The organism is Gordonia sp. QH-12, from assembly GCF_001578675.1.
Taxonomy (GTDB): Bacteria; Actinomycetota; Actinomycetes; order Mycobacteriales; family Mycobacteriaceae; genus Gordonia; species Gordonia sihwensis.
Window position 1 is genome coordinate 1 of record NZ_KQ969304.1, and the last position, 49,514, is coordinate 49,514.

The window sequence follows — 49,514 nt, forward strand, 5'->3', positions numbered from 1 at the left end:
AGTGTCCGAGAACACTCCTGCTGTGTTTCTATGTTCGAATCTTACCGATCCCCTCTGACAACGAGCGCACTCATTGGCTGACGAGAGGGGACCAGGAGGGAATGAGAGACTCGCCTGCCCAGCGGGCAATCAGTGCGGGTCAGGTCGAGGACGACGCGCGGGATAGCGCTTCCGCGACAGCCGGGGCTTGCATCATCGCGCGGATCGCGGCGGCAAAGGTCGGGGCTTGAGCGGCCTCGAGGCGATCGGCGAGGTTGAACGGTCTGCCGAGACGGCAATGGTAGGTGATCTGGTCGAGTAGAGCCTCGCGGACGGTGGCGATTGCGTCCCGATGGACGAGCATCAGGAAGTCGTCGGGGGTATATACCTCGTATCCGAGACGTTCGTCGTTCGCCTCGGCGAACCGGTGGAATCCTCGATCGTTGGTGACGACGTATTGTATGCGGCCGTGCTCAGCCGCGGCGTGCAGATGCGCGTCGTACTCATCGGTGTACTCAAACGCCGAGTCGACCTCGTATCCCTCGATCCGACCGTGCACCGCGACTTTGATGATCCGTTGTCGGACGCCGCCGACCTGGTGATCGGAGTAATGCGGGTGATTCTTGCGCAGGTGGTAAACCAGTTCGGCGAGCACATCCTCGGTCCAGCGCAGGTGGAACAGCGGCGGACCTGATCTCGCGGCGAGGAGACAAATCCAGTCCCGAAGTGTTCGCGAATAAAGCACGTTCGCATCCGGCAGCACGTTCGGCACTCCTGAAGTCACTCAAGTCACAATAGATCCCGTGCGGGACAGAGTCGCCGACAGGAGGTGCCGTGTCAGTAGTCTAGGTCCTCCGCCTGCTCGAACTCGCGTAGCTCCCACAACGCTGCCCGCTGTTGCTCACGCAGCCGGTCTCGGTAGGCGAGAACGTCGGACGTGTTCAGTCGAGTGTGGGTGCCGACCTTGTGCGCAACTATCTGTTCATCTCGAATCAGCTTCATCAATGTCGGTCGTGACATGCCGAGTAGGTCTGCCGCGGCGGTGGTCGTCAGCTCATCCGGCATCGATCCCACGGTTACCGTCCCGCCGGCGGCGACGATCCGGAGCACCTCAATAAGGACTCCAGCCAATTCTGCCGGCACCGCCGCACGCAGGGCCGCCAGATCGACTGCACTGGCTTGCGACACTTGGTCTGACGTCACGGTCACTGTGGTCTTTCCGACGCCCCGATCGATCACTGCACTCATCGCTACACACCTCCCAGTCGTTGTCTCGACACTAAACCAGTTGCACTTATAAGTGAAACTGGTTTTCTGCAATCCGACTCTGTCGGGCAGCTGAGCCGCCGCGAGACTAACCGCCCCACACCGCGCGGGCACCGCTGTCGCCGACGAGCACCACCATCACCAGCGAGGCGATCGCCGCTGCGACGACCGCGACTCGCACGACGGCGTCGACGACTCCGATAGTTTTGTCCGACAGCGGAATCCGTTCGGTGACGAATGGATACCGCAGCAGTTGGAGCAGGGCGATCAGCCCGAACAGCGGACCGACCGCGAGGATCAGCTCGTCGCCGAGCTGGGTGTGCTGCTCCAGCTGAGGAGTCGAGCCGACCTTCTTTTCCAATGCCTCACCAGCGGATGTGGTGATCGGCACGGCGATCAACGTGACGAGTGCGAGGATCGACGGGAAGACGCCGAGGGCGATCCGGGCCCTGGGCCATACGGCGATGGCGATCGCCACCAGTGCGGTGACTGGAACCGCGACCACGACGAAATGTACGAGAAGCGGGTGCGCGGGCAGCCCGTTGATGGTGTCCATGCGAGTGAATCTACGGTGTCGGCGGGAACCGGTCAGGACGCGCGGCCGGACTCTACGGAAGTTCACGGGTAACCCTCGGCTCACACTTCTCAGCCCTGCCAAACCTTGCTTGCCGGGACGCTGACCAGCTGCGACCATGGATTCATGACGACGGAGACGAGGCCGACGCCCGACGGCGGGCATGCCGACGAGCCCCACACCGGCGCGCTGGCGAACCGGCTCAACTGGTTGCGCGCCGGAGTCCTGGGCGCCAACGACGGCATCGTCTCGACGGCGGGCATCGTCGTCGGCGTGGCCGCGGCGACCGCCGACCGCGGTCCGATCTTCACCGCGGGGATCGCGGGCCTCGCGGCGGGCGCGGTGTCGATGGCGCTGGGGGAGTACGTGTCGGTGAGCACGCAGCGCGACACCGAGGCGGCGATGCTCGCGAAGGAGAAATGGGAGCTGCGGAACCAGCCCGAAGAAGAACTCGAGGAACTGGCGGGCATCTACGAGAAGAAGGGCATGTCACCGGAGACGGCGCGGCGGGCCGCCGCCGAGCTGAGCGACCGGGACGCCTTCGCCGCCCACGCTGAGGCCGAACTCGGAATCGATCCGCACGAACTCACCAACCCGTGGCAGGCCGCGTTCTCATCGGCGGTGTCGTTCACCGTGGGAGCACTGCTTCCGCTGATCGCGATCCTGGTACCGCCCGCACAGTGGCGCATCCCGGTGGCGGTGGTCGCGGTGCTGGTGGCACTGGCCGCCACCGGGGTCCTCGGTGCGTACCTCGGCAAGTCGTCGCCGTGGCGGCCGACGCTGCGGATGGTGATCGGCGGCGGCATTGCGATGGCGGTGACATACGGCATCGGTTCGCTGGTCGGGACCGCCGTCGGGTGAGGTCGGGCCCTACGTCTGGGACTGCACCGACTGAAGCAGCCCGTCGACCAGCGCGGCCAGGCCCTCGCGATACGTGTCAGCCGAAGTGAGTGACGCCCAGCGGTCGGCGGCCTGTGCGAGTCTCGGTAGTTCGCTGCGATCGAGGTCGGCGAAGACCTGATCGCGGAAGGTGGTGCGGCGGTCGTCCGACCGCCGGCGCGCCGCGGTGGTCTTCACGACGATCTCACCCGCCGTGTAGTACCAGATCGACCGATACCCGCGGACGGCTTGATCGAGCGTCAGGCCGGCCTGCACGAGACCGTCGACGATCTGTTCGACGAACCAGAGAGCCGAGGTCGAGAGCAGATCGTCGGCGGTCAGCACTTCCACGATCCACGGGCAGCCGACGAGGGCCTCGTGGATCGCGTCGGCCCCGGACAGGACGCGATCGCGCGCCCGCTCCGGCGGTTCGAATCGCCGCAGGTTCTGCGCGGCGTAGTCGTCCAACAGCATCACCAGCAACTCGTCCTTGTTCCGGACGTGGTGGTAGACCGCCATCGGCGCGCTTCCCAACTCCGACGCCAGCCGCCGCATCGTCAGGCGGTCCACACCGTCTTCGTCGACGATGCGGCGCGCCGCGTCCAGGATCTCCGAGAGCGATATCCGTGGTGGCCTGCCTGTGCTCTTTCGGGGAACTGAAGGTTGCGCCATGCCCCTCATCATTCCTCAGGGGTCGACAATCGAGGGGCGCGCCGTTAGTTTTTATACATGTACAAAAACAGGATCGGGAAGCCGACGGTGGTGCTCGCCGCGGCCTGCGTCGCTCAGTTCATCGTCGCTCTGGACATGTCCGTCGTCACCGTCGCGCTCCCGACCATCGGGCTCGACCTGGGTTTCGCTCCGCTCGATCTGTCGTGGGTGGTGCACGTGTATGCCCTGGTCTTCGGCGGACTGTTGCTGCTGGGCGGACGCGCCTGCGACCTCTACGGCCGCCGCCGGGTCTTCGTCGCGGGACTGATCGTGTTCGGCGTCTGCTCCCTTGCCGGCGGCGCGGCGCACGCGCCGTGGCAGTTGATCGCGGCCCGTGCCGGTCAGGGCCTCGGTGCCGCGGCGGTGGCACCGTCGGCACTGGCGATGCTCACCGCTACGTTTCCCGAGGGCGGGGCCCGGGTGCGGGCCCTCGGGGTCTGGAGTGCGGTCAATGCGGCCGGCGGCGCGCTGGGGGTGCTCGCGGGCGGACTCTTGACCGAGTACGCCGGCTGGCGCTGGGTCATGCTGGTCAACATTCCGATCGTGATGACGGCGCTCGCGCTCATCCCGCTCGGGGTGCCTGCCGGAGAATCGTCCGCACGGGGTCAGCGGCTCGATTGGCCGGGCGCGCTCGCCGCGACCGCCGTTGCCGTACTTCTGGTGCTCGGCGTCGTGCGCGCCGACACCGTCGGCTGGGGATCAGCGATCACGATCGCGACGCTGGCCACCGCGGGGCTGCTCCTGGCGGGTCTGATCGTGATCGAGGCGAAGTCTGCCGCACCGCTGCTGCGTCCGGGTCTGCTCGCCGACCGGTGGGTCTCGGGCGCGAACATCATCGTCTTCCTGGCAGCTGCCGGGCAGTTCGCGGCGTTCTATCTCGTATCGCTGTACATGCAGAACATCCTCGGCCTGAGCGCGGGGACCACAGGAGTGGCGTTCCTGCCCTTCACGGCCGGACTGATCGCCGGGACCGTCGTCGCCGTCCGCATCACGGCGGCGCACTCGCCGCGAACCGCGCTGGTGCCGGGGGCAGTGGTGGCGGCGGCTGGACTCTGCTGGTTCGCCACGATCGATCCAGGTGGCAGCTTCATGGTCGATGTGCTCGGCCCGTCGATCCTCACCAGCGTCGGTGTCGGCCTGGTCCTGGCGCCGGTCGCGACCGCCGCGACAACCGGCGTCGCTCCGCACGAGGCGGGCATGGCCTCCGGACTCATGAACAGTTCCAGGCAACTGGGCGGTGCAGTCGGAGTGGCAGCCCTCGCCACCATCGCAGCGCACCGATCGGGGACGTCGGTCGACCCCGTGGCGGTGAGTGGCGGCTACGCCCTGGGGCTGGCTGTGGCCGCCGGGTTGTTCGCCCTGGCGGCAGTGGCGGCGATCGTGCTCTTGCCGCGCCGCACGCCTTGGCGGACGCGCACCGTCACGCCGCTCGTGGAGGCCGCGGCGCGTGACCGCAGCGATGCGAACGAGAAGGGCGATACGAACGACAAGAGACTGGAAGGAACACCCTCATGACGATTGACGCGATCGACCTGTTCACCTCGGCCCGGCACGAGAAGCGCACCGACTGCCGTTGACCTCCGGGCGCCGCGATCCGTGGCCGGTACAGGCGGGACGACCGATAATGGGATCGGCAATCGTCCCAACTCCAGACAGGACCCGCATGTACTTCATCGTCGTCAAATTCCAGGTCAAGCCTGACAGCGTCGACCGGTTCCCAGAGGTGGTGGCCGAATTCACTGCGGCCACGCGAGCCGAGCCGGGGAACCTGTGGTTCGAGTGGTCGCGCAGCCTGGACGATCCGTCGGAGTACGTGCTCGTCGAGGCCTTCACCGACGAGGGAGCGGGCCCGCACGTCTCCAGCGACCACTTCGCCGCGGGATTGGAGGCGATGCGCCCGCACCTCGTCTCGACCCCGAAGATCGTCTCCCGTCAGGTCGACGGCGACGGCTGGGACGAGATGGGTGAGCTGCGGATCGACTGAGAACGCCGCGGCCCGCGGCTGCCGGTCCGATCCGCTGCTCACCACTCTCCCGAGCGGAGCCTCAGTAGCCCTTCGAGCGCATCGGCGCGGGGTTGTACAGTCCGCTCACCTGATGCGACCCGTGAACCATCTCGGCGGGCTCGGCGTCGACCACCATCGCGTACCGTTCCAGGCCGCCCCAGTCGCGGCCCCAGTTGTTGCGCAGGTACGTCGGCACCAGCGTGCCCTTGAGCAGTCCGTCGGTGATGCCGAGCGGACCGCCGTTGACGCCCGCCGACCAGGTCTGGCTGTTGCGCTTGGTGGCGTCGGCGTCGGGCATGATGCGCCAGTCCGGGATCTCGAGAATTCCATAGCTGACGGCCATCGGCCGCTGGCACGGGAACACCAGTCCCGGCATCCAGTCGATGAACACCGGGTCGGTCCGCCCGACGACGTCGTTCAGGGTGCGCAGTGCGGGCACGCGCGGCGGCGTGAACGCCACCCATTCGTTGACCGCGGCGGCGTCGTCGAGCACGCTGAGCCGGACCACATCGGCGCGCGGCGGTGCGTCGGCGAACGCGAACCGCATGTTGCGCCAGTACTTCTGCTCCATCGCGTCCACCGGCGTCAGCGCCCGGCCCAGCGGGGTCACCCGGCCGTTCGCCTCCCGGCGGCCGAACTGTGCGGTCAGTTTCCGTCCGGGGGTGAGGGCGCCCAGGCCGTTCACCGCCTCGATCGAACCCGCCGCGGCGACGGTCAGCAGCGGTTTGTCGGCCGGGGCGCGGCCCGCCTCGAAGCCGAGGTCGTACCAGCCGGTGGTCACCGAGTTGACACCCGGCGAGCCGTAGCTGCCGAGCACCGGGGTGGTCGCCGGATCGAGCCCGTAGGGCAGCCGGACGGCGCTGGTGGGTGCCGTCGGCTCGGCGCCCACCGGATTCTGCTCGGTGTCGTCCGTGCCGTTGTCGGCGGTGTCCGCGGTCGCGGCGCCGCCCCCGGCGGTCGGGGGTGCGGTCGCCGGATCGGTGTCCTCGTCGGTTCCGTCCTTCTCCTCCAGCGGATCGATGAACGTTCCGGCCGGGATGCCGTCTCGAGTGAAGCCGACGTTCTGGCCTGAGAGGGCCGCGCGCGGCGTCGGCGCGGGATGTCCGTCGACGGCCGCCGGATGCAGAATCGCGGCGTTCGGATCGTCCTCGACGAGGACGTCGTTGGCCAACCCGCACTCGTCGCCGGTGAGCGCGCGCACATTCGACTTGGCCCACGACCAGCTGTCGCGCTGCACCCAGGCGCCCTTGACGAAGGAGCCGAGCATGAAGACGACCAGCAGGCCGGCGATCACCGGCAACGGCGAGAACTTGAACCGAGCCAAGCCGGTACGGACGGTGCCGGTGCGGGTCGCGTCGTCGACGTAGTCGTCACGGAAGTGGTACCACAGACCCACCGCGGCGGTGAGAACGGCGAAGAAGAGCACGATCCAACTCAGCTTGATCCCGCCCAGGGCCACCGGGCGGTCCCACCAGGGAACGCCGTAGCTTCCGACGTACCACCACATGTTGGTGCCCGCCGCCGACACCGCCGTCACCAGCAACACGGCCGACGCGAAGAATGCGCGGTTGCGCCGCGAACGGAGCAGGGCCGGGGCCATCATCGCCGCCACGCCCGCACAGAGCGCCGCGCCGATACCCGCGTAGATGCCGAAATGGTGCGTCCACTTGGTCGGGGTGAAGGAGGTGAAGAACATCGTGCCGATGATGACGGCGACCAGCCTCCACATCGGAGCCCGCGCGATGCCCTGCGGCGATCGCCTCGACGCGAGCCGGAAGATCGCGATCACCAGCGCCAGGATCATCATCAGGATGCCGAAGCGGCGTGGGAAGGTGCCGTCGCCGGTCTGCAGGATCAGGTAGTAGTAGCGGACCGGTTCCTGCCACCACTGTTCGGTGGGGCCGACCTCGCCCGCCACCTTGTTGCCCTCCAGCAGCGGTGCGAGCGCCTGCGCGTAGAAGATCATGAACAGCACGGCCGTGCCCGCCGCCAGCAGCGGCGCGATCATCGGGAGCAGTCCGTCGCGCCTGCGCCGGTCGACGATCGTCTTGACGATCCCGCGCAGGCCCGCCACCAGGGCGGCCGCCGCCATCAGACCGCCCGGCGCGAGAGCCAGGGTGAAGGCCGCGGCGATCGCGGCGATCGCGTAGGGCAGCAGCCGCCGAGTGGCGATCGCGCGCTCCACGCAGCACCAGGTCAGCAGCGCGCCCACGGCTTCGGCCGGTTCCGGGCGGATGCCGTTGTTGTACGGCATCCAGATGGTGAGGAACACCATCGCGCCGGTCCAGACGGCCGCCGAACTGTTGCGCACCGACCGACCCAGCCGGGGGATCACCTCCCGGCTGATGAGCCACCAGCCGAGCAGACCGAGCAGCAGGCTCGGCAGACGCAGCCAGGGGGTGGCGACCGAGATGTGCGTCATCCACGACAGGACTTGGAAGTGCCAGCCGAACGGGTCCTGCGGGACGCCGAAGTACCGGAAGTAGTTGTCGGCGTAGCCGGCCTCGCTCGTGATCCGGGCGACGGTGATGTTGTAGCCGTCGTCGGAGGTGTTGCCGCCGATCAGCCACCACACGGCCAGGACGAGGAAGACGGCGACGTCGGGGCCTCGGATGGTGAACCATCCGGCGGGGAGGAACCGCTTGTGCCCGCGGCCGTCCCGTGCGTCGAGCACCCCGAGCGCCAGCAACGACAACAGTGTCGCGATGATGCCGACGATGATCGCCGCCAGCTTGAGCGGCGTGGGGGAGTTGATGAAGCGGGTGTCGACGGTCGCGTTCAACGACAGACCGTCGCGTGAGACGTCACGGGGCAGATCGGAGAACACTCCGAGGATCTGCGGCCGCATGTCCGGATCGTCGGTGCGGTAAGACGTGCTGTCGCCGGGCGCGACACCCTCGATCGATGCGGTGACGCCGTCGCCGTCGCCCGTCATCACGAAGCGGCAGCCGGGGTCGCTCTGCGCCGCGGCGCGGTCAGTCGAGAGCAGCACCACGTCGCGCACGATCATGCTGATCGACTTGTCGGTGGCGCGGACGAACAACCCGCGCGCGGTGGCCTGACGTCCCTGCCTGGGCACGGTCGACATCAGGACGCCGCCGTCGGCGGGCAGACTCCGGGCCAGTGAACACGGCACGGAGACGTCCATCGAGGTCGGGACGTACGAGACCATCGGCGCGGTGACGTTGGTGACCGCGTCGTTCTGCGGCCAGTGCAGCTCCGACGTCTTCTGATCGATCGGCAGGATGGGCGTCAGCGCCGCGAGCACGAAGCCGAGCAGACCGGCCACCGCGGCGACCAGCTTGGCGTTGCGGTAGTCGCGCGTCTTCAGCCGACGCAGGCGGCCGGTCGCTCCGGCCTCGGCGGTCTGCGGAGAATCGTTCACGGTCACCGTTTCTTCATTCCCGTCACGCTCGGTCATTTACTCGGCTCCACCCGGATCGACCCGGTTCGCGTCCAGCCCCAGGTGCGCACCGGATCGGTGACGACGGCGGCGGGGACCGCGCCCGGGCTGAGCGGGAACTCCTTCTCCAGCGAGCCCCAGTCCTGATGCCAGTCGTCGCGCAGATACGTCGGGACGGTGACTTGCGACGTGGTGCCCTCGGTGACGGCGAGCAGACCGCCCGAATTGGCGGCCATCCAGGTCTTCGACTGGGAGTTGGCCGTCACGTAGTCGGGCAGGATGCGCCAGTCGGGGACCTCGGCCACACCGTGCCGGATCGCCAGGGGTCGCTGGCACGGGAAGTGCGCGGCCACCGGGAAATCGATCAGCACCGGTGCGGTGGAGCCGACCAGCTCCTGCAGGGTCTGCAACTTGGGGGCGCGCGGCGGCGTGATGCCGATGAATTGCATCGGGCCCAGGTTGGTGTCGGCCAGCACCAGGCGCATCACCTCGGCCTGCGGCGGCACCTGCGTCATCGGAACGCGCAGGTTGCGCCACGGCCGGTTGGGGATCACCGGTCCGGGATCGATCGGAACGACCTCCGGGCCCACTTGCACGAACGAGCCGCCCGGGCCCTTCTTGCCGAACTGGACCACCAGCTTCTGTCCGAAGGTCGGCACGCCGTCGGCGTCGATGGTCGAGACCGCGCCCGCGGTGGCGAAGGCGATCAGCGGCGACGCGTCGCGCGCCGGGAGCTCGTACCAGCCGGTCGTCAGGTGTGCGTTGGCGTTGTACCCGTAGCTGCCCAGCACCGGGGTGGTCTTCGGATCGAGACCGAAGGGCAGCAGCGCCGTCGAGCCGTTCACCGTCTTCGGGCCGACGCCTCCGGTGGTGCCGGCGCCGAGACCGCCGATGATGGCGAAGGGCTTGGAGGTGGAACCGCCCACGTGCATCTGACCGGCGCGGGAACTGCGGGTGTCCGGAGAGAGGTCGTCGGGGATGCCCTCCGGGGTGAACCCGACCGGATCGGCGCCGGTGAGCGCGGCGGTCGGCGACGCGCCACCGGCCGGGGTCAGCATGTTCGCGTTGGGATCGGGTTCGGCGAGAACCTGATCGGCCATACCGCAGGTGTTCCCGGTCAGCGCGTCGACGTTGTTGGAGGCCACGGTCATCGCCGGGTGACGGATGACCACGGCGCGGCCGAAGGCCAGGATGGTGGCCACCACCATCAGGGAGGCGATCACCAGGAGCGGCGTGGACGCGAGGGCGATCCGGCGCTTGTCGGCGGGGCTGTCCGGGACGCCCTCGGCGTGATGGGCGAGCCCCTTGTTGGCGATGTAGTCGTTGCGCAGATGCAGCCAGAGGGTGACGGCGACGGCCACCACGGCCAGCGCGAGCAGGATGGTGGAGACCTCGAAACCGGCGGCCACCGGTGCGATGTTGAACCACGGGATGCCCAGGTTGTACGCGTACGGCCAGGCATTGGTGCCCGCGGCCGCCGCGGCGAGTGCGAACAGCAGTCCCGCGGTCAGCGCGGACAGATTCCGCAGCGAACGGGCGCCGCTCTGTGCGATCGCGATCGCCGCGAGCGCGGCGAGGGCCGATCCGAGACCGGTGAGCACGCCGAACTGGATCGTCCACTTGGTGGGCGTGCCGAACAGCAGCATCAGGGTGACGCCGAAAGCGCCGATCATCCGCCAAGCGGGCGAGGTGGCGACGCCCTTGATGCCGCCTCGGCGCAGGAGCACGGCGGCGACCAGGAACGCGGCGACGAATGTCAGCAGTACCGGGATCCGGCGGGCGAGCGCGCCGTCGGGGGTGCCGACGGACAGGAAGTAATAGCGCAGGAACTCCTGGTGCCACGGCACGATGGGGCCCGTCTGGTAACGGATCTTCATCGCCTCCAGCACGGTCATCAGCGTCTGGTCGCGGAACACGACGACGGCGACGACGGTCCCGGCGGCGGCGATGGGAGCCAAGAGTGCGAGCAGTCCCGATTCGCGCCGGCGGTCGATCAGAACGTGCAGCATCGGGCGTGCGGCGACGAGGAGGATCGCCACACCGACCACGCCCTGGGGCGCGAGTGCGAGGGTGAGTCCGGCAACGGTCGCGGCGAGTGCGGCGGGCAGGATCCGCCTGCGGGTGATGGCCGACTCGGTGGCCCACCAGGTGAGCAGCGAACCGAGGACGATGATCGCCTCGCCGCGCAGACCCGAGCAGAAGGGCAGCCAGAAGGCGAGGAAGACCGCGCCGGCCGTCCACTCGGCCCATGCGTTCCTCGCGACGGCCTTGCCGAAGTGGGGGAGCACCACGCGCGAGAGGATCAGCCACGACGCGACGCCGGCGACGAGCTGCGGAATGTGCATCCACAGGATGGTCGGAGAGACCTTCGCCCACAGGGCGAGGAAACTGTAGTACCAGTCGAACGGTGCCTCGGCGATGCCGTAGAACCGGTAGTAGTTCGACATGTAGCCGGCCTCGCCCGCGGTGCGGCCCATGTTGAGGATGTAACCGTCGTCGGGAGCGCCGGCGCCGAGGAAGGTCCACAGCAGCAGCACGCCGCTGACGACCAGGTCGTAGACCTTGGGACGCAGTCGCGACAGCCGGGAGCCGCTTCGTGCGATGAGGGCGCCGGTGTGGCCGTGGATGCGGTCGAGGCACCAGAGTGCGAACAGCGCGACGAGAGTCGCGAGCACGGCGATCACCATCGCGGCGATCTTGGCCGCCGAGGCGTGGCTCTCGTAACGGTCGTCGATGACGATTCGGGAGCGGATTCCGTCACCCGCGGCCTTCACCTGCGCGGCGGTGAGCGAGGTGAACAGGCCGTCGATCTGCGGGCGCGTATCGGGTTCGAGGATCTTCGCCGGACCGAGACCGACGAACTGCGCGCCCGTCGCGGTCGCGGAGGAGAAGATGTGCAGACGCTCGCACCGACCCGAGGCGATCTCGCCCCGATCGGCGACTGCGGCCAGATTGCTGCGGAACAGAACCGACACCGCGGAATCGGTGGCGGTGACCGTGAGGGCCTTGCTCGCGGCCTTCTGCGCTCCGGGCGGCATCGTCGACAGCACGGTGGTCTTGCCTGCGGGTAGCTGCGCGAGGACGCGGCAGTCGAGGGTGATGTCGACGTCCTGGGCGGTCTGCGCGATGAGCGGCGCGACGACAGACGGGTTGTCGGGATTCAGTGACTGCCCCTGCGGCCAAGAGATGGTGGCCGACGTGGTCGCCACGGGCAGAAGCGGAGTCACGATCGCAGCCACCACGGCGATGAGGCCCGCCACGATGGCGACCCATCGCGCGGTCGACGCCGTCAGCGGGCTCGAAGGACGGTCGGGCTCGGCGTCCGGCGGAGTGGGAGTCGGGTCTGGCACGCCCTATGACGTTAGTCGACCGGGCTCGGAACGGCCCAAACGTGCCGCGGGGCGTCACATCCGCCCGTTATCCGCCCTTTGTCCCGTGCGGTGGTGGCCTGTTCCTCGTCGCCTCTGTTCCTCGTCGCCTCTGTTCTCGTCAGGATCCCGCGTATCCGGCTCCGGGTGTCAGTAGCGGATCGGCGCGGGACTCCACAGTCCGCTCCGTACCTTCTCGCTGTAGTCGATCTGGGCGGGCACCGCGGCGTCGTACGGCGTATAGCGTTCGAGAGCTCCCCAGTCGCGGCCGATGTCGTCGCTCAGGTAGGTCGCGACGGTGTCGGCGCGCTGCGACACCTCCAGCCAGCCGAGCGGTCCGCCGCCCAGGGCTCCCTGCCATGCGCTCACCGCGGCCAGGTCGGCGCCGGGACGGACCCGCCACTTGGGGATCTCGGCGACGCCCGCGTGGAAGTCGAACGGGCGCTGGCACGGCACCACCAGACCCGAGGTCCAGTCGACGTGCGTGGGGTCGGAGCTGCCGACGGTCTGCTGCAGCGTCGTCATCTCCGGCAGTCGCGGCGGAGTGACCACGATGAAATGGTCCTTCGCGAGGTCGTTGTCGGTGGCGACGATGCGGACCGCGGTCAGATCGTCGGGCAGCGACGCGGTGTCGATCCGCACGTTCCGCCACGAGGGCCGCGGTCCGGGGTCGATGAGGCCGATCGAGCCCGTCGACTCGATCGCATCGTCCTTGATCCCCGGCGTCAGGCGGGCGTCGGTGTACTCCAGCCGCAGATTCCGCGACGGGAACACGCCCGCGGCAGACAGGGTGATCAGCGGGCGGCTCTTGTAGTCGGCGGGCAGCCGGTACCAGCCCGAGGTCAGCGACGACGGCGTCTGCTCGTCGGCGTCGTAGCTGCCCATCACCGGCGTGCGGGCGGGGTCGAGCTCGAACGGGAGCTGGGCGTGGCTGCCGTTGACGCCCGCGGTCTCGGTGGTGCCGCCGCCGGTGCCCCCGCTGTTCGCGATGAGTAGATCGGGGTCGTAGGCGGCGTCCCGGGCCAGGACTCCGAGCGAACCCGAAGAGGCCTTCGTCTCCACCTCGTCGGGGATGCCGTCCGGCGTGAAACCGGTGGTCGGACCGTTGTCGGAATCGGAGTGCGTCGGCGATCCGGCGAGCGGGTCGGCCAGCGAGGCGTCGACCGGTGTGAGCTGGAAGCGACTCGGATCGGTCTCCACCAGGACTTTGTCGGCCATCGCACACGGGCGGCCGGCGAGGGCGGCGAAATTCGATCGCGGCACCGAGAAGGAGTCGCTCTGATGGACCCCCGCCATCGCGGCGGTCGCGATGAGGAAGACCACCAGGACGCCCGCGACGATCCCGAGCGGGGCGGCGGCGATCACGTGGGTCGCGGCGCCGGCCGAGCGGCGCAGCCGTGACGGATGAGCGGGCGGAGCCGGGTGCGGATCGGTGCCGGTGAACGGTTCGCGGAAGTGGAACCACAACGCCAGGCAGAGCAGCGCCAGAGCCGCGTAGAGCAGGATGTCGCCGAGCGGGACGCCGGCGACCATGACCTGCGAGACGCCCCACGGCATACCCCACGCCGAGGCGTAGTAATACGAGTTCGGTGCAGTCATCGCGAGCGCGGCGACGAACAGGACCAGCGCACCGAAGATCGTCCGATTGCGGCGCGAATGGGTGGCTTGACTGCTCGCGGCGATGGTGGCGAGGGCGGCCAGTGCGGCAGCCAGTCCGGCGAACACGCCGAAGTGATGCGTCCACTTGGTAGGCGTGAACATGAGGAACAGCAGCGAACCGAAGGTGATGCCGACGATGCGCCGCGCGGGTCCGAGCGCGGTTCCGGGAATGCGTGACTTGCGGATGAGGACCGCTCCGGCGACCGTCATGCCGAGCACCATCGCCAGAACCGCGAAGCGCCGGGCGATGCCGCCGTCGGCGGAGAACGCGAACAGCGACGAGTAGCGATCGATCTCGTTGTACCAGTTCAGCGACGGTCCGAGCGCGGTCTTCATCTTCGACGCCTCGCTGAACGCGCGCAGCGTGAGATTGGAGAAGACCACGAAGATCACGAAGGTGCCCGCGGCGGCGATCGGCGCGAGCAGTGCGGCGTAGGCCTGGAACCGGCCGCGGCCGGTGAGTGCGGCGACCTCGATCGCGCGGCGGCGCAGGGCCAGGAACATCGGGCGCGCACCTGCGACGAGGGCCGCGATCGCGAGCACGCCGGTGGGCCCGGCCGCGATGCTGAACGCGCCGGCCGCGCAGGCCACCGCGGCGGGGAACAGCCTGCCGGTGGCGATGGCGCGTTCCACCGAACACCAGGTCAGCAGGGCGCCGAGGCAGATGATGGGCTCGGGCCGCAGGCCGTTGTTGAACGGGAACCAGGCGACCAGGAAGACCGCGGCGGCGGTCCACGGCACGGCGGGGCGGATGCGTGCGGCGCGTCCCAGCCGCGGTATCACCTCGTGACTGATGATGAGCCAGCTGACGATCCCGCAGGCGAGGGCGGGCAGCCGCATCCACGGGCTCGCGACGCTCACGTGGCTGAGGAGACCGAAGACCTCGTAGTACCAGCCGAACGGTGATTCGGGCGCGCCGAACCACCGGAAGTAGTTGGCGGTGTAGTCGCTGTTCTGGGCCACCCTCGACATCGTCATGAGGTAGCCGTCGTCGGAGGTGTTGGGCCCGATCATGTGCCAGACGGCCAGCAGCCCGATGACGGTGTAGTCGCGAGGGTTCAGCCGCCACCAGCGTGCCGGGAAGATCCGGCGGTGCCCGCGGCGGTCGGTGGCGTCGAGCCGGGCCAGCGCGGCCAGCGAGATGAGCGTGCAGAGCACTCCGACGACGATGGCGATCCACTTGGTGATCGTCGGCGCCGTGCTGTAGCGGGAATCGATCACCATGTGGGCATCGAGACCGTCGAGCGTCGACGCCGGGCCGGTGAGCTGGGTGAACAGCCCGGTGACCTGCGGACGCTGGTCGCCGCCGGGGATGTTGCCGGATCCGGTCGCGGCCTCGAGGGGCTCGCCGGATGCGGTGCGCAGGCCGGTGAAGGCCGCGCTGACCTCGTCGGAGGTGGCGCGGACCCGGATCTGTTCGCATGCGCTGGAGCGCACCTGCGACAACGGTGCCGACAGTATCGGAATGTTCCGGGTGACGACCTCCACGCTGGGGTTCTCCGAGCCGGTGACCCGCACGAACAGTCCGCGGTCGGTGGCCTTCGGCGCAGAGGGCGAGGTCGTCGAGAACAGCACCGTCTTTCCGGCGGGCAGGGAGCCGACCGCGGAGCACGGAAGGTCGACGCTCAGGTTGATCGGTGCGTAGGAGAACAGCGGTGCCGAGACCGATTCCACGACGCCGTGCTGCGGCCAGCTCACTTCCGCGACAGTCTGCTTCACCGGGAGCAGCGGGGTGGCCAGAGCCAGGAGGACGCCCAGTGCGCCGGTGACGATCGCGGTTATCTGGGCGCGTCGGACGGTGAAAGCTGGCACAGGTCGTCATCCTAGCCCGGCGGTTCGCGGTGCCCGCCGCCCCGCCGCCGCGCGCACCGCCGGCCCGATCCGGGCCGGCGGCCGTTCCTCACGCGAACGGTGAATCCGCCAGCGGGGTCAGCGGAGTCACGTCGCGCTCGGCGAGATAGTCCGGCCGCGGTGCGGTGCCCCCGTACGGTTCGCGGGGCGCGTTCTCGACACTGTTGAACACGAGGAACACATTCGCCCGCGGGTAGGGCGAGATGTTGTTGCCGGAGGCGTGCATCGAGTTCGAGTCGAAGAAGAGGCCGGCGCCGGCGGCGCCGGTGAACTGCTCGATGCCGTGTTCGTATCCGAGCTCGGTGATGGCGCTCGGCGAGGGGACGCCGACGCGCTGGTCCTGCAGGGACTCGTGGAAATGGCCGTCGGGCGTCTCGCCGATGCAGGGCACGAACGTCCGGTGGGCGCCGGGCATGAGCATCAGGCCGCCGTTGAACGGGAAGTTGTCGGTGAGCGCGATCGACAGGCTCACGGTGCGCGGCGCCGGCAGGCCGTCCTCGGCGTGCCAGGTCTCGAAGTCGGAGTGCCAGTAGAACCCCGTGCCTGCCATGCCCGGCATCGCGTTGATCCGCGACTGGTGGATGTAGACCTCCGAACCCAGGATCTGGCGGGCGCGGTCGAGGATCCGGGGTGTGCGGGCCAGGGCCTCGAAGACCGGGCTGACCCGGTGGACGCGGAAGATCGACCGGATGGCCCCGGACTCCCGTTCACGGATCAGCAGTCCGCTGTCGGCGAGGTCGGCGTCGTCGGTCATCCGGTCGAACTCCGACCAGCACTCCTGCACCTGAGCCGGGGTCAACAGACCGTCTTCGATGTGGAACCCCTTGCGCTCGTACTCGGCGAGCGCCGTCGCCGGGAAGGGACCGGGGGTGGCGCCCCAGACCGTCGGATCGGGCCGGGGAATGGTGTTGATGTCGTGGGTGGCACTGGCGTCGAGCCGCGAGGGGTAGCGGTCGTCGACGGCCTCGTGGGTGCTCCGCGCGGTAGTCAAGGAATCCTCCCTCCAATAGCGGCGGGCCGGGCCGGCCCGCGTGTGATGGACCTCCTCCACCGTTACCAGAGTCGGGCGGCCGGTGGGTGAGGCAGTATCGGGAGAGCATCACATCGCCGAGATGCGAAAGGACCGACGATTGATCGCCTACCAGCACCGCGTTCGGTATCACGAGACCGATACGCAGACCTTTCTCTTCAATGCGCGGTACATGGAACTCGCCGATGTGGCGATGACCGAGTGGTTCCGCGCGATCGGCCACCCGTATCCCGGACTGCTGGACGACGGCCTCGACCCATCCGTGGTGAAAGCCGAGATCACCTTCTTCCGGCCCGCGAAGTTCGACGACGTGATCGACGTGGACGTGACGTGCCTGTCAGTGGGCCGGTCGAGTTTCTCCTTGCGGTTCGCGATGAGCAGGGGCGGGGAGCCGGTCAGCGAGGTGCGGCTGGTGTACGTGAACGTCGACACCGCGACGGAGCGGTCCCGCCCGCTGCCGGAGTCGGTCGCGCAGACGCTGCGCGGTCTGGTGGAGCCGTCGCCCACGGCGGCGCACGGCGGTGCCGAGTAGAGTCCCAACCATGTCTGATGCCCCCGAGACTCCGCCGATTCTGCTGCTCAACGGCCCGAACCTGAACATGCTCGGGGTGCGTCAGCCAGAGGTCTACGGCGCGGACACCCTCGAAGACGTCGTCGAGTCGACCCGCCGGACCGCGGCCGAGTTCGGCCTGACGGTCCGGGCGCTGCAGACCAACCACGAGGGCGAGATGATCGACGCCGTCCACGCCGCCCGCGGCGAGATCGGCGGCATCGTCATCAACCCCGGCGGATGGACGCACACCTCAGTCGCGCTGGCCGACGCCCTCGTGGTGCCCGAGGTGCCGGTGGTGGAAGTGCACATCAGCAACGTGCACGCCCGCGAACCGTTCCGCCAGCACTCGTACATCTCGCCGATCGCCGCGGGGGTGATCGTCGGCTGCGGAACCGCCGGATACGAGTTCGCGGTGCGCCGAATCGCCGCTCTCATGGGTCGCTGACCTGCTCGTTCACCGCTTATCGGTTCCGATGCCGTAGGATGGACGAGTCGGAGCGTGCTACTGCGCACGCTCGTTCATTCGGCGCAAATGCGCCGTGCGTCGTAGAACGCCTCCACGCAGACCCCGGATCCAACGCGGGTGCGTCGAACTTTCATACGGCGAACCGACACGCGCCCGCCGCGCGTGTTCGCCACCTGAATCCGCTCTGCGGCGCCTATGTGCCGTACGCGGATGCCCGCATGCAAAGGCTCCCACCTCCATGACCACATTCGCCGATCTCGGTGTGCCCGCCCCCATCGCCGACGCGCTCGCCGCCGAAGGCAAGGCCGAGGCGTTCCCCATCCAGGAGCGCACGCTCCCCGACACTCTCGCCGGCCGCGACGTCCTCGGCCGCGGCAAGACCGGCTCCGGTAAGACTCTCGCCTTCTCCGTGCCGCTGGTGACCCGCCTGGCCGGAGCCGGCGTGCGCCGCAAGCCCGGCCGCCCGACCGGACTGGTGCTGTCGCCGACCCGCGAACTCGCGACACAGATCGCCACCGCGATGGAGCCGCTGGCCTCGGCCGTGGGCCTGCGTGTCACCACCGTGTTCGGCGGTGTGAAGCAGACCCGCCAGGAGTCGGCGATGCGCGCGGGCGCCGACATCGTCGTCGCCTGCCCTGGACGTCTCGAGGACCTGATGCGACAGCGCATCGTCAGTCTCGACGACGTCCAGATCACGGTGCTCGACGAGGCCGATCACATGGCCGACCTCGGCTTCCTTCCGGTGGTGACCCGCATCCTGGCCGCCACCCCCGCGGGCGGCCAGCGGATGCTGTTCTCCGCGACGCTCGACAACGGCGTCGACAAGCTGGTGAAGCGATTCCTCTCCACGCCGGTGACGCATTCGCTGGAGGACGCGACCTCGCCGGTGGCGCAGATGACCCATCACGTGTTCCGCGTCGGCTCGGCCGCCGACAAGACCGAGTTGGTTCGCGAGCTCGCCTCCGGTACCGGACGGCGCATCCTGTTCACCCGCACCAAGCACCAGGCCAAGAAGCTGGCCAAGAAGCTGACCGCCGAAGGCGTGCCCGCCGTCGATCTGCACGGCAACCTGTCGCAGGCGCAGCGCGACCGCAACCTCGCCTCGTTCGCCGCACCGGACGGCTCCAAGGTCCTCGTCGCGACCGATGTCGCGGCGCGCGGCGTTCACGTCGACGGTGTGGAACTCGTCGTCCACGTGGATCCGCCGGCCGAGCACAAGGCGTACCTGCACCGTTCGGGCCGCACCGCGCGTGCGGGCTCGGCGGGCGACGTGGTCACCATCTGCCTGCCCGAGCAGTGGGGCGATCTCCGCAAGCTGCTGCAGAAGGCCGCGATCAAGGTTCCCGGCCAGCAGGTGACGGCGAAGTCGGATGTCGTCGACGAACTCGTGGGTGAGCGTGCGCCGTACCGCGAGGCGCCGCCGGTGGCGCCGCAGCAGTCGCAGCGGCAGGGCGGCGGCCAGGGGCGTCGCCGGTCGGGTCAGGGCTCCGGTTCCGCATCCGGCGGCGGTGCTCGTCGCGGCGGTTCGGGACGGGGTGCTTCGGGGCGGGGTGCTTCGGCTCGCGGCGGTTCGGGACGTCCGCGTTCCGGCAGCGCGGGCCACGGCGAGACGCAGCCGTCGCGTCCGGCCGCCAAGGCGGTCCACACGTCCTCGACGCCCAAGTCCGATGCGGGTTCGGCGGCCCCGCGCCGTCGTCGCCGCGCCAGTCGCCCGGCGGGTGCCCCGCGCGGCTGACGGTTCGCTTCGGGCCCGGCCGAGGCTATCGGCTCAGGGCCTGATCGACGAAGGTCGCGACCCGGCCGCACAGCATCGGGCCGTGGCCGGGCATCACGATCACCGCGTCGAGGTCGCGCAGCGCCGCGACGGATTCCTCGTTCGCGGGGACGTCGTGGGTGAAGACGTGGTCGAGGCACTGCGGTCCGCGGCGTTTGGTGGTGGGGTGAGCGCTGATCAGCGCGTCGCCCGAGATCAGCACCTCGCCGTCGCCCGCGAGGAAGGCGCTGTGCCCGCGGGTGTGCCCGTGGGTCGGCACCGCGGTCGGCGAGCCCGGTAGCAGCGAGAGGTCGCCGAGCGGCTGAGCGTCGCCGATGCCGGACTTGTCGAGGGCGCCCAGGCGCACCACGCCCTGCAGCCAGCCGAGGACCCGCGGACGATAGGCGATCGGAGCGATGGTCGACGCGTCCGCCTGCTCGAGGAACTCACGACGCGCATGCGGCACCTCCGCAGGGTCGGCGTAGACCGGGAACGATCGCGTCCGGCCGATCCGCGCCAGCCCGCCCAGATGATCGATGTGCGCGTGGGTCAGCAGGGCCGCATGAACCTCCGACAGGTCGCTGCCCACCCGGCGCAGCGACTCGGCCACCGCGTCGGCGTGACCGGGATACCCGCCGTCCACCAGCGTGACGCCCTCATCGGACTGAAGGATCACCCAGTTCACATACTTCGTGTGCACCAGGTGCGTCTTGGCCGAACCGTGGTCGATGGTGGTGATGTCGAGGTCTGCCATGCGATCAGCTCTTCTTCACGACGAGAACGAACGGCCCGATCTCCGTCACGGTGAACGCCGGATCGTCGAAGGCCGCGGGGTTGAAGGTGACGGTATACCGCTTGACGTTCGGATCGTTGGGATAGACGTCCTCTGCGAGTCGCAGCGTGTATCCGTCCGGGCTGTAGCGGAACAGGAAGACGTTCGGCGGCCGCCACGGGCTGGTGCGGAGGTTGTCCTTCATCTCCTGCGGCGTCGACGCCTGTGACCACTTCTCGATCGTCGCCGCACGCTCGGTGAACTCCGCCAGCGGGTTCGCGTAATGCGAGGTCAACCCCTGGAATCCCCAGTACGGGTAGAGCGAGAGGAAACCGAAGTCGGCCGTCAGCACCACGTTGTCGGTGGCCGGCCGGCCCGTCTGGGCACGGATGGTCTCGTCGATCTTCGGGTAGTACGACTCGGCGCCGGGAGCGTGCTGATCGGCGCGCACGCCGCGGCCGTCGGTGTCGGTGTACGCGGTGGTGATCTCCACCGACAGCACCGACGGAATCTGCTGGGCGACGGCCAGCGCGGCGGCCGCTGCCACCACTCCGATCACGGTCCGGATGTCGCCGAATCGGGCGATCGCCGCCCGGCTGAGCCATACCACGCCGAACGCGCCGGCCGCGGCGAGGACGACGGTGCTGACCGGCTCGAGGCGGAACGACAGCAGGGTGGTTCCCTTGGCAGTGAGGGCCAGCGACAGCAGCGTCAGTCCGACGACGCCGACGAGAGTGCACGCCATGCTCATCGCGATGGTGCGCCGGCGGCACTGCATCAGGATCCAGACGAAGCCGATCAGGCACAGCAGGCCGAGCAGGCTCACATGGAACATGGGCAGCGCGAGAATCGAACCGGACTCCGGCAGGTAGTGCTCGGCGCTGCCGCTCACCGCGACGTCGGTCCTGAACCGCTCGACGAGGTACGGCCCCCACACGATGAGCGCGATGGCGCCGGCGAGCACCCCCATCACGACGAGCCGGACGACAACCGCGACTATGCGGGGCCGTCGCTCCGCGGAGATCGTCTCGCGCGGCACCGTCTTGTTGCGCGGCAGCAGCCAGGCCTGCACCAGATAGACCAGCGCCATCAGCACCGCGGTGCCGGCGAAGAGCGCGGTGAACAGGGTGTACACGGTGGCGGAGAGGCCGATGAAGACGCCGCCCGCGATCACCGCGAGCCAACTCGTCTGCGACAGCGGCGTGGGACCGCCGGCCAGTCTCGACCGGCCTCGGAGCGCGTACGCGCACACCACGAGCATCGGGATGCCGACCAGGATGAGGGTGGCGGAATAGGGTTCGGGCGACGCGAACTGCAGGGTCACCAGGGTCACGGCGATCGAGACGGCGGTTCCGGCCGTCACGCCGACCATCCGGTTCCACAGGGCCGCGCCGAGTGCGGCGGCCACCGCGACCGACAGGATGGCCCACGGCTTGTAGGCCTCCCAGCCGGCCAACCCCAGGGTGTTCGCGTACCGGCCGCCGAGCCAGAACCAGGTCGCCGGATAGTACGGCGGCAGATCCGCGTAGGTCATGTCCGCCAGATGCGGGCTCGACGTCAGGCGCGTCAGATACTCGGTGCGGAACTGCTGATCGACGGACAGGCCGAAGAGATACAGCTTGGTGGCGCCGAGCGGCATGCCCAGCGTCACCGTCACCAGCCCGGCGGACGCGAACGCCGACAACAGCGAGGCCAGGATCCGCGAGCCGTAGCGCGACCACACCACGGCGACCACGGCGAGCAGCAGACAGGCCGTCTGCCCGAGCGTGGTCAGCGCCCGCGTGACATTGGAGGTGTTGAACGCAGGCCAGCCGACTGCGCCGATGATCTTGAGCCCGGCGAAGGCGATGACCGCCGCACCGAGGACCGCGCCGCCGAGTTCGACGACGTCACGGGTACGACCGGAGAGCCGGGGCCGGTCGGCAGCGGAGGTCTCCACCGGCCGTCAGATGGGGAGCTTGCGGAACACCGGGCGCGGGATGTGCCGCAACACCATCATGATGAAGCGGAACGGGCCGGGCACCCAGATGACGTCCTTGCCCTTGTCGACCGCGGCGACGGCCATCCGTGCCACGTCTTCCTTGTTCACCGTCAGCGGGGCCTCGGCGACGTGCGCGGACAGGCGGGTACGGACCTGGCCTGGGCGGATGACCAGCACCCGGATGCCCTCGGGACGCAGCGCGTCGCCCAGCCCGAGGTAGAAGCCGTCGAGGCCGGCCTTGGTGGAGCCGTAGACGAAGTTGGAGCGGCGGACGCGCTCGCCGGCCACCGAACTCATCGCGATGATCTGACCGTGGCCCTGCTCGCGCATCTTCTCGCCCAGCAGGACGCCCACCGAGACGGCGGCCGTGTAGTTGATCTCGGCCTCGAGGACCGCGAGCTTCTGGTCCTGCCAGGCCTGCTCGTCGTCGCCCTGGATTCCGAACGCGACGATGGCGACGTCGATGTCGCCGCCCTCGAAGGCCTTGTCGATCACCTCGCGGTGGGTGTCGGTGGCGAGCGCGTCGAAGTCGATCTGCTCCACCGACGACGCGCCGGCGGCGGTCATCTGCTCGGCCGCAGCGGCGGCCGCCGGGTCGTTCGGGACGGTGGCGAGCACCACGCGCATCGGACCCCGGGTGAGGAACTCCGAAGCGATGGCCAGACCGATCTCGGAGCTGCCGCCGAGGATCAGGATGGACTGCGGAACGCCGACGGCGTTGAACATGGGTGTCTGCTTTCTCACGTGCGGTCGGTGTAGGGCTCGTCGAGCCGGTTCGGACTCAGCCGGCTCGGGTCAGACCAGTTCCAGTCTGCGGCCCATGTCGGACATGAAGACGTGGTTCGGGTCGACGCGGCGCCGGGTGGCGATCCACTTGTCGATCTCGGGGTACATGGCGTGGAAGGTCTCCGCGCTCGTCCGCGAGTCCTTCGCGGTGTAGAGGCGTCCGCCGATGGACATCACGCGACGGTCGAGTTCGGTGACGAACTCGTGCAGGCCGCGCTTGATCGGGAAGTCGACGCAGATGTTCCAGCCCGGCATCGGGAAGCTCAGCGGCGCTTGGTTGCCCTCGCCGAACAGCTTGAAGACGTTGAGGAAGCTGACATGGCCAGACGCCTGGATGTCGTAGATGATGCCCTTGAACTCCTCGACGGCCTCGGGCGGAACGATGAACTGGTACTGCAGGAAACCCTTCGATCCGTACGCGCGGTTCCAGTTCCCGAACAGGTCGAGCGGGTGGTAGAACTGCGTCAGATTCTGGATCTTGCCCTGGTAGTTGCCGCCCATCCGGTAGTAGGCCTCGCCGACCAGTGAGAAGTTCAGCTTGTTGGCCAGCCCGTTCGGGAAGATGTCCGGGAAGTTCACCAGCGTGGGCGCGTCGAACTTCAGCGGGTCCTTCGCGAGCTTGTCGGGCAACTGGTCGAGCCGCGCGAGGCTCCCGCGCGAGAATGTGCCTCGGCCCAGACGCGGAGGCTTGCTGATCGCGTCGAACCAGCCCGAGGAGTACGTGTAGTTCTCCTCCGACCCGTCCATGTGCAGGGCGATGGTCTCGTCGAGGCTGTTGGTGACGCTGCCGTCGGCGATGAAGTACGCGGTCTCGGTGCGCGTCATCTGGATCTTGGCGCGCAGGATGATGCCGGTGAGGCCGATGCCGCCGATCGTCGCCCAGAAGATGGAGGCGTCGGGGTCGTCGGAGGTGCCGCCCGGGGTCAGCGTCAGGATCTCGCCCGACGCGGTGAGCAGCGAGATCTCGACCACGTGGTTGCCGAAGCTGCCGGCGCTGTGGTGGTTCTTGCCGTGGATGTCGCAGCCGATGGCGCCGCCGATCGTCACCTGGCGCGTGCCCGGCAGCACCGGAACCCACAGGCCGTGGGGCAGCGCGATGCGCATGAGGGTGTCCAGGTCGACGCCGGCGTCGAGATCGATGATCCCGGTCTCGTCGTCGATCTCGTGGATCCTGGTCAGCTGGGTCATGTCGATCGTCAGACCGCCCGAGTTCTGGGCGTTCTCGCCGTACGACCGGCCGAGGCCGCGGGCGATGACGCCGCGGCGAAGGTAGCTGGGCTTGTCTGCGTTGTCGTCGGCCACGCGTGCCACCGCTTCGGCGATGAGCTCCGGGTACGGAGTCGACAGGACATGGCCTTCTGTCGGCATGGTCCGGCCCCACCCCATGAGCTTGCGGGTCTCGATCGGGAGTACAGCTGTGTTCGTCATCGGAGTAGAGACTACTCGTCGGTCAGCTGGTCCGGGATCCTTGAGTCGGCGCTGTGTCGGGCGGCACTGCGTACCGAGGTCGGGCAGTGGCCCGCCGCGGACTGTGGTGATCGCCGGCGTCGACTACATTCTGTTCTCGAGACATGTGACAGGAACCAGGGAGGTGGCGGGCATGATCGTCGTCGGATACTCGTCCGGCTCGTTCGGGCGAACCTGCCTGGAGCACGGCATCGATGAGGCGCGCCGCCGCGGGACCGATCTCCTGGTGATCAACGCGGTCTCCGAGGCACGCGGCCAGCGTCACGCCGAGGCCGACGAGATCGTGCAGATTCAGGAGCGGCTGTCGTCGTCGGGGGTGAAGTTCCGTATCACGCAGCCGATCGGCACCACCCCGGCCGAGGAACTCCTCAACGCGATGGACGATCCCGAGGCGGAACTGCTCATCATCGGCATGCGGCGACGCACCCAGGTCGGCAAGCTGCTGCTGGGCAGTACCTCGCAATACCTGCTCGTCGAATGCCGCAAGCCCGTCCTCGTGGTGAAACCCGAACCCTGAGCCGCGCGCCTCCGCGCCGTTCCACGACAGAACCCCCGTCCGGGACGGGGGTTCTGTCGTCGAATGGAGTGTCTACTGTGCGCCGGGCGTCAGCGCAGAATCCGCGCGACGAACGGCGTCGAGTCCTTCATCGAGGCCAGGACGGTGCCCGAGTGATCCTGGGTCGGGTAGACGTGCAGTTCCACGGGCTGCCCGGCCGAGACCATCTGCGCGTACAGCGACAGCGCCGACGGAGCCGGGACGTCCATGTCCTTGAGCCCCTGGCCGAGGAAGATCGGACGGTCGTAGCCGCGATACGGGGTGCTCATGTAGTCCACCAGCGCGCCCTGCACGCCGGGGATGGAGGTGACGGGCTTGCGGAACCAGTCGCGGATCTTCGCTCCCTCGACCACCGAACGCATCTCCGGGTAGCAGCGGGTGCGTGCCTCGTTCACCACTCGACGCCCCTCGGGAGTGAGGATCGACAGCGGCTTGAGGTCGGGCCGGGCGTCGGAGAAACCGGCCCAGATGTAGGCGGCGTAGACGTTCAGACCGGTGGGCAACGCGACCGGAGGGAAGCCGGGACCGGCCTGCCAGACGATGTGCTCGATGTTGGCGGGGGTGCCGGTGGCGACCACGCCGCGGTAGTCCAGGCCCGATCCGCGCGAGTACTCGGTCGCACGGCGGGCGCCGTTGAGCGCCGCGCTCGCGCCCTGCGACTGTCCGACGATCGCCCACGTCTTCGACAGCGGCAGGCCGGAGTGCGATGCGGCCTTCACCGAGTCGACGATCGAGTGGGCCTGCACCTTGCTGCTCAGGTAGTTCATCAGGCCCGGAGTGCCGAGGCCCGCGTAGTCGGTCGCGACGATCGCGTAGCCCTGGTTCAGCCAGTGGTTCAGGTACTCCTGGTCGCGATCGCTTCGCGGCTGGGCCGACGGGGTGCAGTCGTCGCCGAGCCCGGTGGTCCCGTGCGCCCAGGCGATCACCTTGTAGCCGCCCTTCGGTGCCGGGCGCTTCGGGAGGAAGACGGCGCCGGTGCTGACCGCGGGGGCACCGTGGACGTCGGTGGTCGCGTAGAGGATGCGATAGGCGCTCGACGCGCCGGTCAGGTCGACCGACCCGGCGAGCGGCGTCTTCTGGATCAGTGTGCCGGGTGCGCCGATCGGGCCGTTGTAGCCCCGGGCGTCGAGACCCGACCAGACCGGTGCGCCGGTGGCGGCGTCGTCGGCGCGAGCGGCCGGAGCGGTGGCGAAGAGGCTGGCGGCCGCAGTCGCCGCCACGGTGAGGGCGACCACCGATCGCTTGAAACGGAGGAGGGAGGGACTGCTCATAGTGGACGACCCTAAGCCAACCGCCTCACAATCCGGTAGCCGGACGGCTCGATTGCGGGACCGCGTTCTCAGCTTTCGCTCATATCGACCTCGGTCGGCCACGGGCTAGGCTGGCACGGTGTCAGATACGTCGCCCGTGAACGAGGATCCTGCGAAGCCCGGACATCATCCGGAGCACGAGGACTTCCACACCCGTCACGCACCGATGCCGATCGAGCTGCCGCTCGACGACGAAGAGGCGTCGACCGATGTCGACATCAAGACCCAGATCATCCGGTTCATCGCGACCGGAGCGCTCTCGGCGGTCTTCGACTTCAGCCTCACCTTCCTGCTCCAGGAGGTGTTCGGTGCGCCGTTCTGGCTGGCCAAAGCGGCGGGCTTCATTCTCGGCACCACGATCGCCTATCTGATCAACCGCCGGTGGACCTTCCGAGCCGAGCCGAGCACCGCGCGGTTCATCGCCGTCGTCCTGCTCTACGCGGTGACCTTCTTCGTCAACATCGGTCTCTACAACTGGCTGATGCACGCCTGGGGGACGGGCTTCCTCCTCATCGTCCTGGCTTTCTGCATCGCGCAAGGAGTCGCGACCGTCATCAACTTCGTCGTCCAGCGCGCGGTGATCTTCAAGATCCGCTGACGTCCGAGAAGCGTTATGCCGTATTCCGTTACCCGAATCGGGTAACGGAATACGGCATAAGCGTTGAGACGATCAGGCGAACTGGACGGTCGCGGTGCAGCGGCCGAAGACGCGCTTCCCGTTGACGCTGGCGCCGAAGACGATCAGGGCGCGACGGGTCTCGGGGTCGAGCGACTTGACCTTCGCGGTGTATTCGACGACCGCCGGTTCGTGAGCCGGGACGTAGACCGGGCTGGTGAACCGTGCGCTCATGTCGCGGAAGGCCGCGGGGTCGCCCACCTGCGAGGTGAGGTAGCCGGCGGCGGTTCCGAGGGTCAGCATCGCCTGCGCGACCACGGTGTCGAGCCCGGCGGCCTGCGCCACCTTCGCGCTGTGGTGGATCGGGTTCGGATCGCCGGATACGCCGATGTAGTTGATGACGTCGCCGCGGGTGAAGCGCTGCGCGCGGACCGGCAGGTCCATGCCCTCGGTCAGCGAGTCGAACGGAATCGTCGTCCAACGCACATCCGACTCGGGCGGGATCGCCGCCGGTTCGGCCGGGCTGAGCGGCTGCACGTGCCGGTCGCCGCCGGTGAACATGATGCCGTCGACGATCTCCTCGAAGTCGTCGGGAAGACGGTCGGCGTCCTCGCCGGGACCGGCCAGCGACGTCCACGACTCCTGCAGCACGCCCTTGTCGATGTCTCGGACCAGGGTCTTGACAGTGAACAGGTCGGCTCCCGCCACGGTGCGGTACGACTCGAGGGAGACGTCGCAGTACAGCCGGTCGCCGGCTTCGATCGGCCGGTGGAACGCGAACCGCTGGTCGATCTGCAGGACGCCCGACTTCAGCAGATCGCCGGGGACGGCCTTCTCCAGGAGCTGGGCCTGCGCCTTGGCACCCATGATGGCGACGATCGTCAGGGGTGCGACGAGCGCGGCGTGCCCGCCTTCGCGGGCCTTGGCGTCGTCCCAGTGAAGCGGGTTGTCGTCGTGCAGGGCGCGGGCGAATTCGCGGATCTTCTCGCGACCCACCTCGTAGTAGTCGGCTGTCGTGAAGACCTTTCCGATCGCCTGATCGATGGCCTCAGCGCGAGTCAGTTCACGGCTGGTCATTCGAATAAGGTACCTGACGTGCGAGGGAGCAGAAAAATGCCGGGTTCGGGGCCGGTCGGCGCCCGGTGGGGCCGTCGCACGACTGCGATCACCCGTTGACTTTCGCGATCACCGACTCGCCGAAGCGCTCCAGATTCGCGATCTTGGTCTCCAGCGGCTCGGTGTCGCGGCCCATGATGTAGGGCAGCCGGAACCCGACGATCACGTCCGTGACGCCCTTGTCCTCGAGGCGGCGGCACCCGTCGACGGTGTACGCATCCAGGGAGATCACGTGGATCTCGAACGGATCGTTCTCCTTGCCCTCGGCCTTGCGGATCGCGCCGAGCTTGTCGATCAGAGCGTCGAGTTCCTCGGGGGCGCCGCCGCCGTGCATCCAGCCGTCGCCGCGGATCACGGCTCGCTTCAGTGCGGCGTCGGCGTGCCCGCCGACCAGGAGCGGAATCGGCTCGGAGGGTGTCGGACTCATCTTGATCTCGGGAATGTCGTAGAACTCACCGTGGAACTCGAAGTACCCGGGAGTCGTCAGGCCGCGGATGATGTCCATGCATTCGTCCATGCGCTTGCCGCGGCGGGCGTAGTCGACGCCCATCAGGTCGTAGTCCTCGCGCCAGGGGCTGGTTCCGACGCCCAGGGCGAGCCGGTTGCCGGTCAGGCAGGCCACCGACGCGGCCTGCTTGGCGACGAGTGCCGGCGGTCGGACGGGCAGTTTGAGCACGAAGGGCAGGAAGCGCAGGGTGCTGGTGACGGCGCCGAGGGCGGCGGCCTGGATGAAGGTCTCGATGAAGTCCTTGTCTTCGAGGAACTCCCGCCTGCCGTCCGGGGTGTAGGGGTACACCGAGTCCGATTCCTTGGGGTAGGCGAGGGAGTCGGGGATCGTCATGCCCGCGAACCCGGATCGCTCGGCCGCCTGCGCCAGCGCCGGATAGTAGGTGTAGTCGGTCATCGCTTCGGCAAAGGTGAATCGCATGGACCCCAGACTAGAACACGTTCTAGTGCGGGACGAGGTTTCCGGATCTCCGGCGACCGGGTCCGCCCATCCGCCTCCGCACGTGGCTCAGGGGCGGCCGAACCGCTCCGCGCGACCGAGGCGGCGCAGCCGCATCCACTCGCGGAACCCCGCCGGATCGCGCTGCTGCACGAGGAAGTACCACGCGAATCGCGCATACTCCTGCGGAAGCAGCTTCCGCATGCCGGGCTGGCTCATCAGATAACCGCGATTGCGGTAGGTGAAGAACCGCTTCACCTCGTTGTCGGGGTACTGCGTGTGCATCCGGCCTCCGAGGATCGGCCGGAACTCGTCGCTGCCGTCGGGGTGCAGATAGGCGGTGGTCAGACAGGTGCCGAAGCCGATCCCCGAACGTGCCAGGCGTCGATGCATCTCCACCTCGTCGCCGCGGAAGAACAGCCGGAGGTCGGGGACGCCGATCGCGTCGAGGGTGTCCGCAGAGAACAATGCACCGTTCATCAGCGACGCGATGCCCGGCAGCAGATCGTCGTGACCGGGTGTCTCGGTATCGGTGAAGAGTTCCGACCGCTTGCGCCGCCACACCAGACCGCGGCGCAGCGGGAAGGCGAGGTCGTCGGGCGCGTCGATGTTCACCACCACGGGGGAGACCTGGCCGAGGCGGTGGCGGCGAGCGCAGTCCAGCAGTGTCGAGAGCACCTCCGGACCCTCCGGCCGGCCGTCGTCGTCGGCGCACCAGACCCAGTCGGCGCCCAGCGCCAGCGCGTGCAGCATGCCGAGGGCGAAGCCGCCGGCACCGCCGAGGTTGTGCCGCGAGGGCAGGTAGGTGGTCGGCACGGGCTGGCTCGCCACGAGCTCGCCGACCTCGGGCTCGGCGGCGTTGTCGACGACGATCAGGTGGTCGAGCGGCCGGTCCTGCGCCGCCAGCACCTTCAGGGATTCGGCGAGCAGTTCGCGGCGCTTATGGGTGACGACGACGCCGACGACCATCTCGGCGGTCGGCGCACTCACGCCGAACCCGGGGTGCCGGAGGCGCCGTCGCGCTCGTCGGCGAGTTCGTCGAGCACTTTGCGCACGTGCTGCGCGGCGTCGGGGCCCTCGTAGGCGCCGACGACCTCTTCGATGCCGCCGTCCATCCGGATCTGACCGTGGTCGATCCACAGCGCGCGGTCGCAGAGCTGAGCGAGGAACTCGTTGGAATGGCTGGCGAAGACCAGGATTCCCGAACGCTCCACCAGGGCCTGCAGCCGGACGCGGGCCTTCTTCATGAACTCCGCGTCCACCGCGCCGATCCCCTCGTCGAGGATGAGGATCTCCGGATCGATGCTGGTGACCACGCCCAGCGCCAGGCGCACGCGCATGCCCGTGGAGTAGGTGCGCAGGGGCATCTCGAGGTAGTCGCCGAGCTCGGAGAACTCCGCGATCTCGTCGGTCTTCTTCAGCATCTCCTTGCGGCTCATCCCCAGGAACATGCCGCGGATGATGATGTTCTCGTACCCGGAGATCTCCGGGTCCATGCCGACGCCGAGGTCGAAGACGGGCGCCACGCGGCCGGTGACGCGGCACGATCCGCGGGTCGGCTCGTAGATACCCGAGAGCAGACGCAGCAGTGTCGACTTTCCCGCGCCGTTGTGGCCGACGAGTCCGACCCGATCGCCGTGCTGCAGGTGCAGGTTGATGTCGCGCAGGGCCTCGACCACGACGGTCTTGGAATTGTTGGCGCCGATCACGCCGCCGGCGGCGCCGATCACCGCCTTTTTGAGGGAGCGCGTCTTGGCGTCGAAGATGGGGAAGTCGACGCAGGCGTCCCAGGTGTCGACGCGGATGTCGGTGTTGGCTGTCACAGGTCCTCCTAGACCCAGTACGCCACGCGGGCGCGGTAGTTGCGCATCACGAACATCGCTGCCGTCCAGCCGACGGCTGTGCAACCGATCACGATCAGCCAGTGGTACAGCGCGACGTGCTGGCCGAGCAACGGTCCGCGCGCGATCTCCAGGTAGTGGTACATCGGGTTCAGCTCCACCAGCTTCAGCCGGCTCGACTCGTCGGCGCCGGTGCTGCTGAGCGACTGCGCCGACCAGATGATCGGCGTCATGAAGAAGACGAGCCGGACGGCGGTGGTCAGCAGCTGGCCGATGTCGCGGAACCGGGTCGACATGATGCCGAAGACGATCGTCGTCCAGACCGCGTTCAGCGCGTACAGCAGCAGCGCCGGGAAGACGAGCAGGACCGTCCAGCCCAGGGGCTGCGGGAACACCGCGAGCAGGATCAGATAGATCACGATGTTGTGGGCGAAGATGATGAGGCTGCGCCACACCACCCGGTACACGTGCACGCTGGTGGGCGCGGGGAGCTGTTTGATCAGTCCTTCATTGGTGGAGAAGACCACCGAGCCGTCGAGGATCGAGGTCTCGATGAAGCCCCAGAAGATGAAGCCGAGGGTCACGTACGGCAGGAAGACCTTGATGTCCTGGTGGAACAACTCGCCGTAGAGGATTCCCATCGCGACGGCGGTGACGCCGGTGGCGACCGTGATCCACAGCGGACCGAGCACCGAGCGCTTGTAGCGCTGCTTGATGTCGGTCCAGCCGAGGTGCAACCACAGCTCGGAGTTGCGGAACCCGTCGACGAGGTCCTTGAAGCCACGACCGAACGTCTTCGAGTCGGAGGCCTGGGGCGCGGGCGGGATTCCGCCGTCATTGACTACGGCTGACACAAGGCCACAGCATACAAGTGCCTCAGAGGTACTGACCTGTGCTGTGCCCGTCGTGTGGCACAGCTCCCGGAGGCAGCGCGCCCTGGCGCATCTGTTCGAGTTGGCTGCGGGCGGCCATCTGCTGAGCGAACAGCGCGGTCTGGATGCCGTGGAACAGGCCCTCCAGCCAGCCGACGAGCTGAGCCTGCGCGATCCGCAGCTCGGCGTCAGACGGGGTCACATCGTCCGAGAAGGGCAGGGCCAGCCGGTCGAGCTCGTCACGGAGCTCCGGCGCAAGCCCGTCGGCGAGCTCGGCGATCGACGTGCGGTGGATCTCCGCGAGCCGGTTGCGGCTGGCGTCGTCGAGAGGAGCCGCGCGCACCTCTTCGAGCAACTGCTTGATCATCGTCCCGATCCGCATCACCTTCGCGGGCTGTTCCACCATCGACGCGACGGTGCCGGGCTGGTCGTCGTCCGCGGAATCGCGGCTCTCCTCGTTCGACGGCAGTCCGCCGGGGAGGATGATGGACTGCTGCTGGGGAAAGCCCGAATCGGGCTGGTCGTCTGGGCCGCCCGGTGTCGGGGAGCCGAACATTGCGGGGTGCATGGCGTCCATTGTGCCTTTTCGGTGCCAGTATCGTTGTGCGCATGCCGTTCGACATCGCCTCGGTCAGGGGGCTCTTTCCCGCGTTGGGGGACGGCTGGATCTACCTCGATCCGCAGACCGGGATGCAGATCCCGGATTCGGTGGCATCCGCCGTCTCGACCGGATTCCGGTCGCTTCCGGTGGTCGCGGGCAGTCGTAGCCCCCAGGCTCGCGCAGCGGCGGAGACGATCGAGAACGCCCGGCGGGCGGTCGCGGATCTGCTCGGCGCCGATCCCGCCGGTGTGGTGCTGGGGTCGTCTCGAGCGGCGCTGATGTCGGCGCTGGCCGACGCGTTGCCCCTGTCCGCGTGGCTGAACCGGAACATCGTGCTCTCGCGGTCCGACGACGAGGCCGTTCTGACGCCGGCGCTGACCGGAGCGGCACGCCACGGGACTCAGGTCCGGTGGGCGGAGATCGACGTGGAGGACGGGACCCTGCCGACCTGGCAGTTCGCCGACATCATCGACGACCGCACCTCACTGGTGGCAGTCACTCTCGCCTCGTCGGTGAACGGCGCGATCACCGATATCGGTCCGATCGCCGGGCACGCCCGCGCCGCGCGGGCCCGGCTTCTGGTGGACGCGACCACCGCGGCGCCCTATGTGCCGCTGTCGATGGACGAGCTCGGCGCCGATGCGGTGCTGGTCAGCGCCGAGCGCTGGGGCGGCCCGCGGGTCGCCGCCCTCGTCTTCGCCGATCCGGAGCAGTTGGGCTCACTGGTCCGCGTGTCGATGAATCCGAAGGCCGCCGGCGCGGCACGCCTCGAACCCGAGCCGCTGCCGGGCGCCCTGCTCGCCGGGTTGATCGCGTCGATCGAGTATCTCGCCGGCCTCGATCAAGCAGCTGCGGGCACCCGCCGCGAACGCATCACCGCGTCGATGGACGCGACCTTCGAGTACGTGCACCGTCTGCTGTACTACCTGGTGAACTCCCTGTCGCATCTGTCGAACGTGCGGGTCATCGGGCCCGATGTGCACCGGGTCCCCGTGGTCAGCTTCGTCGTCGAGGGTGTTCCGGCCACTGAAGTCTGTGTTCGGCTCAGCGACAACGGGATCGCCGCACTGGCAGAGGTTCCCAGCCGCGCGCTGGGGGCGATCGGCGTCGACGAGATCGGCGGCGCCGTCACGGTGGGGCTCTCTCCGTACTCCACTCCGTACGAGGTAGACCAGCTGGTGAGGGTGCTCGGCTCGTTCGGCTGATCGCGCATACGGTGTTGATCCGTTCGGCGGACGTCGAGTTTGGCCACCGCGTACACGCCGGTAGGGTCGTGATCGGCCGACCGTGACTCGTCGTGGCGGTCGATCGAGAATCTCATGAGGGTGGAGGACACGACCTTGGCGGAACCGGAAGGTGGCGATTTCGCTGAGCGCGGCGCTGATGGGCCTGCGTTGACGCCGGAGCAGCAGAAGCTGTGGCAGCAGTTCGTGAGCGGCGGCTGGATGATGTACCGCGCGTTCTTCCGCGAGATCGACCGTGCGGCGCCGCTGACGTCGGCGGACTGGCGACTGCTCGAGGTTCTCGCGTCCGCGCCGCAACTGCGCATCAGCGATCTCGCCGATGCCACCCAGATCGGTCTCAGCACGGTGTCGCGCCAGGTCAGCCGCTTTCTGGAGCGCGGCTACGTGGTGCGCGCGGAGTCGGTGGAGGACGATGCCCGTCAGAAGTGGGTGCAGATCACCGACGAGGGTATGGAAGCGCTCAAGCCGATCCTCGACACGCGTGACCGGGCGGTGCGCCGACTCGTCGTCGACCAACTGACTCCCGAGGAGTTCGAGCAGCTCTGCACGCTCTTCGGCAACCTCGGCGCGCGCATCGCCGAGACCGAGGACTGACGCCGAAGGGCGATGCCGCCGCGGCCGTCAGGCGATGGTCAGAAGCACTTTGCCGACGGCGTCGCCGGATTCGAGGCGCGCGTGCGCCGCATCGACCTCCGCGAGCGGGAAGGTGGAGTCGATCACCGGCCGGATGTCGCCCGACTCGATGAGCGGCCAGGTGCGTGCCACGGTCTCGGTGACCACCGCGGCCTTCGAATCCGGTCCGCCGCTGGCGGGGCGGGGACGCAGGGTGGTGCCGCTGACCGACGCGCGCTTGGCCATCAGTTGCCCGATGTTCAGTTCGGCCTTGGCGCCGCCCTGCATGCCGATGATGACCAGGCGGCCGTTGGTGGCCAGCGCCTTGATGTTCGAGGCCAGGTACCTCGCGCCGATGATGTCGAGGATGACGTCGGCGCCGCCGTGCTCCTTCATGACTGCGGCGAAGTCCTCGCTCGTGTAGTCGATCAGGATCTCCGCGCCGAACTCTTGGCACCGCTCGAGCTTCTCGCGGTTGCGGGCCGTGACCGCCACCCGGGCACCCATCGCGTGCGCGACCTGCGTCGCATGGGTGCCGATGCCGCTCGAACCCCCATGGATCAGCAGCAGCTCCCCGGTGGACAGGCCCGCGGTGTCGAAGACGTTGGACGACACGGTGCAGGCGACCTCGGGGAGCGCGGCGGCCGAGACGAGGTCGACCCCGCGCGGCACCTGCATCATCTGCTCTGCCGGCACCGCGACCTTCTCCGCATATCCGCCGCCGGCGAGGAGGGCGCACACCTCGTCGCCCACCTGCCAGCCCGAGACCCCTTCCCCGACCGCCGAGATCCTGCCGGACACCTCGAGGCCCATGATCTCTGACGCCCCGGGCGGTGGCGGATAGTTGCCCGCGCGCTGGAGGAGGTCAGAGCGATTCACTCCCGCCGCGACCACGTCGATGACCACCTCGCCGACGGCCGGCGACGGGTCGGGGACATCCTGCAGGGACAGATTCTCGGCTTCGACGACGATGGCTTTCACGGTGTCGATGGTTCCACAGCGGAGTGTGGGCCCGAGGGGCCTTCGATCTTCCCGGTCAGGAACCGGCCAGCACGGTGACGTGGTTGGCGACGGCCAGGCCGCCCATGTTGTGGACCAGCGCGTGGTGCGCGTCGGGCAGCTGCATGTCCCCGGCGCGACCGGCCAGCTGGAGTGCGCCGATCACGTGCTGGGACACGCCGGTGGCGCCGACCGGATGTCCCTTCGCCTTGAGTCCGCCGGAGACGTTGACCGGCAACCGGCCGTCGCGGGCGGTCCACCCCTCCTCGATCGCGCGGCGTCCCTGACCCGGTTCGGTCAGGCCGACCATCTCGTAGACGATGAGCTCGGCGATGGTGAAACAGTCGTGCACCTCGGCGAGTGACATGTCGGTGAGGGACAGCTTCGCCATCTCCAGGGCGCGCTGGGTGGCCAGCCGGCCGGCGGCGAAGTCGGTGATGTCGCGGCGGTCGGCGTCGAGGTGGTCGTTGGCGTGGGCGAACCCCTCGACCCAGGCCAGTGCCGACGACGGGGTCCGTTGCAGGACGAGCGCGGCGGCGCCGTCGCTGACGAGCGAGCAGTCGGTGCGGCGCAGCTGCCCGGCCACCACCGGATTGCGCTCGGAGACGGTCGAACAGAACTCGACGCCGAGATCCTTGCGGACCTGTGCCCAGGGGTTGGCGCACCCGTTGGCATGATTCTTCGCCGCGATCCGGCCGAGCACGTCGCCGAGGTCGTCGATCTCATGGCGTCGGGCGTACTGATCTGCCACCTCGGCGAAGACGCCCACGAAGCCGCCGGGGAAATCGGTCCCGGCGCGCTGCGGGTCGGCGCCGAGCAGTGCACGCCCGACGGTGGCGTTGTCGACGTGCGTCATCTTCTCCACGCCGACCACGAGCACGGTGTCGGCCGTCCCGGACAGGATGGCCTTGACGCCCTGGTGGACGGCGGCCGTGCCCGAGGCGCAGGCGTTCTCGACCCGGGTCATGGGCTTGCCCCAGAGGCTGGGTGCGGCTCGCATCGGCAAGGAGGACGGGAAGGCGAAATCGGTGAGGCCGCTGTTGAACTGGGCGACGAAGACCTCGTCGACCTCGCCGGCGTCGACCTGCGCGTCGGACAAGGCCTCGGTGGTGACCGCAGACACCAGTGAGGACAGGTCGTCGTCGACGAGTTTGCCGAAGCGGGTGTGGCCCACCCCGGTGATGCCGATGCGTGTGCTGGTCATGCTCTCTCCTGTGCTGCGAGTTGGAAACGGCGGATCTTGCCCACCGAGGTGCGCGGCAACTCGTCGATGACGGTCCACCGGCGCGGCCGCGCCGCGGGTTGCAGGTTCTGTTCGGCCCACTGCCGCAACTGTTCCGGCGACGGCGGCACGTCCTTGTCGGCCGGCACGATCCAGGCGGCGGGAACGTGGTCCCGGATCGGGTCGTCGATCGCGAGGACCGCGGCCTCGAGGACGCCGGGCGCCTCGGCGAGTGCGGCCTCGATCTCGGTCAGCGAGACGTTCTCGCCAGACACCTTGACCACGTCGTCGATGCGTCCGACGAACGCCAATTGACCGTCGTCGCAACGCCGTACGAGGTCACCCGTGCTGAACCACACATGGTCGGCGTCGGGCGTCGGCACGTCGAGGTCGACGAAGGCGCGGGCGTCGGCGGTGGGATTGTCGAGGTAACCGGCGAACAGGTCGCGACCCCGCACCCCGGCCACGGTGAGGATGCCCGGCTCCCCGTCGGCGGCCGGTCGACCGGTGTTCGGATCGATCAGAGTGATTGCGCGACCGTTGATCTCTGGTCCTATCCGGTCATGGGTGGGACGATCGGGGTCGTTGGCGGTGACCACGGCGACGGTCTCGGTCATGCCGTAGATCTGCCGCGGGGCGGCACCGCACAGCCTCGCCATCTCCGACCAGTGGCCCAGGGCCAGGTTCTGGGCGAACCAGAGATGGTGCAGGCTCAGCCGTGGCGCGTCGTCGCGGCGTCGGGCGAGGATCATCCTGATCGGCGCGGCGAACAGGCTGGCATGGGTGGCCTGCAGTTCGTCGACCTCGTGCGGCCAGCGACTCGCGGTGAACCGTGCGGTGAGGGCCACCGACGCGCCGGTCGCGATCGCCGAGGCGAAGCAGTAGTACTGCGCGTTGGCGTGGAACAGCGGCAGGCACACGTACCAGCGATGATGCGGGCGGAGTTGTGCCAGGTCGGCCATGGTCCGTCCGACGTGGGCGTAGTTCGCCTGGGTGAGCACCACGCCCTTGGGCTCGGAGGTGGTGCCGGAGGTGAACATGACCGCGAGCCGGTCGTCCGGTGCCGCGCTCGCAGGTTCCTGCCACAGGTCGGAACCGACCAGCGGCGAACCGTCCCGGAGGTCGGCGGCGGTCTCGGCGAGGGCGATCGCCTGCTCGGCGCCGCCGGCGGCGACCGTCTCCTCGAACTCCTCGGCGCAGATCGTCACCGCGGGACGGATGCGGCGCAGCTGACGGGCGACGTCGCGCGGGGTCGAACCGGGATCGACCGGGACGAACCAGGCGCCGAGCCGAGCGGCGGCCAGCCAGATCGCGATGAACGCCGGACAGTTGCGCAGCATCACGTGGACGGGAGCGTCGGCATCGACGCCACGCTCGGCCAGGGTGGCCGCGACCCGGCCCACGACGTCGTCGAAGCGGTCGTAGGTACAGGAGGAGACGGTGCCGTCGAGATCCCGGAACACCAGGAACTCGCGCGCACCGTGGTCGCGGACCGCTCGGTTCCACAGGGCAGCAAAGGTCTCGGCCATGGCTGTGACGGTAGCCGCCTGTCCCGGGGTCGCCGTGTCCCAAGTTGGGACAGCCTCGGGCCGTGGACAGCGCGGACCACTCCCGAGACGCCTGGACGACGGGTCCCGGAAGGGCCGTCGCCCAGGGTATTTCGGGATGACGTGGCTGTTTGGCGCGTCGCAGAGGGGAGGAGGGTCAGGCGGTGATCCCGTACGTGCGGAGCTTGCGGTAGAGGCTGGAACGGGCCATCCCGAGGTGGGCCGCCGCCGCCACCCGGTTGCCGTCGAACTCGCGCAGGGCGGCCACGATCGCGTCGCGTTCGGCCTGCTCGAGCGGGGTCAGGTTGTGCGAGACCGTGGTCTGGCAGTACCCGGGGAGGTCCTGCTCCTGGATCTCGCCCACCGGGCGCTGGCGCAGTGCATGCTGCAGGGCCTCGGTCAGCTGGGTGACGTTGCGCGGCCACGAGTATCGCGACACTACACGCATCGCCGCCGGGCTCAGGCGAACACGACGCTCGGGGGCGATCTGCCGGAGGACCGAGGCCACGATCTGGGGCAGGTCGTCGGTGCGCAACCGCAGGGGTGGGACGGTGATCGCGACCTCGAAGTGCGACAGCAGCATCTGGAACGGCAGGTCCGAGTCGAGCGAGGAGTCCGACAGCGTCGCCACGCACCACGTCGGCTCCTCGTGCTCGGCCAGCGCCCTGAGGATGTTCGAGATCTGTTCGGCGCCTTCGGTACTCGCCTGGTCGATGTTGCGGATGATGAACAGGGTCGGCCCGGCCTGGCCGGCGAGCATGGTGCCCAGATCCACGTCGGTGTCACCCTCGTCGACGATCTGGCAGGCGTCGATGCTGACGCTGCGGGCGTCGGGGAAGGCGTCGTGGAAGATCTCGGCGACCAGGGTGAACTTGCCCGAGCCGCTCTCGCCGATGACCACGGCGGGTTGGTTCTCGGTCAGCACCTGACGCACCTGTTCGCAGGCTCTGACCCAGGCCGGGGTCGAGCCCACCGCGACGCTCTGGTGCTGCTGACGCGTCAGGTCCCCGACCACGCGCGACGACGAATGTCCTGCGATGGCGATCTGCGGCAGCACGTGCTCGTCGAAGTTGCCGGGGAGGCCGAAGCGCGGGGCGGAGGCGATCTCGGCGATCACCACCAGTCCGGCCACCTCCGAGCCCACCAGGATGCGGGTTCCCCGCAGGGTCACCAGCCGGTCGTCGGGCAGGGCGATGGTGTCGCTGGCCTTGTCCCGCCGGCCCATCATGAAGATCGCGTGGTCGCGCAACAGTTGCTGCTCGGCACTGGAGAACAGTGCCTGAGCTGCGGCGTTGGCCATGAACACCGAGTCTCCGAAGGCGAGCACCGCCTGGCGTCCGGCCTTGGCGTCGATCTGGATGTAGGTGTCGAAGATCGCCTGTTGGGACTGGCTGCGGTCCAGGAGCAGGTTGCGCGCGATGTCCTTGGCGGCCGCCTTGACCAGGGTGTGCATCAGCGGGCTCCAGCCCGTGCTCAGCGTGGAGATGTCCAGGACGCCCTCGATGCGGCGGGTCACCGGGTCGATGATCGGGGCGCCGGTGCAGGCGAAGGTCTGCAGGTTCTCGGCGAAGTGTTCGGGTCCGACGACGCTGATGGGCTGGCCCGCCTCGAAGACGGTGCCGACCCCGTTGGTGCCCATCGAGTCCTCCGAGTAGCGGAAGCCGGGGGCGAAGTTCACCCGGTCCAGGAGGCGTCCGACCGCGCCCGAGGTGTCGATCCGCTGGATCACGCGGGCGCGGCTGTCGGTCAGCGCGATCACCATCGGGGTGTCGCCGACATCGGTGCCCAGCTGGCGCAGGACCGGGCGGGCGCAGCGCATCAGCAGGGAGCCGCTGTCGATCTCGTCGCTGAAGTCGGTGCACGGCTGGGAGTGGTCGACGCCGGCAGCCTGGCTGCGCTCCCACGAGGCGGCCACGATGTCGGGTACGCCCGCTGAGCCTGATCTGCCCGATTCGAGGAAATCCGCCCTGGCCGCGGCGGTTCGCAGCATTCGATTCGTGGCGTTGGGCACGCTCGTCTCCTCACTTCCTCGGAAGATGACTAAACCATCATCCCTGTGGTGCGGGACACAACCCCGAAAGTGTCCGAACTTGGGACAGGTCGAGGGTGTGCGACACGCGTCACAATGGTCTGCGTCACTTCCCGAACCCGACGACGACGCCGGGTCCACACCAACCGAGTTCCATCGAGAACTCCCGGACCAAGGAGTGCGCCCCAGTGACCACACTCATCAACATCGACAACGGGGGAACCCTGACCGACATCTGTGTCTGGGACGGCCAGGGCTTCACCTTCACCAAGACCCTGACCACGCCACACGACCTGTCCGAGTGCCTGTTCAGCGGCATCGAGAAGGTGTCGGAATCCCTCTACGGGCAGGCCGACCTCGAGAAGATCCTGCACGCCACCGACCACATCCGGTACTCGACGACCCAGGGCACCAACGCCCTGGTCGAACGCCGCGGACCGATGATCGGCATCCTGACCACGCTGTCGAACCTCGACACGGTGATGCGCAAGTCCGACGCGGAGAACGACCTGTGGGACGGCCTGATCGCCGACCGCTACCTGACCGTCGACGTCGAGGACGAGAACCTCGAATTCGAGCTGGTCCAGTCGGTCAACCGGCTCACCACCCTGGGCGCGGCGCGCGTCGTCGTCACCGCGGCCAACCCCGAGGACGAGCGCCGCCTGCGCAACGTCCTGCTCCGCAAGTTCCCCCGCCAGCTGCTGGGGTCGATCCCGGTGATCTACAGCTGGGACCTCGCCGGCGACCGCGACGACGCCCGCCGCACCTGGTCGTGCGTCATCAACTCGTTCCTGCACCCGACCATGGAGCGTTTCCTCTACGGCGCCGAACGCCGGCTCAAGGACTTCAAGGTCGCCAACCCGCTGCTGGTCTACCGCAACGACGGCGCCTCCTCCCGCGTCGCCAAGTCCGTGGCACTCAAGACCTACTCGTCCGGTCCGCGCGGCGGCCTCGAGGGCACCGCTGCCCTGGCCCGGGTCTACGGACTCAACCGCGTCGTGATGATGGACATCGGCGGCACCACCACCGACGTCGGCGTGGTCGAGGGCGAGCAGGTCGCCACCCGCGAGCGCGGCTCGATCAAGGGCGTGCCGATCTCCTACCCGATGAGCGAGGTCCACTCCAAGGGCGTCGGCGGCTCGTCGGTGATCCAGGTGGTCGACGGCGAGATCCAGGTCGGCCCGCAGTCGGTCGGCGCGGCACCCGGTCCCGCCTGTTTCGGTTTCGGCGGCAAGCAGGCGACCATCACCGACGTCAACCTCCTGCTGGGCGTGCTCGACGCGGACACCTACCTGGACGGCACCTTCAAGCTCGACGCCGAGCGTTCCAAGGCGGTCATCACCGAGACCATCGCCGAGCCGCTCGGGGTCGGCCTCGAAGAAGCCCTCGTCCGGATGGAGCAGGCGTACTTCGAAGCCGTCGCCGGTTCCTTCTCCCACCTGGTCGACGCCGACACCACCCTCGCCGCCTTCGGCGGGGCCGGCCCGATGAGCGCCGCGGGCGCGGCGCGCGTCGCGGGCGTCAAGCGGGTGCTGATCCCGCGCACCGCCGCGGTGTTCTCCGCACTGGGCATCTCGTTCTCGAACGTGGGCAAGACCTACGAGGTCACGGTCCCCGTCGCCACCACCGAGGCAGCTGCGGCCACCCACGCCGAGCTGGTCGAGCGGGCCGAGCGCGACATGTTCCAGGAGGGGTACGCCCTCGCCGATTGCACGGTCTCCAGCGAACTGATCATCGAGGGGATCGACGGCAACATCGCCGAGCGGCGGCCCTACATCCCCGGCGACGCGGTCGACTACCCCGAGCAGCTCGCGACCCTGCGGTTCACCGTCACCGCCGAACTGTCCCAGCCGGAACTGACCGCCGACACCGAGGTCACCCCGACCCCGGCGCCGAGCATCGGGACCCGCCGGGTGCGCAGCGGCGCCGACCAGGTCGACGAGGTGCCGGTGCACGTGCTCGACGAGCTCTCGCCCGGCAACTCCGGCGAAGGGCCGGCCATCGTCGAGGGCCCGTTCTTCACCGCCCGCGTGCTGCCCGGCTGGCAGTTCCGCGTCACCTCCGCCGGAGACCTGCTCCTCACCGACGACACCCTCTGACATCCCCGCCCTGAAAGACACCGACATCTGAGAGGAGGACTCGAGATGCGAGTCCCCATGACCGAGTACCTCGTGATCGATCTGGACACCGAACGCTGGGTGTGCCGGGTCTGTGAACACGACATGGGCTCCGCCCACGACAACTACAAGCCGGGAACGCTTGTGTACGACCGTGATCCGCGTGAGATCCACCAGCCGATCATCGACCCGGAGCGCTACGAGTACACCTTCAGCCCCGACCCCACCTACTGCCGGATCCTGGAGTACTACTGCCCCGGATGCGGCACCCAGATCGAGGTCGAGTACCTGCCGCCGGGCCATCCGCCGACCGTCGACATGGTCATCGACGTCGCCGCGCTGCGCAAGCAGTGGGAGGAACGCGGCGTCGATCCCGAAGAGGTCTTCAACTACGGACCCGGCGAGGACGCCCAGAAGTACACCGCCGCACTGAAGGCCATCGGCCACATCCGCTGACCCACCACATAGGAGCTGCACCATGAAGCGCATATCCGTCGACATTGGCGGTACCTTCACCGATTGTTTCTTCGTCTGGGACGACATCTACGTCGACGCCAAGGCCCTGACGACCCACCACAACCTGGCACTCGGCTTCAACGAGGCCCTCGACCTGGCCTGCAAGCGGGCCGGCCTCGACCGCGACACCGTGCTCAGCGAGGTCGACTCCGTCCGCTACGCAACGACTCTCGGAACCAACGCACTGATCGAGCGCAAGGGACCGAAGGTGGCGGCCATCGTCACCCACGGCTTCGAGGACACCATCCCGCTGTCTCGAGGCCGCGGCTACGGCGAGGGCCTCGACCACACCATGCAGCAGAACCTGCCGGCCGCCGAGCGTCCCGACCCGATCGTGCCCCGTCAGCTGATCCGCTCGGTCAAGGAGCGCATCAACTCCGCCGGCAAGATCGTCGCGCCGCTCGACCCGGAGGACGTGCGCAAGACGGTGCGCGAGCTGGTCAACGAGGGTGCCGAGGCCATCGTCGTCTCGCTGGTCAACGCCACCGAGAATCCCGTGCACGAGTTGGCGATCCAGGAGATCATCCTCGACGAGTTCCCGCCCCACGAGCTCGGCGCCATCCCGGTTCTGCTGGGCCATCAGGTGTCCGGCCGCAAGGGCGAGTACGTGCGGTCCACGTCGACCATCATCGACGGCTTCCTGCACGAGATCATGTTCCACGCGCTGTCGCAGCTGTCGAACAACCTGCGCGACTCCGGGTACGACAAGCCGATGCTGGTCATCCACAACTCGGGCGGCATGGCGCAGATGAACTCCACCGACGCGCTGCAGACCATCCACTCCGGTCCGATCGCGGGTGTCGGTGCGGCCGAGCACCTTTCCGCCGAGACCGGGCTCGGCCACGTCATCTCCACCGACATGGGCGGCACCTCCTTCGACATCGGCCTGGTGCCGGAGGGCGGCGTCAAGCACTACGACTTCCTGCCGACCATCGATCGGTGGCTGGTCAGCGTGCCGATGGTCCACCTCGACACCCTCGGTGCCGGCGGCGGGTCGATCGCCAGCTACGACCGCATCCACAACTCGATCAGGATCGGGCCGGAGTCGGCGGGCTCGAACCCGGGGCCGGCGTGCTACGACCGGGGCGGCCTGCGGCCGACCGTCACCGACGCCGATCTGCTGCTCGGCTACCTCGACCCCGAGAACTACGCCAACGGGTACATCAAGCTCAACCCCAAGCGCTCGGTCCAGGCGATCGAGGACACCCTGTGCGATCCGCTGGACATGGACGTCATCGACATCGCCCGGGTGATCAAGGACAGCGTCGACGAGCAGATGGCGATCGGGATCGGGAAGGAGCTGCGCGTGCGCGGCTACCTCCCCGAGGACTTCACCATGCTCGCCTACGGCGGCAACGGCCCGCTGCACGCATGCGGCATCGCCCGCCACGCCGGCATCCGCCGGGTCCTGGCCCCGCCCTTCTCGTCGGTGTTCTCCGCCTGCGGCGCCGGCAACATGAAGCAGCTGCACTTCCACGAGCGTGGCGTCCACGTCACTTTCTACAACGCCACCACCCGCACGCTGTACGACAAGTACGACGAGTTCAACGCCGTGGTCGAGGAGCTGGAGGCCCGCGGCCGAGAAGACCTGGTGCGCCAGGGATTCGACGGCGATGAGGTGAAGTACCGCCTCGAGGTGGACATGCGTTACGGCAATCAGCTGCTCACCCAGGCGGTGGCGCTCGACGGCATCAGCCGCATCAACGGCGTCGGTGACGTGCTGGAGATCATCAAGACCTTCGGCGACGTCTACAGCCACCGCTTCGGCGCGTCCTCGGCGGCGCCGGAGGCCGGAATCCGGTGCAACACCATCCGGGTGGCGTCCTACGTCGACGGCGACGTGGTCAACTTCGACTCCCTCTACGCCGGCGGCGACCGCACCGAGCCGACCCCGGTGGCCCGGCGCAACGTCCACTTCATCGGACACGACAAGGCGCTCGACACCCCGGTCTACGACCAGGGCGCACTCACCCACGAGCACGTCATCCACGGCCCGGCGATCGTCACCACCGAGAACACCACGTTCCTCGTCGAACCGGAGTGGCGCCTCGAGCCCACCCGCCAGGGTGCCGTCTGGTTCCTGCAGGACTGAGCCACAAACCATTCCAAGCGAGAGAAGAGTTCATCATGACCGCAGTTCACGACCATGACAGCCGCGTCCTGACCCCGCAGGAGCAGGAGTGGGTCGACAAGTTCATGGACGAGACCACGCTGTTCCTCGGGCCCGACCCGGAGATCATGCGCAGCCATGCGATCGCGCCCCGTACCGACCACGAAGAGGTGGCCATCGCCGTCGGCGTCGACCGCCTCGAGGTCGAGCGCATCCGCAAGCGCATCGCCGGCGCCCTCGACGAGGGTTACGAGATGTGCGAGGCCCAGGGCGCCGCACCCGGCGCGAAGTGGGGCGACCTCACCACCGCGATCTACACCGCGAGCGGCGACGTCTCCTACCTGTCGTGCCACGGCGTGATCGCGTTCAGCGCGATCCTGCACCACCCGATTCGGTACATCATGAAGTACTGGAAGGACGAGCCCACGGTGGGCGTCCACGAGGGTGACGGCTTCATCCACAACGACGCGCGTTTCGGGAACGTGCACAACACCGATCAGTCGATGATCATGCCGATCATCCGCGACGGCGAGATCATCGCCTGGGTGGCCGCCACCATCCACGAGGGTGAGAACGGCGCCTGCGAGCCCGGCGGCATGCCGTCCGGTTCGGAGACCCCGTTCGACGACGGCCTGCGGATGAGCCCGTTCAAGATCGTCGAGCGCGGCGAGCTGCGCCGGGACCTGCTGACCTTCCTGCAGCACTCGGTGCGCGACCCCAAGCTGCAGCTGGCCGATCTGAAGGTCAAGATCACCGCGGTCCGCAAGATCATGGAGCGCATCGACAAGGTGATCGACGAGGTCGGTGTCGACACCTTCGTCGCGGCCCTGCGCGTCACGGTCGAGGACGTCGACGCCGAGGTGCGCCGGCGGATCAGCGAATTGCCCGACGGCACCTACCGCTTCGACCAGTTCATGGACTCGACGCTGAAGGAGAACATCCTCATCAAGTTCGCCTGCAAGATCACGATCAAGGGCGACAAGATGATCGTGGACCTGCGCGGGACCGGGCCGGAGATCCTCAACCGGGCCATCAACTCGCCGCTGTGTTCGGTGAAATCGATGTTCATGCAGGCGATCCTGGCGTTCTGGTGGCCGGACCTGCCGCGCTGCACCTCGGCGATGAGCTGCATCGAGATCATCTCCGACGAGGGGACCTGGGCCGACGCGTCGTACGACGCCCCGATGGGCCAGTCGCTGCAGGCGTCGTTCCGCGGGTTCTCGGCCTTCCAGGCGCTCTACAGCCGGATGAGCTTCTCGACGCCGAACAAGTACTCCAACGTGGTGGCCAACTGGTTCAACCAGATCAACACCTTCCTGTGGGGCGGCATCACCCAGCACGGCGACATGGTGGGCAACCTGTGTGCCGACCTGAACGGCATGCCCGGTGGCGCAAAGCCTTTCCGCGACGGTGAGGACGCGGTCTCGCCACTGTTCTGCGCGATGGCCGACACCGCCGAGCAGGAGGTCATGGAGGAAGAGGTCCCGTTCATGCAGCTGGTCTCCAAGCGACTGGTGCGTGACAACATGGGCTTCGGCAAGTTCACCGGCGGCATGGGCTACGAGATGATCGTCGCCGCCGAGGGCACCCCGCAGTGGGGCTTCATGACGGTCACCTCCGGCGCCAAGTTCTCCTCGATCTACGGCATGTACGGCGGATACGGTTGCGGCACATACCCGCTGTGCATGGTCAAGGGCACGAACGTCTACGAGCACATCCGCAAGGACCCGAAGAAGTTCGACCTGTCGATCGAGAAGGTCATGAACGAGCAGCCCTTCGAGGACGGTCGCTACTCGACCTACCACATGGGCCTGCAGTTCGACCTGGCCAAGGACGGCGAGCTGTACATGATCAGCCAGGGCGCCGGCGGCGGCTACGGCGATCCGCTGGAGCGTCTGCCCGAATCGGTGGTCCACGACGCCGAACTGGGCCGCATCACCCAGAAGGTGGCCGAGGACATCTTCGGCGTGGTCTACGACCCGGTGAACTTCCGCCTGGACGTCGAGGCGACGAACGCCAAGCGCGATGCCGCCCGCAAGGCGCGCCTGGAGCGCGGCAAGCCCTTCGACGAGTTCTGCAAGGAGTTCGTCCAGGACGAGCCGCCGGCCGACGTCCACTACTACGGCTCGTGGGGAGACGTCGAGGAGCTGACCGCCACGGTCTTCACCATCGACGGCCCCGAGCGCGTGGTCGCCCCGCTGGCCGAGCTGCCGCCGATCGTGATCCCGGACCGCCGTGAGGTCAAGATCGGACAGTTGGAGGCCCGGATCGCCGAGCTCGAGTCGAAGTACGGCGAGAACGTCCGACGACTGGCCTGATCCGGTCGGCCGGGTGCACCCGTGACCCCGCGCGGGTGCACCCGGCCTTCCGGTCGACACCGATTCTGGAGAAACCAATGTCATCGCTGAAGTCTCTGATCGCCTTGCCGGCCAGTGGGCGCACTCGTCCGGTCCTGATCGATCACACCGATTACGCCACCGCGGTCATCCGCCAGGGGCAGCCGATCCCGTGGGCCGACCTGGCCGCACTCACCGGGCACCAGGGCCAGGTCCATGCCCTACTCGATCCCGACGCCACCTGGCTCGACGTCGGCGCGGTCCAGGGCGCGCACCTGGCGGCCGATCCGGAACTGGTCGCCGCGATGGGCGCGCGCTCCCGCACGGGGTATGCGCTCCGTACCCTGCTGGCCGACGAGGACGGCGTCGCGGGTGTGCAACGCACCGCCAAGACGCTGGCCGACGCGGCCCGTCGTCCGCTGGTCCTCTCGCTCCCGTCGCCGGCGCGCTGGCTCGGTCGTGCGCACGGTGTCGCCGGTACCGGGCTGGACGAGATCGACCCGGATCGCGCCGACACGGCGTCGACCTACATCGCCGAATGGCTCGGCAAACTCTCGGAACTCCCGGTGGCACTGGTGATTCTCGACGCCCGGGCTCGCGTCGGCGATCCCATCGCCCAGCCCGAGTCGGTGTCGGACTACAGCGCGATCACCAACATCGCCTCGCACCTGGACTGGGTGGTCGCCCTGCGCACCGACGACCAGGTCGAGACGAGCGACGGCACCACGATCTCACTTCTGCCGGAGGGGTTCTGGTCCGACGACGACGAGATCCCCGCCGGTGACGCGCTGCTCACCGGCATCCCGGCCTCCGCACAGCCCGAGCGGGTGCTCGAGAAGCTGGCCCGACTCGCCTGAAGGGGGACACATGGACAAGACCGCACCCTCCGCCGACGCCGCGGTGTCGGCGGTATCGGACTCGATGATGGTGGCCTCCGGTGGCTTCGGTATCTGCGGCATCCCCGCGGTGTTGCTGGAGGCGTTGTCACGCACCGGCGTTCGCGACCTCACCGTGGTCTCGAACAACTGCGGGATCCCGGGCATCGGCAACTCGCTGCTGCTGGAGAACCGGCAGATCCGCAGGCTGATCGCCTCGTACGTGGGGGAGAACAAGGAGCTCGAACGCCAGTACCTCACCGGCGAGGTCGAGATCGAGCTGACGCCGCAGGGAACCCTTGCCGAACGGCTGCGTGCCGGCGGGGCGGGCATCGCCGCCTTCTACACCCAGACCGGCGTCGGGACCCAGGTGGCCGACGGCGGCCTGCCGCTGCGGCACGACGCCGACGGCGCGGTGGCGGTGGCGTCGGCCCCGAAACCACAGGCGGAGTTCGTCTGGGACGGAGCGCCGCGGACGTTCGTGCTCGAGGAGGCGCTGCGCCCGGACGTCGCGCTCGTGCGGGCCTGGAAGGGTGATCGCCACGGAAACCTGGTGTTCCGCAAGGCGTCGCGCAACTTCAACCCACTCTGTGCGATGGCGGCGAAGTACACCGTCGCCGAGGTCGAGAACATCCTCGATCCCGGTGATCTCGACCCGGACGAGATCCATCTCCCGGGCATCTACGTCGACGCCGTGCTGCCGTTGACCGTGGCCCAGGCGGCCGACAAGGGCATCGAGCGTCGCACGGTCCGCGAGCTGGAGGAGGTCTCCGCATGAGCTGGACCCGCGATCAGATGGCCGCGCGCGCCGCGGCCGAACTCTCCGACGGCGACTACGTGAACCTCGGCATCGGCCTGCCGACCCTGGTCCCGGGGCATGTGGCGCCCGGGGTGGAGATCGTCATGCAGTCCGAGAACGGCATCCTCGGCCTCGGCCCGTACCCGTTCGCCGGCGACGAGGACCCGGACCTGATCAACGCCGGCAAGGAGACGGTGACGGTGATCCCGGGCGCCAGCTTCTTCGACTCGGCGACGAGCTTCGGGATGATCCGCTCTGGCAAGGTCGACGTCGCGATCCTGGGCGGCATGCAGGTCAGCGAGCGCGGCGACCTGAGCAACTGGGTGGTGCCGGGCAAGCTGGTCAAGGGCATGGGCGGGGCCATGGACCTGGTCCACGGCGCGCGCCGGGTGATCGTCGTCATGGAGCACTGCGCCAAGGACGGCTCGCCCAAGATCCTCGTCGAGAACTCCCTGCCGCTCACCGGCGCCGGCGTCGTGGATCGCATCATCACCGACCTGGCGGTGATCGACGTGACCGACGACGGCCTGGAGCTGGTGGAACTGGCGCCCGGGGTCACCGCCGACGAAGCGGTGGCCGCCACCGGCGCGCCCGTGCGCGTCGCGGTCCCGGAGGCGGTGTAGGCCAGACGGTCCGGCCGGTCGGGCGGACACCCTGCCGGCCGGACCGCAGTCGTTCCCGCGTTCGATCCGCTCGCGCGGCGGGCCTGTGGGAAGGGAGCGGTGAAGCGCCCTGGGTTCCGTTCCG

At 68.5% G+C, this 49,514-nt stretch carries 40 protein-coding genes; 17 read left to right on the forward strand and 23 right to left on the reverse strand.

What is annotated here, in order from left to right; genetic code table 11:
- Nucleotides 1-139: 139 nt before the first annotated feature.
- The 3 genes from Y710_RS16605 to Y710_RS16615 form a co-directional block, all read right to left on the reverse strand.
- Nucleotides 140-763: a PIN domain-containing protein gene (locus Y710_RS16605; protein ID WP_039867707.1), complete on the reverse strand. Its 624-nt coding sequence runs from the start codon at nt 761-763 to the stop codon at nt 140-142.
- A gap of 53 nt (nt 764-816) precedes the next feature.
- Entirely contained in the window at nt 817-1,227 is a 411-nt protein-coding gene (locus Y710_RS16610) for a helix-turn-helix domain-containing protein (protein WP_006897118.1), read from the reverse strand.
- A gap of 106 nt (nt 1,228-1,333) precedes the next feature.
- The gene (locus Y710_RS16615) at nt 1,334-1,801 is read right to left on the reverse strand and encodes a DUF2231 domain-containing protein (RefSeq protein WP_006897117.1); all 468 of its coding nucleotides are present in this window, start codon (nt 1,799-1,801) and stop codon (nt 1,334-1,336) included.
- Between the two features lie 144 nt (nt 1,802-1,945).
- Here Y710_RS16615 and Y710_RS16620 point away from each other — a divergent pair, with 144 nt between their 5' ends.
- The gene (locus Y710_RS16620; protein WP_062367965.1) at nt 1,946-2,680 is read left to right on the forward strand and encodes a VIT1/CCC1 transporter family protein; all 735 of its coding nucleotides are present in this window, start codon (nt 1,946-1,948) and stop codon (nt 2,678-2,680) included.
- Between the two features lie 9 nt (nt 2,681-2,689).
- Here Y710_RS16620 and Y710_RS16625 read toward each other — a convergent pair whose 3' ends face one another.
- Nucleotides 2,690-3,370, reverse strand: coding sequence for a TetR/AcrR family transcriptional regulator (locus Y710_RS16625; RefSeq protein WP_062367966.1), 681 nt, complete (start codon nt 3,368-3,370; stop codon nt 2,690-2,692).
- Nucleotides 3,371-3,427: 57 nt separating this feature from the next.
- Between Y710_RS16625 and Y710_RS16630 the strand changes: the two genes are divergently transcribed.
- Together Y710_RS16630 and Y710_RS16635 are read left to right on the forward strand one after the other, a co-directional pair.
- Nucleotides 3,428-4,924 carry an MFS transporter gene (locus Y710_RS16630; RefSeq protein ID WP_062367967.1) on the forward strand — a complete coding sequence of 499 codons (1,497 nt, stop codon included), beginning with the start codon at nt 3,428-3,430 and terminating at the stop codon, nt 4,922-4,924.
- Nucleotides 4,925-5,072: 148 nt separating this feature from the next.
- The gene (locus Y710_RS16635; protein ID WP_045539212.1) at nt 5,073-5,393 is read left to right on the forward strand and encodes a putative quinol monooxygenase; all 321 of its coding nucleotides are present in this window, start codon (nt 5,073-5,075) and stop codon (nt 5,391-5,393) included.
- A 61-nt stretch (nt 5,394-5,454) separates the two neighbouring features.
- On the opposite strand, the gene Y710_RS16640 is transcribed toward Y710_RS16635, so the two are convergent.
- The 4 genes from Y710_RS16640 to thpD all read right to left on the reverse strand — a co-directional run bounded on the left by Y710_RS16640 (nt 5,455) and on the right by thpD (nt 16,686).
- Complete coding sequence (locus Y710_RS16640) at nt 5,455-8,835, reverse strand: arabinosyltransferase domain-containing protein (RefSeq protein ID WP_231875773.1); 3,381 nt, start codon at nt 8,833-8,835, stop codon at nt 5,455-5,457.
- Nucleotides 8,832-12,167, reverse strand: a complete 3,336-nt coding sequence (locus Y710_RS16645; protein ID WP_045539210.1) for an arabinosyltransferase domain-containing protein — start codon at nt 12,165-12,167, stop codon at nt 8,832-8,834. Before Y710_RS16645 ends, Y710_RS16640 begins: the two co-directional genes overlap by 4 nt.
- A 168-nt stretch (nt 12,168-12,335) precedes the next feature.
- Complete coding sequence (locus Y710_RS16650; protein WP_062367968.1) at nt 12,336-15,656, reverse strand: arabinosyltransferase domain-containing protein; 3,321 nt, start codon at nt 15,654-15,656, stop codon at nt 12,336-12,338.
- 88 nt (nt 15,657-15,744) lie between these two features.
- Nucleotides 15,745-16,686, reverse strand: coding sequence for an ectoine hydroxylase (gene thpD / locus Y710_RS16655; protein WP_006897109.1), 942 nt, complete (start codon nt 16,684-16,686; stop codon nt 15,745-15,747).
- A gap of 82 nt (nt 16,687-16,768) precedes the next feature.
- Here thpD and Y710_RS16660 point away from each other — a divergent pair, with 82 nt between their 5' ends.
- The 3 genes from Y710_RS16660 to Y710_RS16670 all read left to right on the forward strand — a co-directional run bounded on the left by Y710_RS16660 (nt 16,769) and on the right by Y710_RS16670 (nt 19,479).
- Complete coding sequence (locus Y710_RS16660; protein ID WP_231875774.1) at nt 16,769-17,257, forward strand: acyl-CoA thioesterase; 489 nt, start codon at nt 16,769-16,771, stop codon at nt 17,255-17,257.
- A gap of 10 nt (nt 17,258-17,267) precedes the next feature.
- Nucleotides 17,268-17,723 carry a type II 3-dehydroquinate dehydratase gene (gene aroQ, locus Y710_RS16665; RefSeq protein WP_062367969.1) on the forward strand — a complete coding sequence of 152 codons (456 nt, stop codon included), beginning with the start codon at nt 17,268-17,270 and terminating at the stop codon, nt 17,721-17,723.
- Between the two features lie 259 nt (nt 17,724-17,982).
- Complete coding sequence (locus tag Y710_RS16670; RefSeq protein WP_006897106.1) at nt 17,983-19,479, forward strand: DEAD/DEAH box helicase; 1,497 nt, start codon at nt 17,983-17,985, stop codon at nt 19,477-19,479.
- Nucleotides 19,480-19,504: 25 nt separating this feature from the next.
- Here the strand turns inward: Y710_RS16670 and Y710_RS16675 are convergent, their stop codons facing one another.
- From Y710_RS16675 to Y710_RS16690, 4 genes are all read right to left on the reverse strand, one after another.
- Nucleotides 19,505-20,251 (reverse strand): MBL fold metallo-hydrolase, encoded by a 747-nt coding sequence (locus Y710_RS16675; protein ID WP_006897105.1) that lies wholly within the window; start codon nt 20,249-20,251, stop codon nt 19,505-19,507.
- Nucleotides 20,252-20,255: 4 nt separating this feature from the next.
- Nucleotides 20,256-22,208, reverse strand: a complete 1,953-nt coding sequence (locus Y710_RS16680; RefSeq protein ID WP_062367970.1) for an arabinofuranosyltransferase — start codon at nt 22,206-22,208, stop codon at nt 20,256-20,258.
- Between the two features lie 6 nt (nt 22,209-22,214).
- Nucleotides 22,215-22,976, reverse strand: coding sequence for a decaprenylphospho-beta-D-erythro-pentofuranosid-2-ulose 2-reductase (locus tag Y710_RS16685; protein WP_006897103.1), 762 nt, complete (start codon nt 22,974-22,976; stop codon nt 22,215-22,217).
- 69 nt (nt 22,977-23,045) lie between these two features.
- Nucleotides 23,046-24,464 (reverse strand): decaprenylphosphoryl-beta-D-ribose oxidase, encoded by a 1,419-nt coding sequence (locus Y710_RS16690; protein WP_006897102.1) that lies wholly within the window; start codon nt 24,462-24,464, stop codon nt 23,046-23,048.
- A gap of 172 nt (nt 24,465-24,636) precedes the next feature.
- Here Y710_RS16690 and Y710_RS16695 point away from each other — a divergent pair, with 172 nt between their 5' ends.
- Nucleotides 24,637-25,020, forward strand: a complete 384-nt coding sequence (locus tag Y710_RS16695) for a universal stress protein (RefSeq protein WP_062367981.1) — start codon at nt 24,637-24,639, stop codon at nt 25,018-25,020.
- 89 nt (nt 25,021-25,109) lie between these two features.
- On the opposite strand, the gene Y710_RS16700 is transcribed toward Y710_RS16695, so the two are convergent.
- Nucleotides 25,110-26,330, reverse strand: coding sequence for an alpha/beta hydrolase family protein (locus Y710_RS16700; protein WP_062367971.1), 1,221 nt, complete (start codon nt 26,328-26,330; stop codon nt 25,110-25,112).
- 136 nt (nt 26,331-26,466) lie between these two features.
- Here Y710_RS16700 and Y710_RS16705 point away from each other — a divergent pair, with 136 nt between their 5' ends.
- The gene (locus Y710_RS16705; protein WP_006897099.1) at nt 26,467-26,967 is read left to right on the forward strand and encodes a GtrA family protein; all 501 of its coding nucleotides are present in this window, start codon (nt 26,467-26,469) and stop codon (nt 26,965-26,967) included.
- Nucleotides 26,968-27,039: 72 nt separating this feature from the next.
- Here Y710_RS16705 and Y710_RS16710 read toward each other — a convergent pair whose 3' ends face one another.
- The 6 genes from Y710_RS16710 to Y710_RS16735 all read right to left on the reverse strand — a co-directional run bounded on the left by Y710_RS16710 (nt 27,040) and on the right by Y710_RS16735 (nt 32,328).
- Nucleotides 27,040-28,062, reverse strand: a complete 1,023-nt coding sequence (locus Y710_RS16710; RefSeq protein WP_006897098.1) for a fused (3R)-hydroxyacyl-ACP dehydratase subunits HadA/HadB — start codon at nt 28,060-28,062, stop codon at nt 27,040-27,042.
- Nucleotides 28,063-28,150: 88 nt separating this feature from the next.
- The gene (locus Y710_RS16715; protein ID WP_006897097.1) at nt 28,151-29,029 is read right to left on the reverse strand and encodes a TIGR03619 family F420-dependent LLM class oxidoreductase; all 879 of its coding nucleotides are present in this window, start codon (nt 29,027-29,029) and stop codon (nt 28,151-28,153) included.
- A gap of 87 nt (nt 29,030-29,116) precedes the next feature.
- Nucleotides 29,117-30,016: a galactofuranosyltransferase GlfT1 gene (locus Y710_RS16720; RefSeq protein WP_062367982.1), complete on the reverse strand. Its 900-nt coding sequence runs from the start codon at nt 30,014-30,016 to the stop codon at nt 29,117-29,119.
- Between the two features lie 17 nt (nt 30,017-30,033).
- Nucleotides 30,034-30,870, reverse strand: a complete 837-nt coding sequence (locus Y710_RS16725; RefSeq protein ID WP_006897095.1) for a galactan export ABC transporter ATP-binding subunit Wzt/RfbE — start codon at nt 30,868-30,870, stop codon at nt 30,034-30,036.
- Between the two features lie 8 nt (nt 30,871-30,878).
- Entirely contained in the window at nt 30,879-31,742 is an 864-nt protein-coding gene (locus Y710_RS16730) for a galactan export ABC transporter permease subunit Wzm/RfbD (RefSeq protein ID WP_006897094.1), read from the reverse strand.
- Between the two features lie 22 nt (nt 31,743-31,764).
- On the reverse strand, nt 31,765-32,328 hold the full coding sequence (locus Y710_RS16735; protein ID WP_169317720.1) for a bacterial proteasome activator family protein: 564 nt from the start codon (nt 32,326-32,328) through the stop codon (nt 31,765-31,767).
- 41 nt (nt 32,329-32,369) lie between these two features.
- Here Y710_RS16735 and Y710_RS16740 point away from each other — a divergent pair, with 41 nt between their 5' ends.
- Both Y710_RS16740 and Y710_RS16745 read left to right on the forward strand, forming a co-directional pair.
- Nucleotides 32,370-33,566 carry an aminotransferase class V-fold PLP-dependent enzyme gene (locus Y710_RS16740; RefSeq protein WP_006897092.1) on the forward strand — a complete coding sequence of 399 codons (1,197 nt, stop codon included), beginning with the start codon at nt 32,370-32,372 and terminating at the stop codon, nt 33,564-33,566.
- 135 nt (nt 33,567-33,701) lie between these two features.
- Entirely contained in the window at nt 33,702-34,199 is a 498-nt protein-coding gene (locus tag Y710_RS16745; protein ID WP_231875775.1) for a MarR family winged helix-turn-helix transcriptional regulator, read from the forward strand.
- A gap of 27 nt (nt 34,200-34,226) precedes the next feature.
- Here the strand turns inward: Y710_RS16745 and Y710_RS16750 are convergent, their stop codons facing one another.
- From Y710_RS16750 to Y710_RS16765, 4 genes are all read right to left on the reverse strand, one after another.
- Nucleotides 34,227-35,198: an NAD(P)H-quinone oxidoreductase gene (locus Y710_RS16750; RefSeq protein WP_062367973.1), complete on the reverse strand. Its 972-nt coding sequence runs from the start codon at nt 35,196-35,198 to the stop codon at nt 34,227-34,229.
- A 55-nt stretch (nt 35,199-35,253) separates the two neighbouring features.
- Nucleotides 35,254-36,420 (reverse strand): thiolase domain-containing protein, encoded by a 1,167-nt coding sequence (locus Y710_RS16755; RefSeq protein WP_062367974.1) that lies wholly within the window; start codon nt 36,418-36,420, stop codon nt 35,254-35,256.
- The gene (locus Y710_RS16760; protein ID WP_062367975.1) at nt 36,417-37,967 is read right to left on the reverse strand and encodes a class I adenylate-forming enzyme family protein; all 1,551 of its coding nucleotides are present in this window, start codon (nt 37,965-37,967) and stop codon (nt 36,417-36,419) included. The genes Y710_RS16755 and Y710_RS16760 overlap by 4 nt, the downstream gene beginning before the upstream one ends.
- Nucleotides 37,968-38,142: 175 nt before the next feature.
- Nucleotides 38,143-39,996, reverse strand: a complete 1,854-nt coding sequence (locus Y710_RS16765) for a sigma-54-dependent Fis family transcriptional regulator (RefSeq protein ID WP_062367976.1) — start codon at nt 39,994-39,996, stop codon at nt 38,143-38,145.
- 206 nt (nt 39,997-40,202) lie between these two features.
- Here Y710_RS16765 and Y710_RS16770 point away from each other — a divergent pair, with 206 nt between their 5' ends.
- The 7 genes from Y710_RS16770 (at nt 40,203) to Y710_RS16800 (ending at nt 49,390) form a co-directional block, all read left to right on the forward strand.
- On the forward strand, nt 40,203-42,113 hold the full coding sequence (locus Y710_RS16770; RefSeq protein ID WP_045538157.1) for a hydantoinase/oxoprolinase family protein: 1,911 nt from the start codon (nt 40,203-40,205) through the stop codon (nt 42,111-42,113).
- Between the two features lie 45 nt (nt 42,114-42,158).
- Nucleotides 42,159-42,587 carry an acetone carboxylase subunit gamma gene (locus Y710_RS16775; RefSeq protein WP_006900985.1) on the forward strand — a complete coding sequence of 143 codons (429 nt, stop codon included), beginning with the start codon at nt 42,159-42,161 and terminating at the stop codon, nt 42,585-42,587.
- Between the two features lie 22 nt (nt 42,588-42,609).
- A complete protein-coding gene (locus tag Y710_RS16780) occupies nt 42,610-44,739 on the forward strand; it encodes a hydantoinase/oxoprolinase family protein (RefSeq protein WP_045538156.1) in 2,130 nt (709 codons plus the stop codon).
- Nucleotides 44,740-44,774: 35 nt separating this feature from the next.
- Complete coding sequence (locus Y710_RS16785) at nt 44,775-47,075, forward strand: hydantoinase B/oxoprolinase family protein (RefSeq protein ID WP_062367977.1); 2,301 nt, start codon at nt 44,775-44,777, stop codon at nt 47,073-47,075.
- A gap of 77 nt (nt 47,076-47,152) precedes the next feature.
- Nucleotides 47,153-47,950: a hypothetical protein gene (locus Y710_RS16790; protein ID WP_062367978.1), complete on the forward strand. Its 798-nt coding sequence runs from the start codon at nt 47,153-47,155 to the stop codon at nt 47,948-47,950.
- Nucleotides 47,951-47,960: 10 nt separating this feature from the next.
- On the forward strand, nt 47,961-48,746 hold the full coding sequence (locus tag Y710_RS16795) for a CoA transferase subunit A (protein ID WP_045538153.1): 786 nt from the start codon (nt 47,961-47,963) through the stop codon (nt 48,744-48,746).
- Nucleotides 48,743-49,390: a 3-oxoacid CoA-transferase subunit B gene (locus tag Y710_RS16800; protein WP_045538152.1), complete on the forward strand. Its 648-nt coding sequence runs from the start codon at nt 48,743-48,745 to the stop codon at nt 49,388-49,390. The genes Y710_RS16795 and Y710_RS16800 overlap by 4 nt, the downstream gene beginning before the upstream one ends.
- The last annotated feature ends 124 nt before the right edge of the window (nt 49,391-49,514 follow it).

What these genes read in the sequence shown, in the direction of transcription:
- Y710_RS16785 (WP_062367977.1), top strand. Translation starts at nt 44,775, where the DNA reads ATGACCGCAGTTCACGACCATGACAGCCGCGTCCTGACCCCGCAGGAG.
- Y710_RS16760 (WP_062367975.1), bottom strand. Translation starts at nt 37,967, where the DNA reads ATGGCCGAGACCTTTGCTGCCCTGTGGAACCGAGCGGTCCGCGACCAC.
- Y710_RS16620 (WP_062367965.1), top strand. Translation starts at nt 1,946, where the DNA reads ATGACGACGGAGACGAGGCCGACGCCCGACGGCGGGCATGCCGACGAG.
- Y710_RS16625 (WP_062367966.1), bottom strand. Translation starts at nt 3,370, where the DNA reads ATGGCGCAACCTTCAGTTCCCCGAAAGAGCACAGGCAGGCCACCACGG.
- Y710_RS16685 (WP_006897103.1), bottom strand. Translation starts at nt 22,976, where the DNA reads ATGTTCAACGCCGTCGGCGTTCCGCAGTCCATCCTGATCCTCGGCGGC.
- Y710_RS16690 (WP_006897102.1), bottom strand. Translation starts at nt 24,464, where the DNA reads ATGACGAACACAGCTGTACTCCCGATCGAGACCCGCAAGCTCATGGGG.
- Y710_RS16775 (WP_006900985.1), top strand. Translation starts at nt 42,159, where the DNA reads ATGCGAGTCCCCATGACCGAGTACCTCGTGATCGATCTGGACACCGAA.
- Y710_RS16800 (WP_045538152.1), top strand. Translation starts at nt 48,743, where the DNA reads ATGAGCTGGACCCGCGATCAGATGGCCGCGCGCGCCGCGGCCGAACTC.
- Y710_RS16740 (WP_006897092.1), top strand. Translation starts at nt 32,370, where the DNA reads ATGCCGTTCGACATCGCCTCGGTCAGGGGGCTCTTTCCCGCGTTGGGG.
- Y710_RS16640 (WP_231875773.1), bottom strand. Translation starts at nt 8,835, where the DNA reads ATGACCGAGCGTGACGGGAATGAAGAAACGGTGACCGTGAACGATTCT.
- Y710_RS16790 (WP_062367978.1), top strand. Translation starts at nt 47,153, where the DNA reads ATGTCATCGCTGAAGTCTCTGATCGCCTTGCCGGCCAGTGGGCGCACT.
- Y710_RS16755 (WP_062367974.1), bottom strand. Translation starts at nt 36,420, where the DNA reads ATGACCAGCACACGCATCGGCATCACCGGGGTGGGCCACACCCGCTTC.
- Y710_RS16715 (WP_006897097.1), bottom strand. Translation starts at nt 29,029, where the DNA reads ATGCGATTCACCTTTGCCGAAGCGATGACCGACTACACCTACTATCCG.
- Y710_RS16670 (WP_006897106.1), top strand. Translation starts at nt 17,983, where the DNA reads ATGACCACATTCGCCGATCTCGGTGTGCCCGCCCCCATCGCCGACGCG.
- Y710_RS16675 (WP_006897105.1), bottom strand. Translation starts at nt 20,251, where the DNA reads ATGGCAGACCTCGACATCACCACCATCGACCACGGTTCGGCCAAGACG.
- Y710_RS16635 (WP_045539212.1), top strand. Translation starts at nt 5,073, where the DNA reads ATGTACTTCATCGTCGTCAAATTCCAGGTCAAGCCTGACAGCGTCGAC.
- Y710_RS16630 (WP_062367967.1), top strand. Translation starts at nt 3,428, where the DNA reads ATGTACAAAAACAGGATCGGGAAGCCGACGGTGGTGCTCGCCGCGGCC.
- Y710_RS16700 (WP_062367971.1), bottom strand. Translation starts at nt 26,330, where the DNA reads ATGAGCAGTCCCTCCCTCCTCCGTTTCAAGCGATCGGTGGTCGCCCTC.
- Y710_RS16710 (WP_006897098.1), bottom strand. Translation starts at nt 28,062, where the DNA reads ATGACCAGCCGTGAACTGACTCGCGCTGAGGCCATCGATCAGGCGATC.
- Y710_RS16615 (WP_006897117.1), bottom strand. Translation starts at nt 1,801, where the DNA reads ATGGACACCATCAACGGGCTGCCCGCGCACCCGCTTCTCGTACATTTC.
- Y710_RS16795 (WP_045538153.1), top strand. Translation starts at nt 47,961, where the DNA reads ATGGACAAGACCGCACCCTCCGCCGACGCCGCGGTGTCGGCGGTATCG.
- aroQ (WP_062367969.1), top strand. Translation starts at nt 17,268, where the DNA reads ATGTCTGATGCCCCCGAGACTCCGCCGATTCTGCTGCTCAACGGCCCG.
- Y710_RS16610 (WP_006897118.1), bottom strand. Translation starts at nt 1,227, where the DNA reads ATGAGTGCAGTGATCGATCGGGGCGTCGGAAAGACCACAGTGACCGTG.
- Y710_RS16720 (WP_062367982.1), bottom strand. Translation starts at nt 30,016, where the DNA reads ATGGTCGTCGGCGTCGTCGTCACCCATAAGCGCCGCGAACTGCTCGCC.
- Y710_RS16735 (WP_169317720.1), bottom strand. Translation starts at nt 32,328, where the DNA reads ATGCACCCCGCAATGTTCGGCTCCCCGACACCGGGCGGCCCAGACGAC.
- Y710_RS16695 (WP_062367981.1), top strand. Translation starts at nt 24,637, where the DNA reads ATGATCGTCGTCGGATACTCGTCCGGCTCGTTCGGGCGAACCTGCCTG.
- Y710_RS16780 (WP_045538156.1), top strand. Translation starts at nt 42,610, where the DNA reads ATGAAGCGCATATCCGTCGACATTGGCGGTACCTTCACCGATTGTTTC.